Raw genomic sequence first — 55,343 nt, 5'->3', positions numbered from 1 at the left:
CCCTCGGCCCGCGACGCCCGCTCCGTCGAGATCGCCCTCACGGAGGAGGGGCGGGCCCTCTTCACCGCGGCGAACGCGACCCGGCGCGAGGCCCTGGCCCCCGTCTTCACGGACGTCCTCGACGCCCAGGACCTCGAAGCCCTGGCCACGGTCTGGCGCAAACTCAAGGCGGACAGGGCGGACAGGGCGGACAAGGCAGACAGCGGAGAAAAAGCGGACGACAAGGCGGGCAAGGCCGACACGGCGGACAAGGTCGAGCGCGGCCGCTAGCCCAGCCTCCGCGGCCCCGCCGACGATCCCCTCAGCCCTGGTACACCACGATGAATTCGCCCGCCGGGCCCTCCCGCCGGGCCAGCGCCTCGCGGAGCCGGCGCAGGTGGTGCGGGGCCAGCTGGAGCGGGGGCTCGTCGGGCTGGTGGGTGGTGCCGCGGGGGTAGTCCGCGTCCGGGGTCCGGGTCATCTCGATGTGGCAGCCCAGGACGTGCGTGACCGGGCGCTCCGCGCAGAAGGCGATCAGCCGGTCCACCGTGGCCGCGTACGCGTCGAGATCCGCGACGTACAGCCGCCCGGGGTAGAGCGAGTCCCCGGTGAACAGCAGTCCGGTGTGGCGGTCGTGGAAGACCACGGCCGACGGATGGTGCCCCGGGCCGGGTACGAGGTCCAGGATCCGGCCACCCAGGTCGAACACCTGTTGACGCTCCGGCCACGCGTCGAAACCGAAGTATTCGGTCACGTCCTCCAGGGAGGACCCGACCACCACCGTGTCGGGCCGGTCGGCGAACTGCCCGTCGCCGGCGACATGGTCCCCGTGCCCGTGGGTGTGCGCCACCACCAGCTCGTACCGCTCCCGGGGGTGGTGGTCCAACCAGACCTCGACCAGCCGGTCCACGGTGGCGCGCAGCGGCAGGTGCGCCGGATCGGGGCTCGCGCCCGTGTCGAGCAGCAGCGCCCGGTCGTTTCCGAACAGCAGGAACATGAAGGGCGCCTCGAAGTGGGCGGACATGTTCTGGCGCAGGATCACGGTGTGCTCGGAGTACGCGTGCACCTGGATCTCGGGCGCCGGGTCGTGCATGGGGGAGGGCCAACCGGCGTGCCAGACCACGTCCAGGTCGCCCGGCACGGGCGCCTCCGCCAGAAAATCGATCACCGGGTCCCCTCCGTATCGGTATGCGGACCGGCACGCGGATCGGAATCCACGTCCACGCCCATGCCTGCGCCCAGGTCCGTCCGCGTCCGGGCCCGGGCCCGCGCCCGGTCCTGTGCCCGCCGGTCCACCCTAGGTGGCGCCTCCCGCCCGCGCCGTTTCGACCGTGGCCGGAACCCATCGGAAGGCCCCACAAACCTGGCATGTCAAAAGATCACCGTATCGAAGTAACCCTTCTGGGTTAGCTGGTGCCCGACCGTGCACTGACGGTTACGGTGCTCCCGGATCTGGACGGAATGGCCCGGATTTTCGACCGACATCCGTTCGCTGTTCCTCCAGTTTTGTTCTGCTTTCACCGGCTGCGTCCTCGGTACGCGGTCACCGTCCGTATGAAGGGGAGCCCGCCCGATGACCGTGGACACCAGCCTTGAGGCACAGCCGGAGCAGAGCCGGCAGAGCAGCCTCAGCACGGCGGCTGCCCGCAACCTCGCGACCACCACCAAATCCGCCCCGCAGATGCAGGAGATCACCTCCCGCTGGCTGCTGCGGATGCTCCCCTGGGTCGAAACGGCCGGTGGCGCCTACCGGGTCAACCGGCGGCTGACCTACACCGTCGGCGACGGCGTGATCGAGTTCGTCCAGGACGGCGGGAACGTCCGCGTCATCCCCCGCGAACTCGGCGAACTCGGCCTGCTCCGCGGCTTCGAGGACGACGAGGTGCTCACCGCCCTCGCCGGGCGCTGCGTCCAGCGCGAGTTCCGGGCCGGTGAGGTGCTCACCGAGCGCGGCGCGCCCGCCGAGCAGATCCACCTCCTCGCCCACGGCCGGATCAGCCAGACCTCCGTGGGCAAGTACGGGGACGAGGTCTCCGTCGCGGTCCTCGGTGACGGCGACCGCTTCGGCGAGGAGGCCCTCCTCGACTCCGAGGCCCGCTGGGAGCACACCGCCACCGCCGAGACGCCCGGCACCCTGCTCACCCTCTCCCGCGCCGACTTCCACGCGGTCCTGGCCTCCGCGCCCAGCCTCCAGTCGCACATCGAGCAGTTCCGGAGCCTGCCGCAGCAGCGCCAGAACAAGCACGGCGAAGCCGAGATCGCCCTGTCCGCCGGACACGTCGGCGAGGCCGCACTGCCCGGCGCGTTCGTGGACTACGAGCTCAAGCCGCGCGAGTACGAGCTGTCCATCGCGCAGACCGTGCTGCGGGTCCACACCCGCGTCGCCGACCTCTACAACGGCCCCATGAACCAGACCGAGGAACAGCTCCGCCTCACCATCGAGGCCCTGCGCGAACGCCAGGAGTACGAGCTGATCAACAACCGCGAGTTCGGTCTGCTCCACAACGCCGACTTCAAGCAGCGCATCCAGACCCACTCGGGCCCGCCCACCCCCGACGACCTGGACGAACTGCTCTGCCGGCGCCGCGGCTCGAAGTTCTTCCTCGCGCACCCCAAGACCATCGCCGCGATCGGCCGCGAGTTCAACGCGCGCGGCCTGTACCCGGACCACGTGGACGTCGGCGGCCAGCAGGTCCCGGCCTGGCGCGGGGTCCCGATCCTGCCGTGCAGCAAGATCCCGATCAGCAAGGAGATGACCAGCTCCATCCTGGTCATGCGAACCGGCGAGAAGAGCCAGGGCGTCATCGGCCTGCACCAGACGGGCCTGCCGGAGGAGTACGAGCCCGGGCTCTCGGTCCGCTTCATGGGGATCGACGAGCAGGCGATCATGTCGTACCTGGTGACCACGTACTACTCCGCCGCGATCCTGGTCCCCGACGCCCTCGGAGTCCTGGAGAACGTGCAGATCGGGCGCCGCGCCTGAACCCCGCCCGTTTCCCCGGCCCCGCGAGGGCCGGGGAAACGGAAGAAGGGGCGAGTGGGGGAGTGGAGTTCGGACGGCCGGCCCTGGCTGCGGGTCCTCTCTCCGTCCGCTCGGCGGGAAGGCACCACACGGGGGCTCCGTACGGTCCGCCGCTGCGGGCACCCGGAGTCAGCGCTCCGACAGCGCGGGCGGGTGGCCGAGTGGCCGGGTGGGAGCGGAGACCGGCGGCGAAGTTTGATTCGGAAGCCGAGGTTCAGCCCCGGGTCGAGCCCCGTTCCGCTCCGGGCCCGCGACGGGGAGCGGACCTTGCCCCGCTCGCCGGCCCGCCGAGCGGTCTCGCGCCGGCCCGCCGAGCGGTCTCGCGCAGGACCCGGACCCGGTCTCGCCGCCTGAGCGTGGAGGCCGCCGGCACGTGCGCGGGCGGCGACCGATCCCCGCCCGGCCCCCGAGCTCGACCTCGGCTCTGCTCGAACGGCCACCTGCCGGGTAACGACGACGACCGAGCCGGTGTGCCCCTCCGTTCGCCCTTCGCTGTTCCGTCCGCCCCTTTCCTCCCCCGCTCGCCCGGTACGCAGGTCCGGGCCCGGCGGTCATGTCCGGGACCAGTGCCCACCCACCCCGACCAAGGAGCTTCGGATGCCCGATCCCGGGCCCACGCCCCCGCCCCGCGGCCTGCCGGGCCCCCCGAGCCTCGTCGCCTCCCTCCGCCCGGGCAAGCACCCGACGGTGGCACCGGCGACCTCGGCGACTCCCGTGGCCCCGGTGTCCGTTCAGGAGGCCGCGGCGGCCCCCGCCACGGTCGTCAGCGGACCCGAAACGCCCCCGGACCTACCGGCCCGGGGACCTGACCTCGACGTGCGTCCGCCGGTCCACGGCCACCTGATCGACGGCCTGCCGGGTGACGCCCTGCTGCCCACCGACGACCTCCTCACCGACCCGAGGCCCGCGATCCTCGCCGCGCTGACCGGCAGCCTCCGTCTCGTCGCCCCGACCCGGCTTCCCGCACCGGCCGGGCCCACCCCGGCCGAGCTGCCCGAGGCACCGGAAGTACCCGGTCCGGCCGCTTCCACAGAGCCACCCGCTCCCGCCGAGGCCGTGCCCGCACCCGTGACCGCGAGCGTCGAGGCCCCCGCCCGACCCGAGGCCGTGCCGGCCCCGACATCCGCAGCCCCGGCGGCCCCTGCGGCCGACGACGCTCCCCCGGCCGGTAACGCTTCCGCCCCCGCGTCCGCGTCCGTCCCGCCCCCGCCCCCCTTCCTGGGCGGCCCGAGCGGACTGGGTACCACCGCCCTCCGCATCCCCGGCGGCCACGGCACGACCGGCGGCCACGGCACCACCGCGCCCCTGCTCCCGAAGGCCCCGAAGGCCGGACCGACCGGGACCACCGGCCCGAAGCCCGCGCCGGGAACCGGCGCTCCCGAGCCCGGCAGCCCCGTCCCCGGCCTCTACTACCACCCGATCGCCGAACCGGATCCGGTCCGCTGCGAGGAGGTCAGCCGCCGCATCAAGCGCTGGGCGGTCGACGAGGTGCAGTTGTACCCGCCGGAGTGGGAGGACCAGTTCGACGGCTTCTCCCTGGGCAAGTACATGGTCGCCTGCCACCCGGACGCGCCCACCGTGGACCACCTCATGGTCGCCACCCGGCTGATGGCCGCCGAGAACGTCGTCGACGACGTCTACTGCGAGGACCACGGCGGTTCGCCCATCGGTCTCGGCGGCCGGCTGCTCATGGCCCACACCGCCCTGGACCCCGTCCACACCACCCGGGAGTACGAGCCCGACTGGGCCGCGTCCCTCGTGGCCGACGCCCCGCGCCGCGCCTACCGCTCCGCCATGGAGTACTTCGTACGGACGGCCACCCCCTCCCAGGCCGACCGGTACCGGCACGACATGGCCCGACTGCACCTCGGCTACCTCGCCGAAGCCGCCTGGGACCAGACCGAGTACACCCCGGAGGTGTGGGAGTACCTGGCCATGCGCCAGTTCAACAACTTCCGCCCCTGCCCGACCATCACCGACACGATCGGTGGCTACGAGCTCCCGGCCGACCTGCACGCGCAGCCCGCGATGCAGAAGGTCATCGCCCTCGCCGGCAACGCCACCACCATCGTCAACGACCTGTACTCCTACACCAAGGAACTCGCCAGCCCCGGGAAGCACATGAACCTCCCGGTGGTGATCGCCGAACGCGAGGACCTCTCGGACCGCGACGCCTACCTGAAGGCCGTCGAGATCCACAACGAACTCATGCACTCCTTCGAGGCCGCGGCCGCCGAACTGGCGGCGGCCTGCCCCGTACCCACCGTGCTGCGCTTCCTCAAGGGTGTCGCCGCCTGGGTCGACGGCAACCACTACTGGCATCAGACGAACACCTACCGCTACAGCCTGCCCGACTTCTGGTAGAGATTGGATCTTGCTGACATGACGAGCACCGACCTGACGACCACCGGCCGCGACTCCGTCGTCATCCCCTCCCCGGCCAGCCCCTACCAGGGCGACATCGCCCGCTACTGGGACCACGAGGCCCGCCCCGTGAACCTGCGCCTCGGCGACGTGGACGGCCTCTACCACCACCACTACGGCATCGGCGAGGTCGACCACGCCGCGCTGGGCGACGCCGGCGACAGCGAGCGCGAGAAGAAGCTCATCGCCGAACTGCACCGGCTGGAGTCCGCGCAGACCAACGTCCTGCTGGACCACCTCGGCGAGATCGGCCGCGACCACACCCTGGTCGACGCCGGCTGCGGCCGCGGCGGCTCCATGGTCATGGCCCACCAACGCTTCGGCTGCAAGGTGGAGGGCGTCACCCTCTCCACCAAGCAGGCCGAGTTCGGCAACCGGCGTGCGGAGGAGCTCGGCCTCTCCGACTCCGTCCGCTCCCGCGTCTGCAACATGCTGAACATGCCCTTCGAGACGGGGCAGGCCCAGGGCTCCTGGAACAACGAGTCCAGCATGTACGTGGACCTCGACGACCTGATGGCCGAGCACTCCCGGATCCTCGCCCCCGGCGGCCGGTACGTCACCATCACCGGCTGCTGGAACCCGCGCTACGGGCAGCCCTCCAAGTGGGTCTCCCAGATCAACGCGCACTTCGAGTGCAACATCCACTCCCGCCGCGAGTACCTGAAGGCGATGGCCGACCACCGGCTGGTGCCGCAGGCCGTGATCGACCTGACCCCCGACACCCTGCCCTACTGGGAGCTGCGCGCCACCTCCTCGCTGGTCACCGGCATCGAGGAGGCGTTCATCAACTCCTACAAGGACGGCTCGTTCCAGTACGTCCTCATCGCGGCCGACCGGGTCTGAGCGACCGGGTCTGAGCAGCCGCGTCTGACCGGCCGCGTCTGACCGACCGGGTCTGACCGACCGGTCGTGTCCGATCGGCCGGGCGCCAGGCCCCACCCGGCGCCCGGTCCCGCGACCCCGGCCCCCGGCATCCGCCGGATCGGCCGGGGTCGTGCCCGTGCCGCGCGGCCCGCGCCCCGCCGCCGGTAGCCCGCAGCGCTACGGGGTGGTGCGGTCGGGGAAGGTGAAGGTGTAGCCCTGGGAGGTCAGCCAGGGCAGGTACTCCTTGAGTGCCGCCACGGTCTGGGTGCGGTCCCCTCCGCCGTCGTGGAAGAGGACGGTCGGGCGGGCCGGGAGCTCGCCCTCCACCGTGCCGATGATCGAGGCCAGACCGGGACGGCTCCAGTCCCGGGGGTCCACGCTCCAGCCGAGCGGCCGCATGCCGCTCGCCGCGGCGATCGCCCGGCTGTCGGGGGTGAAGGCGCCGCCCGGCGCCCGGTAGTAGGAGACCGGAACTCCCGGCGCCGCCCGCTCGATCATGGCCTGGCCGTCGAGGATCTGCTGTCGCTGGTAGGCGACCGGCTTGTGGTCCATGGTCTCGTCGTGGTCGACGGTGTGGTCGCAGAGCAGGTGTCCCTCGGCGGCGACCTCGCGGACCAGCTCCGGGTACTTCAGGGCGTTCGTCCCGATCATGCAGAAGGTCGCCTTGACGTGGTTCTCCCGCAGGACCTGGAGCACCTGCGGGGTCCAGCGCGGATCGGGCCCGTCGTCGATGGTGATCGCCACGTTCCGTCCCGTCCCCTGGGCCAGCCGGGAGATCCCCTCCGGCACCGAGCCGGCGGCCGGCACGCCCCGCGCGGACCTGTCGGCGGCGGCTCCGGGCGCGGCCGGGACGCCTGCGGCCGGAACCTCTGCGGACCGGTCCGCCGTGGTGCCGACGGAGACGACGGTACCGACCGAGGTGGTCGCCGTCGTGCCCGCGGTGCCGTCGGCGGTCGCGGCGGCGTACGCCGAGGTGCCGGCGACGGCCGTGAGGCCGAGAGCGGCCACCGCCACCGCGGCGGCAGCCGTCTTCCGACGGCGTGCGGAACTGCTGGTGATGCCCATGGACACGTGATTCCTTCGAGCTCAGCCCCCGAGGCCGGCCTGCGTGACCGGTCCAGGCTAGGCCAAAGGCCCCCGCTCCCTCATCGACCGAAAGTCCTACCCGGTCGGGACGCGGGACCGGAACCTCCGGCGGTCGCGGCGCAGGTCAGCGGCCCGTGACCGGGCCCGTACCGCCCGTGAAGGCCCAGGACTCGATGTCGCGGTAGCGGACCGGTGCCGGCCCGCGGGCGTGGTTGCTGCCGACCAGGTGCAGCCGGGCCGCGGGCCAGCGGCGCCCGATGAACCCGGCGAGGCCCTCGGCGGCGGCCAGGACGCTCGCCGTGTCGTTCCGCCGGGCCCGGGCCAGCGTCAGGTGGGGGCGCAGTGGACGCTCCACGAAGTCGATCCCGCACTCCTTCACCCGGGCCCGTACCCGCTCGGCGAGCAGGTGCAGCCCGGCCAAATCCCCGTCGATCCCGCTCCACAGGACCCGTTCGTCGAAGTGCCCGCCGCCCGTGAGCCCCAGCTCCAGCGGCGCGTGCGCGGTGGCGAGCTCCGCGAGCGGCCCCCGCAGCGCCGCTACGGCGGCCACGGGCAGCTCGCCGAGGAAGGCCAGCGTGATGTGCCAGTCCTCGATGCGGTTCCACCGCATGTCCGGGTACGCCGCGTAGGCGGGCGCGAGCGCCCGGGCCAGCTCGTCCTTGGCCTCGTCGGGCGGGGCGAGCGCTATGAACACGCGGACGGTCTCGGGCGTCGGGGCGGGAGCGTCGGCAGTCTCTTCCTTCACATCGCCCTGAGTACCCCGTCACCCCCTCCCCTGTCACATCCGGTGACGACCACGGCGCCGCGCACCGGTCGTCGGCCGCCGGGCATCGGCCACCGGGCTGCCGGGCCTCGGTCACCGGGCCTCGGTCACCGGGCCTCGACAGCGGGGACCCGGGGCCGAGGGCCGGGCGGACGCCGGGTTAGGATCCGGCTCTCGATCGTGCCGGTCGGCGGCGGAGGGCCGCTCACCTGCCCCGTTTCCACGTGCACCGTTCCTGGGGGGAATCCGTGTCCGCTCTTTCCGCGCGCCCTCGCCTTTCCGTTTCCGCGCGCCCGCGTCGTGCGTACCGGCCGGGCGGGCCGGGCGGGCCACGGCGCCTGAAGCGCCTGTTGGCGACGGCCGCGGCGACGGCGACGGCCTTCGCCGCGCTCATCGGGACGGCCCCCGAGGCATCCGCCGCCGGTGGGCCCGAGCGCTGCCCGGCGGGCAAGCTCTGCGTCTTCCGGTATCCCGACTTCGCGGGCGAGATGAAGGTCCTCTCGGGAAGCCAGTCGCAGCTGGGTGACTGGAACGACAAGATCTCCTCGTACGTCAACAACAGCCCGATGTACGTCAGTTGGTACCAGTCCCCGGGGTACGTGTGCCGACCCGACTGCTTTCCCATGACGAGCCCGCGCTCGGGGGCACACGCCTTCCTGTACGAGTTCGACAATACGATCAGCTCGGTCAGGGCCTCGACCAGCCCCTACGAGATGCAGTTCGGCACCCGGTACATGCCGTGGCGGGTGACACCCTCGCAGTACCGCACCGAGCCGTTGCCGGCCGTGGCCCGTTTCGGGGACCTGGACGGGGACCGGCGCCCCGACCTCCTGGAGCGCACCTTCGACGGGCAGCTCTGGTTCCTGCCGGGTGACGGCAAGGGGCGGCTGATCGGTGGCGGCTGGAACAGCATGACCCAGCTCGTGCGGCACGGTGACCAGAACGGGGACGGCCGGGAGGACCTCTTCGCGCGGGACACCGCCGGCGTCCTGTGGCTCTACCCGGGGCGGGGCGACGGGACCTTCGGCCGGCGGATCAAGGCGGGTACCGCGTGGAACGGGATGCGGGAGATCTCCGCGGTGGGCGATGTCACCGGCGACGGGAAGGGTGACCTCCTGGCCCGGGACACCGCGGGCGTGCTGTGGCGGTACGCGGGCAACGGGAAGGGCGGCCTCGCCCCGCGGGTCAGGATCGGCGCGGGCTGGAACACCTACAACACGCTGGTCGCGCCGGGGGACGTGACCGGGGACGGCCGGGCCGACCTGCTGGCCCGTGACACCGCTCGCGGGCTGTGGCTCTACGCGGGCGACGGGCGCGGCGGGTTCGCGGCCCGTACGAAGCTCACCTCGGTGGCGCTGTCCCGGGCCCAGGTCCTCGTCTCGACGGGCGACGTGACGGGTGACGGTCGGAGCGACCTCGTCCAGGACTACGGCGGCAACCTCGTCGTCCACCCCGGCTCGGCCAACGGCCGCTTCGGACACGAGCCGGGCCTCGATTTCGACTCGCACCCGAACACCCGCCTGTTCTGACCGCCCGGTTTCCGGGCTTCCCGAAGCCCGGGTGGCCTTGTCGGTGAGCTGCGGGCGCCGGCCTCCCTCACCACTCCCCACCCTCCCCGTCGTCCGGGAACCGGTTGCCGGTGCGCCCCGTCCGATCCGTGACCGACGGACCGACAGGAGGGGGAGGCCGTGAGACGTGCGGTGCGCGCGTGGGTGTGGGTGGCGGCGGGGGTGACGCTCGCCGGGTGCGGGGAGCTCGGAGCGGGGACCAGGCCCGAGGCGGACCGGGCGCGGATGAAGGCCGTCGCCGTGGCGTGGGACGGTTCCGCGGCGGCCCGGGCCTGGCGGGAGGGGTTCCACCCGCTGGACGATCCGGTCCGGCTGCCCCCGGACGCCTGGCACGGCAGCGAGGACAAGCTGGCCTTCGACGAGAAGAGGCTGGTGTGGGAGGCCGGGCCCACGGACGGGGCGGTCAGGAACGGCACCGTGCGGTGGAAAGACGGCCGCCGGCTGGAGGTGCGCCTGACGCATCCGGGTTCCGCGCTGGAGCTGCTGCCGGGCGCGGACGCCCCCGCCGGTACGGGGGCCCCGGGGGCTCAGCCGCTGCGGATCAAGGCCTTCCGGCTGGGGACGCGGGAGGTGCGGACGAGTACGGGGCCGGCGACCGTCCCGGTCTGGTCGTTCACGCTCGTCGGGTACGAGGAGCCGCTGACGAAGGTGGCCGTCGAGCGTTCGTCCCCGCCGTCCGGCCCGATCGGGTCGGTGGATCCGAACATGTCGGGCAACGGGTTGGAGCTCGTATCCGCGGAGGGAAGGACGCTCACGGTCCGGGCCGGGCACGGCTCCTGTGATCGGGGCGCGAAGGTGGACGTGCTGGAGACCGCGGAGACGGTGGTCCTCGCCGGGTCCGTGATCCTGTCCTCCGATCCGGGGGCGGACTGCGACTCCGCGCTGCGGATGCAGACCCTGACCGTGAAGCTCAGCCGCCCGTTGGGCCTGCGGGTGCCGTTGGACGCGTACTCCGGGGAGCCGCTCACGATCGCCCCGTTCTACGGCCGCCCCTCTTAGTGGACAACTCCTTGACTCCTCAAGCATCAACACAGATGCTTGAGGAGTCAAGGAGGTGGCAATGAGTAATGAGCTGGACGCCGTCCTGCGCCTCGCCCGTGCCCAGATGGCCCTGGTGAAGCGCTTCGACTCCGCCCTGGGGGGACTCCACGGCGTGAGCCTGTCCGACTTCACGGCGCTGCTGCGCCTGGGGGAGGCCCCGGGCGGCCGGATGCGCCGGGTGGACCTGGCCGAAGCCCTCGGTCTGACGGCCTCGGGCGTGACCCGGGGGCTGGCACCGCTGGAGCGGATCGGTCTGGTCACGCGGGAGACCGACGCCCGGGACGCCCGGGTCGCCTACGCCGCGCTGACCGACACGGGCCGGGAACGCCTCGCGGACATGCGGGCCACGGCCGAGCAGGTCGCCCGGGAGATCTTCGCCGGACCGCTGTGGAGCGGCGAGGACGTCGGATCCCTGTCCGAGCTGCTCACCCGGCTGGGCGGCGGCACCGGGGGCCTGTCGGACCGGGGCGCGTCGCCCCGGTAGCCGCCACCTCGCGCACGGGCCCATGCGTACCCGATTCCGCGTTGTTCCGTGTTGCTCCGTTCCCTCCCTTCCCTCTTCTTCTCTCCCCTTCCCTTTCTCTCCCGCGTTCCGGAGCCCCTGATGGACACCACGCCCGCCGCCGCCGAGCAGGTGGCCCTGGCCCGGACCGCCGTACCCGACCGGGCGGCGGAGGTCGCCGGGGCGGAGACGCCGGCCCCCGCTCCTGACGTCGAGCTGCGCCGGGCGGCCGCGGCCTCGTACGAGGGCGGTCCCCGGGCCGTCGGCGTGCTCGGTCGGCTGATGGCCGGACGCCCCGACGGCGGTGCGCACGTCGCGGAGGTCCGGCGGATGGTGGGGGAGGAGTGGCCGGACGGGGACCTGACGGTGGTGGCGCGCGAGGTGGCCACGGGGGAGCGGCGGCTGTTCCGCCGCGGTGAGGCGCCGCTGCACCTGGCCGTGGCCGGTTCCTCGGCCGCGGCCGGGCGCACCGGAGCCGTCACGATCGACGGCGGGCAGTACATCGACGGCGGCTACGGCTCGCTCCTCAACGCCGACCTCGCCGGTGCGCGCGGGGCCGGCAGGGTCTGGGTGCCGGCGCCCGCCGGTCTGGGCTCGTTCACCCCGGAGACCGTGCCGGCGCGGATGCGCGCGGAGCTCGACGCGCTGCGCGCCACCGGTGCGGAGGTGGAGGTCTTCCTCCCGCAGGGCGCCTTCCCCGACCTGGGCGACTTCGCCGAGGCGGCCCGTGCCCTCGACGATGGCGCCCAGGTGGCCCGCACCCGACTGGCCCGGCTCTAGCCGATCCGCCGCCCTGATGCCGCCAGGGCTTCAAGTGGCCGCTCCCCGGAGCCCGTTCGCTCGGTTCCGGTCCTGTTCGGGGCGCTGCGCACGTCCGTCCCGGTCGGGTGCCCCCGCGTTCGGGGTGCTCGCCGACGCGGAGGGCAACGAGGTGTGCGTGACCACGTGGCAGGGCCGCGACCGAGTCCCGGGGCCCGGCCCCTTCGACGCGCGCATCGTACTGGCGTGCGAATATCGGCTTTTCCCCTGTTCCGCATCAGGGGAACCCGAGAGAAGGAACCTCACATGATGCGCCTCCGTGCGCTCGTCGTCGCCTTGTTGGCGGCGACCCTGCTGGGTGGCCTGGTCACCCCGGCCTCGGCGGATACGGTCTCGCCGAAGTCCGCCTCCGCGCTGCGTTTCCTCAGCTACAACATCTGCGGGGGCAACGACGAACTCGTCACCCCCTGCGGCACCGCCGCGCAGCGCGACGCCGTCAAGGTGCGCGTGGACCTGGTCAAGAAGCACGTGACCGAATGGGACGCGGACCTCGTCTTCCTCCAGGAGGTCTGTCGGTCCCAGTACGACGAGCTGGAGAAGGTGCTCAAGCCCCTGGGGTACCAGGGCACCTTCACGACGATGATCCCGGTGCCCGTTCCCTCCACCGGGGACCTGTGCAAGTCGAACAGCGAGCCCGCCTTCGACAAGGAGCACCCCTGGGGCAACGCCGTCTTCGCCAAGGGGGCGGTGACGGTCCTCGACCCCCTCGACCTGACCGTCGGCGGCGAGAAGCCCGGGACGAACTGGAAGTCCTCCTGCGTCCAGGCCCAGCTCCAGGGGCGTACGACGCGGGCGTGCTCCGTGCACCTGTACTCGTACAACGACGCCATCCGGATCAAGCAGGCCGAGAAGCTCGCGGGCCTGGTCAAGCCGTGGATCGACGGCGGCACGCCGGTCGTCCTCGGCGGTGACTTCAACGCCCAGCACTGGGCGATCAAGAACGGGGCCTGGTATAGCGATCCGCGCCTGAGCCCCGTGACCGCGCTCCTGAACCCGCTCTACAGCCACTCCGGAGGAACGGGACAGTTCCTGGAGACGGACGAGACCGACGCGCAGCGCTTCACGCCGGAATGTCTCGCCCTGAACCCGCCGGCCGGCCACTGCCGTTCGGGCGCCCACACGGTGCTCCGGGACGACGACCCGTTCACCGAGTCCAAGTACGACTACGTCTTCGTGAGCAAGGACCACTTCAAGAACGTCGTCGCGGACGCGATGCCGCGCGAGTCCCTCTCCGACCACTACCCCTACCGCGGGGCCGCGACCTGGTCGCACTGCAACAACCCCGCCGACGGCAAGGCGGACCTGCTGAGGCGCGGGGCCGACGGCAATCTGTACCGACACTTCGGCGGCCGTTCGGACAAGCTCCTCCAGTCCCTGTACTGCAAGGTCGGCGCCGGCTGGAACGCCGACTGGCGCGGCATGAGCCGGGTCGCGCGGGCCGGTGACGTGGACGGCGACGGCGCCGAGGACCTCTACGCCATCGATGGCACGGGCAATCTCCGGTTCTTCCCCGGGGACCCGACGGAGACGTTCTTCCGTTGGCCCCGCACCGTCGCGACCGGATACGGCCCGGTCGACCAGCTCGCCGTGAGCCCGGACACGGACGGCGACGGCCTCCGCGAGCTGCTGACCCGGCTCACCGACGGCACCCTCCAGCGCCGCGCGATCAGGACCGATGCCACGCTGGGCGCGCCGGTCGCCGTCACGGGAGACGTGCCGTGGAAGGGCTACGACACCCTCCTGGCGCCCGGAGACCTCACGGGCGACGGGGTGCCCGACCTGCTCGCCCGCACCACCACCGGTGACCTGTACCTCTACGAGGCTTTCGCCGGCGGGGGGTTGAAGCCGCGCGTCCGGATCGGTTGGGGCTGGGACGCGTACGACGGCATCTCCGCCCCCGGAGACGTGGACGGTGACGGCAAGGCCGACCTGCTGGCCCGGGACGAAGCCGGAAACGTCTACTTCTACGCCGGTCTGGGCGCGTTGAACGGCACCGTCGCCTTCGCCGACCGCTTCAAGAGCGGCTGGGGCTTCCCGGCCCACGACACCCTGTTCTAGGCGCGCACCTCCACACCTTGGGGCCCTCCGGTATCGACCGGAGGGCCCTTCGCGTGCCCGCCGGGCCGATGCTCGGAAGCCGGGCCGGCCGGGGCCGCCGGGCGAGCGGCGGGTGACCGGGGGCGAAACAGGGGCGGAACGGGCGTCGGCGGGCGGGAACGAAAAGAGGCCACGCCCACCTCTTTTCAGCGCCATGTGATGTGTGCAATGTTACAGCGCACACGGTTTGCCGTGCCCACGACAGCAGCGGATTTCGCCAACTCCCGCCGCTGTCAAGGTCCTTACCCTCACGGCCGCGTACCCAGCGCGGCCCACCGGCCCCTCGGAGGCCCATCCCCATGCGTAGTTCCCCCACGACCGGACGCCGCGTCCGGCCGCTCATAGCCGCCCTGGCCTGTTGCCTGGGCGTCGGCATGCTCGCCCCCGCCGGGCAGGCGTTCGCCCGGGACGGTCAGGCCACCGCCCCCGCCCCCGCCCCTTTCCGCAAGACCGGCCTGGCCCCGCAGCCCTCCGCGGAGACGGCCGCCGCCGACGCCCTGCGCGCCGAGCACGCCGCCCGCCCGGACGGCGACCCCGCGAAGAGCGCCCCCCTCCGCTCCGCCGCCAAGGACCTTGCCCGGAGCACCCCGGCCCGGGGCACCGCGAAGTCCGGCAAGGGGGCCGCCGCCCGCGAAGCGGCCGCCTGCAACACCGCCGACTTCACCTCCAAGACCGGCAGCGCCCTCGTCCAGCAGATCAAGGCCGCCGAGCTGACCTGCGTCAACACCCTCTTCAACCTGAAGGGCAACGACGCCAAGGCCGCCTTCCGCGAGGCCCAGATGGTCACCGTCGCCGACGCCCTGAAGGCGAACTCGGCGAGCTACCCCGGCGACAACAGCACCTCCACCGGCCAGCTGGTGCTCTTCCTCCGCGCGGGCTACTTCGTGCAGTGGTACAACGAGGACGTCGTCGGCGCCTACGGCCCGGCCCTGAAGACCTCCATCCGCGGCGCCCTGGACGCCTTCCACGGCTCCCCGCGCTCCCGCGACGTCACCGAGGCCAACGGCGCCACGCTCTCCGAAGCGGTCATCCTCGTCGACAGCGCCCAGGAGAACGCCCGCTACCTCGACGTGGTCAAGCGGCTCCTGACCGCCTACAACTCCTCCTACGACGCGTCCTGGTCCATGACCGCCGCCGTCAACAACACGTACACGATCCTCTTCCGCGGCCACCAGACCGCCGAGTTCCTCCCGGCCGTGCAGGCCGACCCGAGCGTGCTGACCGTCCTGCGCGACTTCGCCGTCACCCACAAGGACCTGCTCGGCACCTCGAAGTCGTACCTCGCCGCCAACGCGGGCCGCGAGCTGGGCCGCTTCCTCCAGCACACCGCGCTCAAGCCCACCGTGCGCCCGCTGGTCAAGCAGCTCCTCGACGGCGGCTCGATCACCGGCCCCGGCGGCCAGCTGTGGGTGCCGCTCGCCGACATGACCACCGAGTACGACGCCGACAACTGCGCCTACTACAACACCTGCAACCTGCCGCAGCGGGTCAAGGACGCCGTCCTGACCGTCAAGCACACCTGCAGCCCGTCCCTGAAGATCGTCGCGCAGCAGATGGCCGCCTCCGAGCTGTCCGCCACCTGCACCAGCGTCGCCAACCAGGACGCCTACTTCCACAACGTGATGAAGGACAGCGGCCCGGTCGCCAACGACAACAACACGACCCTCGAAATGGTCGTGTTCGAGTCCAGCGCCGACTACCAGACCTACGCCGGCACCATCTTCGGCATCAGCACCGACAACGGCGGCATGTACCTGGAGGGCAACCCGGCCACCGCCGGGAACCTGCCGCGCTTCATCGCCTACGAGGCGGAGTGGGTCCGGCCGACCTTCCAGATCTGGAACCTCAACCACGAGTACACCCACTACCTCGACGGCCGCTACAACATGTACGGCGACTTCAACGAGGGCATGAAGACCCCCACCGTGATGTGGGTCGAGGGCTCCGCCGAGTACGTCTCCTACCACTACCTCAACGTGGTCAACGACCGTGCCATCGCCGAGGCCGCCAAGAACACGTACAAGCTCAGCACCCTCTTCGACACCACCTACGACAACTCCGACTCCGACCGGGTCTACCGCTGGGGCTACCTCGCGGTCCGCTACATGATCCAGTCGCACCCGCAGGACGTCACCACCCTGCTCGGCCACTACCGCACGGGCAACTGGACGGCCGCCCGCACCCTGCTCACCTCCACCATCGGCACCCGCTACGACGCCGACTTCGCCGCCTGGCTCGCCAAGTGCGCCGCGGGTGACTGCGGGGGCGGCAGCACCAACCCGCCCACCAACCAGGCCCCCGTCGCCGGCTTCACCCACACGGTGAACGGCCTGGCCGCCGCCTTCACCGACACCTCCACCGACGCCGACGGCACCATCGCCTCCCGCGCCTGGGACTTCGGTGACGGCACCACCTCCACCGCCGCCAACCCGGCGAAGACCTACACGGCCGCCGGCACCTACACCGTCCGCCTGACGGTCACCGACAACAAGGGCGCCACCGCCACCACCACCAAGCCGGTGACCGTGGCCACCGCCCCCGTCCCCGGCGAGTGCACCGACCCCGACACCCGGGTCCTCGGCGACAACTGCTCCCGCTCCGGCGTCGCCGCCACCGCGGGCAACTACGCCTACTTCTTCATCGACGTCCCGGCCGGCACCCCCTCCCTGGAGGTCACCGTCGCGGGCGGCACGGGCAACGCCGACCTCTACTACAACCCCGACAGCTGGGCCACCACCAGTGCCTACACCCAGCGCTCGGTGAAGTCCGGCAACGCCGAGACCCTCACCATCAAGAACCCCAAGGCCGGCTACGTCTACCTCAGCCTGTACGGGGCCAAGAGCTTCACCGGCGTCAAGATCACCACCAAGCTCGCGAAGCCGCTGACCGCGTGCACCGACCCGAACACCCAGGCCATGGCGGCCAACTGCTACCGGACCGGCGTCAAGGCCGCCGCCGGTGACTACCGCTACTTCTGGGTCGACGTCCCCGCCGGCACCACCGAGCTCAAGATCACCGTCGCGGGCGGCACGGGCAACGCCGACCTCTACTACAACCCGGCCACCTGGGCCACCACCACCGCGCACACCCAGAGCTCGGTGAAGACGACGAACGCCGAGACCCTCACCATCACGAACCCGGAGCCCGGCTACCGCTACTTCAGCCTCCACGCGGCGTCGGCCTTCGACAAGGTGAAGGTCACCACGGTCTTCTGACCCCGAACCGCTGAACGACTGATCGACTGATCGACCGCACCACGACGCCAGAAGGCCCCGGTTCGTTCCCCTTCTCCTCGGAGGGGGACGAGCCGGGGCCGCGCGCGCATCGAGCGCATCGGGCGCGACGGACCGGGCCGGGACGGGACGACCGGAGCGCCGTCAGGCCACCGGAAGGGAGCCGGACGCCGGGGGAGGGGGAGAGGGGGCGCCGGGGACGGGGAGGATCAGGGCCGAGTACGCGTGGAGCGTGAGGCGCACCGGGGTGAAGGCGGTGGCGTCCAGGGGCGACCCTCCCGTGCCGGGGCCGCGGGCGTAGCGGGGGTGGGCGCCGCCGCTGAGCTGCCAGCGGATGCGGTGTCCGGCCTCGAAGCGGTGGGCCGCGTGCCCCATCGCGACGGTGGTCCGCGCGGGTTCCGCACCGTCCGTGCGGAGCCGGACCAGCCCGTCGCAGACGTTGACGGAGCGGCCGCGCGGGTCCACGTCGCACAGGCGGGCGAACACGTCGGCGTGACCGGTGTCGGTGGCGACGCTCAACCGCGCCGAGACCGGGCCGAGCACGTCCACGGCCTCCGCCAGCGGGGGTCCGGTGAAGGTCAGCACGTCCTCCCGCGCCTCCAAACGGCCGTTGTCGCGGGCACCGGCCCCGGGGGAGAGGAGCGGGCCGCCCACGGAGGGCGTGGGGTCCGCCGGGTCGTACCGGAAGGACAGCAGTGGCCCGCCGCCCGAGGGGGCCTGCCGGATGAGGTGCCGTTCGGCGGTGGGGTACCAGCGGAGGGTGTCCGTCGGAGGCGTCGACCAGTCGTCGAGGTCCCGCCAGGCGTCCGCACCGCCGACGTGCACCCGGACCCGGGTGGGCCGCAGGCCCGAGGGATCCCCGCACAGGTGGGCGCGGAGCCAGGCGAGGCTGTCGGCGAACACCTCGGGCCAGCCCTGTTGCAGGGCGGAGGTGTGCGTCCAGGGGCCGACGAGCAGAGAGGTCGGGCAGTCGGCCGCCCGCAGCCGCCGGTACTGCTCGAAGGTCTGCTCCGCCAGCACGTCGTACCGGCCGGTGATCAGGGCGGTCGGGACGGTCGTGCGGTCGACCGCAGCCGCCAGGGAGGCGCCGTCCCAGTAGGGGTCCTCGGCGTCCGGGTGCGCCATCACCCCGTCCAGCCAGGGCACGTCACCGACCAGGGCGGTCGTCCGCGCCCCGCGCAGGGGCTCCGCGCCGCCGACGAGGTGCCGCAGCCGCCGGCGCAACCGCAGGGCCGCCCGCACGAACGGCACCGCCCCCCGGTGCTGGTGGGTCATGCCCACCCCGACCACGAGGGCGTTCTCCAGGTGGAAGGCACCGCCCGCGTGGAACAGGGCGTGCGGGTCGTGCAGTCCCACCTGCACCACCATCGCCTTGAGTTCCGGGGGCGGGTCCGTGGCGAGGGCCCACTGCACGTAGCCGAGGTAGCTGGGGCCGATGGTCCCGAGCGAGCCGTCGAACCAGCTCTGCTCGCGCAGCCAGCGGACGGTGGCCCGCCCGTCGGCGGCCTCGTTCCGCCACAGGTCGAACTCCCCGCCGGAGCCTCCGGTGCCGCGACAGCTCTGGAGCACGACGTGGAAGCCCTGTTCGGCGAAGAGCGTGCCGTACATGGGTGCCCACGGGAGGCCCCTGCCGTACGGCGAGCGCACGAGGAGGGTGGGGAACTCGCCCTCGGCGCGCGGGAAGTAGTGGTCCGTGAGCAGGGTGCTTCCGTCGGCCGCCGGGACCGGCAGGCCGGCTTCCCGGCCCACGTCGTACCGCTTGGCCGGGAGGCCCCGCCAGCTCGCCCTCATCAGGCGGGCGGCCGCCGTCGGTCGGCCCGGCGGCGGGGTCCGGGGCCGTCGGGGCGAGGTCGGTCCAGGAGCGTGCGTGCGTGAAGTCATCGTTCCCCTCCTCTTTATCCGTACGATGTACGAGAATAGAGGATGCTTGGATGGGACCGACAAGGACCCTCGATCAGGAGCGGAGCGGGGACGATGCCCGGTACAGGGGAAGCCGGCGCCCCGGGCGTCGACCCGGAGCGGCTCTGGCTCCGGACCGACCGGCCCCGCAAGGGCCGCAAGCCCGCCCACAGCCGCGAGACGATCACGGCGGCGGCCGTCGCGCTGGCCGACGCGGAGGGGCTGGAAGCCGTCACCATCCGCAGGGTCGCGGCGGCCGTCGGAGCCGGCGCGATGTCGCTCTACAGCTACGCCCCCGACAAGGAGACGCTGCTGGAGCTGATGGTCGATCACGTCACCGGCGAACTGCCCACCGCACACGCGCCCACCGGTGACTGGCGGGCCGACCTGAAGGAGATCGCCCGCCTCCAACGCGCCCACATGCTGCGGCACCCGTGGCTGCCGGCGGCCCTGACCGTGCGCCGGACCCCCGGCCCCCACACCCTGGCCTTCCTGGAACGGGCCCTCGCCGTGCTGCGCCCCACCGGTCTGGACGGTGCGGCCAAGCTGGAGGTCTTCGCACAGCTCACGGCCTTCGTGGCCGGGCACGTCGGCCACGAGATCGCCCAAGCGGCGGTCTCCGCCGCACCCGAGCGGGCCGCCGCCGAGCTCCGCTACCTCACGGCCGTCGCCGGAGACGGCCGCCACCCGGAGCTCGCCGAAGCCCTGGCGGCCCCCGGGCGCCCCCTCACGCCGGAAGCCACCTTCACCCGCTTCCTCGACCGTCTGGTCGACGGCCTGGACAGCGCCTGAACCACCACCGAGCCGGCTCCCGTGGTGTGGCGGTCCCGGCTACCGGTCGAGCTCGTAGTCGAACCAGATGCGGTGCGTGCCGTCCGGCTCGACGGTGATCCCGCCGCTGCCGGAGATCCCGGCGAGCTCTCCGGTGCCGCTGGCGGGCACGATGACGAACAAGTCGATCGCGCGGGCGGTGCCGGAAGAGGTGCCCGAATGCGCGAAGTTGAAGGCGCCGGCCCGGCCCTGGAGCGAGCCCTCGAAGGACTCCATCGCCAGATAGGTGCCGGCGCCGGCCGCCTGGTCGTACGCGGAGGTGAACACCGTCGCGGAGCGCCCGGTGATCTCGCCCGCGTACCGCTTCTCCATCGTGGCGACACCGACGGGCAGCGCCGTTTCGATCGCGGGACGCGGCAGCGTGGTCGGGGTGAACTCGGCGACGTCGAACGTTCCTGAGGCTCGCATGCCCGGATCGTACGACCCGCCACTGACATCGCCGCCGAGCCCGTCCCGACCGAGCCCGTCCTAGCCGAGGCCGGAGCGGAAGAGGATGTCCTCGATGGTGCCGCGGTCGAGGTGCCAGTAGGTGACGCGGGCGTCGCGGCCGACGTTGAGGGAGCCGATCTCCTTCGGGAAGGCGCTGTCGAGCCACCCGACGTCCTTGTTGCTGCCGAAGGCGTGGTCCTGGTAGCCGAGGGAGATGGCTTCCACCGCCACCGTCTTCTCGCCGCCCTCGAAGAGGAACACCCCCGCGTAGGCCTTCTGTCGGGGGCCGATGGTGGCGATCGCCCGCGGCCGGGGACCGGCCACGGGCAGCGGGCCCTCGATCACCGCACCGAAGCCGACGTACGGGTGGTGGTAGAGGGTGCAGGGCTTGTCGGTGAAGTTGGTGGCGGTGACGAGGAGGTGCCGGCCGGAGTCCTGGCGCCAGACCGAGGTGTCGATGGACAGGTCGTTGTCGTTGCAGGCGAGCGGGGTCCCGGTGCCGCCGGGCTTCTTGGTGGGGGCCGGGCCGGTGCCGGGGGCGCTCGGCACCGGGTCCGGGGCGGGCGGCTCGGAGGCACCGCCGGTGGGCTCGGGCGTCGGGTCGCCCGGAGAGCCGGTCCCCGTGCCGGAACCCGCGCTGCTCGCCCCCGCCGAGGACCTGGGGCCCTTGGCGTCGTCGCCCTTGGAGCCGGACTGGCAGCCGGTGACGGCGGTGGCGAGCAGGACGGCGCAGACCGCCGCCCCCAGGGCCTTGGTGGTGCGGGTACGGACTCTTCCGGTGGTGTGCGTGGCGTGCATGGCGGGCCCCCGTGGGCGACGTGGCCGGGCCGGACGGGCCGGCGGCCGAGCGGGCGGAGCAGGGATGTGGAGATGCGACGGTGCGGAATGCGGCGGTCCGGTGGTGCGGTGGTGCGGGACGGCGCGCCGACCGTTGCGTTCTGCCCCTGCGTATCGCTGACATTCCTGTCACCGGACCTCCGTTACGGACCCAGGACACGAAGGTCATGGTTCCGTCCACGAACGGTCCACGTTCCGTCGCACGGGATCGGCGCCGGAGCGGAGGGCCCCGATCAGCTCGGACCGGGGCCGGCACCGGGACTGCCGGAGGGCTACGGGGTCGCGGCGCTGCTCGGTGGGGATTCCGGGCCCTCCGGGGCGGCCGGCGCGCTCGGCGGCTGCGCGCTGTTCGGGGTCTGCGGGGTGGTGCTGGCGGACGGGGCGGGGGACGCCTCGGCCGACGGGGAGACGGTCGACCGGGGCGGGGTCGGGAACGGGCTCCCGGAAGGTGTCGCGGACGGGGCCGGGGAGCGGCCGTCGGTCGGTGCGGGGGTGCCGTCGGGGCTGGCGGCCGGGGGCACGGGTCGGGGCGGCAGCGGGTCCGTGCCGTCGGAGGGGCCGGAGGACAGCACGAGGTACCCGGTGAGCGCGACGGCCGTCGCGGCCAGGCCCGCGAGGGCCGGTACGGGCAGCAGGGCGCGGAGGCGGCGCAGCGGACCGGTCCGCCCGACGTGCCCGGCGCGGGCGTGCGGGGGCCGGGCCGGCCGCAGGTCCCGCGCGGTCACGGCGTCGGCGCGGGCCGACAGGGCGGCGCGCAGGCGTTGTTCGGTGGAACCGGGGCGGTCGGCGGGGTCTTCGGGGGTGGTCATGCGGGGTCTCCTGCCAGCATCCGTTCCAGTGCGGCGAGGCCGCGGCTCGCGTGGGACTTGACGGCCCCGCGGCTGATGCCGAGGGTGTCGGCGATCTGGGCCTCGCTCAGTCCGGACCAGTAGCGCAGCACCAGGACTTGGCGGCGGCGCGGGCTCAGCCCGCGGAGGGCGGCGAGGACCTCGCGGTGCTCCTCGCCGAGCACGACCGTCTCCTCGGCGGAGGCCGCCGGCGGTTCCACGGGCGGGATCCAGGCACGGGCGGTGCGGCGGCGGCGCAGGACGGAGCGGGCGGTGTTGACCACGGCGGTCCGCAGGTAGCCGAGGGCGTTGTCGACCTCGGTGATCCGCTCGCCGTGGCGTCGGTAGAGGGCGGTGAAGGCGTCCTGGACCACGTCCTCGGCCGTGGCCAGGTCGTCCACGAGCAGCACCGCGAGGCGCACCATCGGCAGCCGGTGCGCCGCGTACAAGTCGGTGACGGTGGGCCTCCCGGGCGCGGGGGGCGAGCCGTGCGGGTCGGGTGGCGCTCCGGGTGTTCCGGTCGACCCGGTCGATTCGGTCGGGTCCGGGGCGGTGCCCTTCGCGGTGTCGTGGCCGCCCGTCCGGAGCCGGTACGGGTCCGGGACCGGTGACGCCCACGGGCCGGCGGCGGCCACCCGCGCGGCGGGGGTGGCGGGGATGCCTGGGCTGCCGGGGGCGGTGCGGGCCGCGGGCAGGGCGCGGGCGGCCGGGGCCCGGTCCAGGAGCCCGCGGAGGAGGGTGCGGAGCGCGGTGAGCGCGCCGGGGCCGCCGCCCGGCCGTATCCGGGCGGTGCCGGATACGGCCGGGGCGAACGGCAGGGCGGGGCGGAGCACGTGGATCCTCGGATCGGGGGCGGTGGGCACGTCAGCCGCGGGCGCGGCGCCGTACGAGCAGCAGGACGGCGGCCCCGAGAGCGAGGAGCGCGGCGGCCGAGGCACCGAGCAGCGCGGTCCGGCCGTCCGAGCCAGTATGCGCGAGCTCGGGGGAGGCGGAGGGGGCGGGTGCTTCGGCGGCGGGGGTCGGGGACTGCGCGGGCGCGGGGGCGGTGGGCGCGGCGGAACCCTCCGGGACGGCCGAGGTGCTGGGTGCGGGGGTGGCCGGACCGGGGATGGCGGGTACGGCGGAGGGCGCCGCCGGCGGGTCGGTGGGGGCGGGGCTCGCGACGACGCCGGTGGCGGGCGCGGGCGCCGGCGCGGTGGAGGAGACGGGGGCGGCGGCGGGGACGGGCCCGGAGCCCGGAGCGGGAGCCGCGACGGCGGCCGGTGCGGCGACGGGTACGGCTGCCGCCGGGGCGGGCCGGTCCGCGGGCGCGACGGCCGGTCGGGGGGCCACCGGGGCGGCCCCGGCGGCAGCGACTGGCCCGGCCAGCAGGGCCGCCGAGGCCAGGGCGGTGGCCGCCACCGCGGTGAGCGCCGCGCGCTTGGGGTGGTTCACAGGGGGTCTCCCGGGGTTCAGGGGGCGCCGGTACGCGCCCCTCACCCCCGCACGACGCGCGGGACGGCCCGAGGTTGCCGTCCCGGCGAAGGTTTTTCGGGACGGTGTCCCGGCCCTCGAAGGCCAATCCCGGAGTCGAACCGACGGAGTCGAATCGCCGGAGTCGAATCGCGGAGCCGTCCGCGCGGGCCCCGGGTCGCCTGCTCCCGGACCTGGTGCTCCCGCCCTCAGACGTGGAGTTCCGGCGGGAAGCCGGTCCAGCGGAGCTCGGTGGGCAGGTGACCGGTGTCGTTGAAGAGCAGGACCGCCGGCGGGCGCCCGGGCGCGTAGCGGATGACGGTGAGGGCCGCGTTGGCGTGGTTGATGCCCATCCACCGCCACCGCGGCGCGTCGAGGGCGGCCCGGACCAGCCAGCCCACCAGGAAGTTGTGGGTGACGACGAGTTCGTGGCGCGGCTCGTCTCCGGGGACGGGCCCGGTGAAGGCGGCGACCGCCTCCGCCGCGAGCCCGGGCCCCGCCGCGCGCTCCTCGGCCGGGAACTGCTCCAGGAACCCGAGGAACGCGTCGGCGCTCTCCGGGGGCAGCTCCTCGCGGGCGGGCACGTAGGGGACGTAGTCGCCGGCCGCGTCGGAGCGGAGCACGGGGACCCCGTCGAGCCGTTCCCCGACCAGCCGCGCGGTCTGCTCGGCGCGCGGCAGCGGCCCGTGGTGGATCGCCGTCAGCGGGACGCCCCGCAGCCGCTCCCCGAGGAGGGCGGCCTGCCGGCGACCGGCGGCCGTCAGCTCGCTCTCGTCCGCCGACGCCTCGCCGTGGCGGGTGAGATAGAGGTATCGGGCGGCCGTGCCGGTCATGGGCGGTCCTCCGGGGCAGTCGATCATGTGGGCGAGTGGAGGGACGCCGACCCGCACGGATCCGGTTCCGTACGCCCCGGGCCGCCCGGCGGGCCGCCGGGCGGTGACGTCGCGCGCGTCCGTCCGCTCGGCTTCCGTCAGGTGCGGCGCGAACGGAGACGGCCCACGGTCTCCAGGGTCCGGACGGCCGCGCCCTTCAGGCGGGGCTGTTCGCGGACGAAGCGGCGGGCGGCGCGGACCGGTTCGTTGCGGAGCCAGTGCAGGGCCGCGCCCGGCCGGGGGCGCAGCACGGCCCCCTCGTACACCGTCAGGTCCCGCGTCTTCAGGGCGTCCTTGTAGACGGCGTCGCCCCGACCCAGGTCGAGCATCTCGATGCCCGTCCCCGCCGCGGCCTCCGCCATCCGCAGGTAGAGCAGGCGGCCGGGGGAGTACGAGGCGAAGGCGCGGTCGTAGGACGGGAACCAGCAGGAGAGCACGGTCCGCGACCGCAGACCGAAGTGGGCGGCGACGAGCCGGTCCCCCGCGTAGAGGGTGGAGAGCAGCCCCGAGCAGGCGGGGGAGCGGGTGTCGGACAGCAGCCGCACCAGATGGTTGATCCAGTCCTGCGCGAAGCGGTCGCGGCGACCGGTGCGGCGGTACTGGGCCGACTTCCAGGTCATCAGGGTGCGCAGGGCCGCCGAGTCCTGGTCGCCGAAGACGAACCGGAGCGGGCCCACGGTCCGGGCCAGGCGCCGTTCCTGGGCCAGGGCCGTCTTGAGGAACTTGCGGGACCCGGCCCGGAGCAGCCCCTCGTAGTGCGCGTAGCCGCCGGTGAGGTCGATGACGGGGGAGGCGAACCCGCCGGTGGCGTAGGGCAGGAACAGCTCCTGGCCGCTCTCCAGGTGGTTGAACTCCCAGACCGACAGGGAACTCGCGCGCAGCAGTTCGTGCGGATCGACGGACACTCCGGGGCGGAGCACGGCGCCCTGGCAGTCGGAGACGCCCAGCCCGATGGCCCGGCCGCGGCCCCACCGGCCGCGCTCGTACGGGAAGAAGCCGACGGGCTCCCGGCCCTGGCGGACCACGGCCACCCGGGCCCCGGGCCTGACCCGGCCGACGGCCTGGCAGAACTCCGGGCTCATGAAGGGATTGGCGACCGGCGCGGTGCTGTCCCGCAGCTCACCCCACAGTTCCAGGTCGGCCCGGCTCAGGTCGGCGGGGTGGATCGCGTCGATGCGCTGAACGGTCACGTCGGGCTCCAGGTTCGTCGGATCGCGTACGGGGCCGGTGGCGGGACGCGCGCCCGGCTCCCGTCGGGTCCGCCGGGTGCCGTCCGACGGATCGGTCGTACGGGCTGCGGTGCGGAACGGGCGCCCCCGAGGGGCGTGGGGGCGCGGGTCCGGTCAGGACCCCGCGGCCGCCGCGGCGCCGGGCGTGGCCCGGGCGGGCGACAGCGGGCGGCGGCGGAGCGAAGGGGAGGGGGAGGTGGAGGGTGTGGGGGAGGGGCGGAAGGGCGTTGAGCGGGAAGGGGGTCCCGGCACCGGTGTCGGCTCGGGCACCGTCCTGGGCAGTGGCTTCGGTGGGCCGCGGCGGATCACGGTGTCGGCCAGGATGACCTCGTGCGGGGCGGGGCCCCGGCCCGTCCGGTGGCGTCTGCGGGGGCCGGGGGCGGGGCGGGGGTCGCGCGTTCCCCACGGGGCCGGGCACCGGGCGAGCAGCCGGCGCAGGCCCGGGGCCAGGGAACCCAGCCGTTCCTGCACGGCACTGCCGATCCGCGAGAGCGCCAGGTCGGCGGTGTGCAGGGTCCAACCGACCAGCAGGGTCAGCGCGCAGTAGAGGAGGGCGCGCGGGCCGTCGTGCCCGGCGCCGGCCGGGTCCGTCGGGTCCTCGCCGAGGTGCCCGAACCACCAGGAGGCCGCCGCCTGAGCGAGCACCATGACGGCGAGGTCGGTGCGGAGCGAGCGGGCCCGCCGGGCCCGTGGCAGGGCCAGGGCGAACAGTGCGGGCACGGCGATCAGGAGGGCGGTGGCGGTGAGGGTCCCGGCGAAGGCCAGGTGGTTGCCCGCTGCCGCGAGCGCCGTGGCGAGGACGGCGAACGAGGCGGCGCGCGCCGCCCCGCTCCCGGACACCGCGGGCGTACGGGCGGGAGCGGACGAGGGCCGGAGGAGGACGCGCGCCGTCATGACGGAACCATCCTGGGCGAGAGCACGGGCGCCGCGCCGGGGAACGGACGGGCTCCCCCATCCGAACCTTCGCGCCAGACCGCCCCCTGAAGAGTCACGTCTCCTCAACGAGGACCGCGCCGGGCCCGTCACTGCCGGCGCCCGGCGGCCGATCGGTTCCGGCCGTCGCCGTGTGGATCGGTGCGGGCCGCGGAGCCGATCGGAGGCGGGGCGCCGGGCTGATCGCGGGTGAGGCGCCGGGCCCGTCAGGAGCGCTGCTCGGTGACCCGTACGGGGGGTTTGCGGGTCCGGGCCGCGCTGAGCAGGGCCCGGCATTCCTGCTGGTCGAAGCGGCCGATGAGGACCAGGCCGGGGCGGCGCGGGTCCTCCCCGAAGAACCGGGCCAGCTGGCGCCAGCTCCAGCGGGGCCCGGAGACCCGTGGCAGGCCGGTGGGGCGCCCCGACAGCCGCAGGGCGAGCACGGGATGGGTGAACAGGCCGAGGCGGACCCGGGTGAGCACCACCCCTTCCACCTGCGCCCAGGGCAGGCGGACGGGTTTCGGCCAGCAGGGCAGCCGCAGTTCGAGCCCGTCGGGTCCGGCCGTCAGCCGGAGGGGGCGGACGAGTCCGGCCAGCAGCACGGAGCCGAGGACGACGAAGACCGCTGCGGCGATCCCCGCGGAGGTCCGGTCCGCCGGGGGCAGCTGGAGGGCGACCATGCCCAGGGCGGCCGCCATCGGCAGGCCCAGATAGCTGACCACCTCGATGCTGCGGATCGGCCGGAAGACGAGCACCGCGGTGGTGCCCCCGGTCATCGTGCCCTCGGCCCTGGAGTTCCCGGTCATGGCGCCGCCCCCTCGATGGATATCGAACTGCCGCTCGCCCTCCGGGTGTTGTACCCGGAGGGCGCGGGGCTACCCGTGCCGGTCAGCGGTAGGCGGCGAGGAAGGTGCGGACGCCCGTGACGGCGTAGTGGTCGAGGTCGGCGGGGGTGTGCCGGGGGCCGCCGTGGAACATGGCCTTGTTCACGGGGATCCAGAGCAGCAGGCCCGAGAAGTGGTGGGCGGCCATCAGGGGGTCGGGGCAGCGCAGCAGGCCCTGTTCGGTGAGGTGGGCGAAGGATTCGGCGAGGGTGGCGAGCACCCGCTCGAACCCCTGTTCGTACCATTCGGCGCCCAGTGCGGGGAAGGCGTCGGCGTTGGCGATGACCAGGCGGCGGAGCCGGAGCACCTGCGGCTGGGTGAGGGCCTCCAGGAAGCCCCGGGCGAGCCGGGTGAGGTTCTCCTCCAGGGTCTCGGCGTCGGCGGGCACGGCCGCGACCAGTTCGACGGTGCCGTCGATGCGGTCGGTGGTGGCGAGGACGATCTCCGCGAAGAGCTTCTCCTTGTCCGCGAAGTGCTTGTAGACCGTCTGCTTGGAGACCGCGGCCAGTTTCGCGATGTCGTCCATGCTCGTGCCGGAGTAGCCCTTCTCCAGGAAGGCCCCGGTCGCGGCCTCCATGATGGCCCGCCGCTTGAGCGCCGACCGGCCGGTCTCCCGTGGTGCCTGCGAAGCCTGTGGTGCCTGTGGTGCTTGTGAACCCTGCCGTGTCTGTGGTGCCCGGTGCCGCTCCGACGCCGCCGTGGGGCCCGGCCCGGTGCCCGGCCCCGGTCCCGTTCCGGTGCCCGCCGTCGGTTCCGCCGTGGTCATGTCGCCTCCCAAGAGTAGTACTGGACAGTCTAGTTCTCCTCTGCGTACTGTACTCCTCGGCGCAGAGCAGTACTACACCGTCTAGTTCCGATGCTCCGGCGTTCCGCACGTGGATTCCCAGCGATCCGTTCGTCCGACAGCGAGGCCGTCCGGCCGAGGAAGAGCAGGCAGCCATGACCCGTACCGACTCCCGTCCCCAGACCGCGACCACCACCCCGACCACGGCCACGACCAAGACCGGCACCACGATCGCCGCTGCCCCGACCGCCCCCACCGCCACGCGCGCGCTGAGTCGGGGCGCCGTGGGGCGGGCGCGGCTGCTCGGCGGGGCCGTCCTCGCCGGGCCCTTCTTCCTGGCCGCGGGCATCACGCAGGGGATCCTGCGCGAGGGCTACGACTTCACGCGGAACGCCTTCAGCCAGCTGAGCCTCGGTGAAGGGGGCTGGATCCAGCGGACCGTGTTCGTGCTGACCGCCGCGCTCGTCCTCGCCGGGGCGGCGGGGCTCCGGCAGGCGCTGCGGGACGGCCCCGGCGGCACCTGGGCTCCCCGCCTGGTCGGCCTCTTCGGGATCAGCTGCCTGGCCGCCGCCGTCTTCGACGCGGACCCGGGAGCCGGATTCCCGGCCGGGGCCCCCGAGGAGCGGGTCCCCTCGATGAGCACGGAGGGGATGCTCCACATGCTCGCGGGGATGGTCGGATACCTGGCCCTGTGCGCCGCGTTCCTGGTCCTCGCCCGGCACTTCGCGGCGGCCGGGGCGCGGGGCTGGGCGCGGGGCTGCCGGATCGTTCCCGCCGGGGTCCTCGCGGGATTCGTCGGCTCCGCCGGCAGCGTCCTCGCCTTCGCGTCCGGGGCCGCGCTCGGACTCCTCTGGCTCGCGGCCGTCGCGGCCCGGATCGGTCGGGGGACCCCCGTTGTCACAGGCGACCGTCAGAATCACAGCAGTTGAGACGCGCGGTCACCTGCTCCAGCTGAAGCACCTGTGTCAGCTGGAGCGGCTGACACAACCGAAGGGCTTCGGGCCGTGAACGCACCTGAACGCACTTGAACGCACCGGCGGGCACCGCTCCGCCGACACAGAGACCGATCGGACGCGATCCGATCCGAGGGAAGGACACCACCGTCATGACCGAAGCCGTGAAGGGCCCCGCGAGCTACTTCCCCTCGATCGAGAAGAAGTACGGCCGACCGATCGCCGAGTGGAAGGAGCTGATCCGGGCCTCGCCCCTGACCAAGCACATGGAGCTGGTCGCCTGGCTCAAGACCGAGCACGGTCTGGGGCACGGACACGCCAACGCCCTGGTCAAGCACACCCTCGACGAGGACGCGGCCGGCAAGTGAACGCTCCCCCCGGAGACCCCCGTTCGGGTGAGTCGGGCGTGGCCTGCGCACGACGGGTCGGGGCGGCCGGGAGGCTGGCGCCATGAAGTTCACGTTGAAGAACGAGCCCCGCAGGGGCGCCGCCCGCCGGGCCACCGCCCCGCTGGGCACGGCCGCCACGGCGTTGGTCCTGGGGCTCGCCGTCGCCGCGGTGACGGGGACGACCGGCGCGGCGGCCGCCGCACCCGCCGCCCCGCTCCCGCTCCCCACGGCCGAATCGGCCCCGAGCGGTGCCCGGGCCCTCCCCGCCCCGGTGGCCCCGGCGCCGTCCGTCGAGCAGGCGTCCGTGGCCGGGCGGTGGGAGGGGTTCGCGGTGCCGCGCGACGCCGGGATCACGCGCTACGTGCGGGAGTTGACGCTCACGGCCGACGGCCGCTTCACGCTCGTGCCCGGCTTCGTCTGCGGGAGCGGGCAACCCTGCCCGCAGTTCAAGATCGCCCCGATCGAGGGCACCTACCGGGTCACGGACGGCGCCCTCGACCTGGTCGGCTCCTTCGACACCCACCTCACGGGGACCGTCCACGGCCGTCACCTGATCGCGCTGGACGGGGAGTTCCTTCACCGCTCCCTGGGCTGAGCCGCCCGCAGGGCACGGGCCCGTTCGCGCAGGTCCCGAGCCGTGGCGGAGGCGGAGACCGAGTCGGAAGCGGGGGCGGGGGCGGGGCTCGTCCCCGGGGTGCCGGTGGGGCTCTCGGAGGGATCCGTCGGGAGCGCGTACCGGCCGGTGAGCCGTTCGGTGAGCTCCTCGCACCGCTCCAGCTCCCGGGTCCAGCCGACCAGTGCCGACCGGTGCCGGGGATCGGTACGGCGCCGTTGCAGTTCCGCGCGCACCAGCGCCGACTGCCGGTGCGCCTTCCGGCGCAACGCGTGGCCCGCCGAGCCGGGGAGGTCGGGGGGTCCCGCGGCGGCGAGTTCGGCGTAGGTCGCGAGGTCCTCGCAGAGAGTGGCCAGCCGGTGCGGGATCCGCCCGCGCAGGTCCTCGGGCCACAGCGGGTAGCCGAGGACGAAGGCCAGGGCGCAGCCCAGCAGGGTGGCGAGCAGCCGCGCCGCCGGTACCGCGGCGCCGCCCGTGCCGAGCGGGTCGGACAGCAGCAGCATCACGGGCGTGAGCAGGAGGGTCTGGAGGGGCGTACGAGCGTCGGCCGTACGCCTGGAGCAGTGCGGTGAAGCCCACCACGGCCAGGATCCGACCCCAGCCCGGCGGCACCGTGGCGAGGACGAGCATCCCCGGGAGCACACCGCTGAAGGTGCCGACGGCGCGGAGCAGGAGTCGCGCCGGTACGGTCCCGAGGTCGGGCCGCACGACCAGCACCACGGTCAGCACCAGCCAGCCGCCGTGCGGGAGGCCCGTGCCGGAGGCCAACGTCTGTGCGGCGCCGACACAGACGACCGGCCGGAGCGCCTCGCGGCGGACGGGCCGGTCCGCGCGGACACGACGGACCGCCTCCCGGATCCGCCGGGGGACTCCGGTAGCGATCGGCAGTCGGGTCCAGTGGGGGACCCGTGTCGGGCCCCGTGGGGGTGGGATGCCCCGGCCGACGCCCCGCTTCCCCCGGCCACTCCGCCCGTAGCCGTGTCAGCATCGTCGGTCGCTCCGGTCGCTCCGGTCGCTCCGGTCGCTGTCGTCGGGTGGGTCGCTTCCGTGTCCTCCGTCTCGCCGTTCGATATCGCGGGTTCGGTCGCTTGGGTCGCTTCGGTCGCTGTCGGTGGGACGCCGCCGCATTCGGTGTGGAGCGCGAGCAGGGCGGTGTACAGGGCCCGCTCCTCGGGGCCGGAGGCCGTCGCGACGGGCGGCGGGCCCGGGTGGGGGAGCGGGGCCTCGGAGCCCGTCTCGATCAGGTCGGCGGAGCACCGCAGGAGGTCGGCGTACCGGTCCGTCACGGCCGGGGGCACGCGGGGAGCGAGCGGCGCCACCGCGAGAAGCCCCACGAGCTCGTCGAGCCTCTGGAGGCGGGGGGCGGAGGCGCTGCCCGGCCGGGGTGGTCGGATCCGGTGGACCAACAGGGTCTCGTGGGCCCGGTCCATGGCCGCCGTCACCGCCGACCGGGCCTCTGCCCGTGCCGGAGCCAGCCCCGCCGCCGTGAGGAGTTCGTCCGCCGTGAGGAGGTCGGCCGCGGCCCGGTAGGCGGTCGCGACGGCCGTGCGTTCGCCGCGGTGCCGGTCGCGGAGGGCGTCCGTGAGGGAGAGCAGGATCAGGGGGAGGCCGCCGAGGAGGAACAGCAGCGGGTACTGCCACCAGGGGGTGTCCGTCGGCAGGCCGATGCCCATGGCGGTCGCGAGGAGCCAGACGAGACCGGCCGCGGCGCCGGTCCGGCCCAGGCCCGCCAGGAGCCCCGAGACGCCGGCCACCGCTGCGACCAGCAGCACCTCGGCCCAGCCGGTGCCCGCCACGACCCGGCCCAGGGCCAGTCCGACCGCACCGCCGAGCTGGGGCAGCAGCAGGACCAGGGCCCGGCGGCGCCTACGGCGCGGCCCCGTCGTCCATGGCCGCGCCGTAGGCGCCGAGCCCGGCCGCCGCCCCGGCGACCGGCCGCCCGGCGAGCTGCCCCACCGCCAGGAGGACGAGCATGCCGACGGCGCCGCGCAGCACCAGCCCGCGGTCCACCGGCACCGGGCGCGGCCGCAGTGCCTCCCGCACCCAGGACGGGCCGGCGGTACGGGAGCCCTCGCGCCCACCACGGTCGGAGCCCCCGCCCCCGCCGGTGCCTCCTCCGCCGGACGCGGGCATCAGGAGGCCATGCCCATCGCGGACCGGACGCGGTCCAGGGTGGTGTCGGCGACGGCGGCGGCGCGTTCGTTGCCCTCGCGCAGCACCCGGCGGACGTACCCGGGGTCGGCGGCGAGTGCGGTGCGGCGGGCGCGCAGCGGGGCCAGGTGTTCGTTGACGGCCTCGGTGACGGTCTTCTTGAGGAGCGCGGCGCCGCCGTCACCGATGCTCTCGGCCACCTCACGGGGGTCCTCGTCCCGGCAGAGGGCGGCGAGGAGGACGAGCGAGGAGACCTCGGGCCGGTGCACGGGGTCGTAGGTGATGTGCCGTTCGGCGTCCGTGCGGGCCCCCTTGAGGAGGCGGGCGGTCTCGTCGGCGGTCGCGGACAGGGCGATGGCGTTGCCCCGCGACTTGCTCATCTTGCCGCCGTCGGTCCCCAGCAGCAGTGGTGCGGCCGAGAGCAGCGCCTCGGGCTCGGGGAAGACGGAGGCGTACCGCTCGTTGAAGCGGCGGGCGATGGTCCGGGTGAGTTCCAGGTGCGGCAGCTGGTCCTGGCCGACGGGCACGAGGTCCGCGCCGCAGAAGAGGATGTCGGCGGCCTGGTGCACCGGGTAGGTGAACATCAGCCCTGACACGGCGGCCTGCCGGGAGTGCGCGATCTCGTCCTTGACGGTCGGGTTGCGGCGCAGCTCCGCCACCGACACCAGGGAGAGGAAGGGCAGCATCAGCTGGTTCAGGGCGGGTACGGCGCTGTGGCGGAACACCGTGGAGCGGGTCGGGTCGATGCCGGCGGCCAGGTAGTCCAGGACCAGGGAGTGCACGTGTGCGTCGAGCCGGTCCGCGAGGTCCCGGTCGGTCAGCACCTGGTAGTCCGCCACGAGGACGAAGGTGTCCACGCCCTCGTTCTGGAGACGGACCCGGCCCTGGAGGGTCCCGAACCAGTGGCCGAGGTGCAGCGGACCGGTCGGCCGGTCCCCGGTCAGGATCCGGTGGCCGGACGGATCCCGGGCGATCTCCCGCTCCAGCTCGGCACTGCGTCGCCGCGCGGCGGCCAGGCCGAGACGCTCGGACGGATCGGAGGTATCCGAGGTATCCGAGGAATCGGCGAGATCGGGAGACGCGGGGGGCTCCAGGGGTGCGGGGGACTCCGGGGATTCGGCGGAGGGCGTCGGGTGCGGTGCCGCGTCTCCGGGAGGCGGGGTGACGGACATGCTCTGACTCCAGTCATGCGTCAGGGAGGAGGGTGAGGGTGAGGGGCCTCTTCCAGGTGTACCAGAGGTAGACCAGTTGGCCGGGGAGGCTGAGGGCCCGGCCGTGGGGGCGCCGGTCCCGACCCGTACGGGCCCTTCGTCCCGGCGGGAGGGGGCCCGCCCCGTCTACGCTGAGCAACGAGCGGAGCCGTACGCCGCCCCGCCGGAACCTGGAAGGCCCATGCCGGACCCGGAACCCACCTTCCGCCCCGTCGTCGCGGACGGGGCGCACCCGCCGTACGTCCTGGTGCGCGACGCGCTCTCGCACGCGATCGCCGCCGGGACGTTGCCCGCCGGGGCCCGGCTGCCCTCCGAGCGGTACCTGTGTCGGGAGCTGGCGGTGAGCCGGGTGACGCTGCGCCGGGCCCTGAAGGAACTGCAGGAGCTCGGGGTGATCGAGTCCTCGGCGCGCCGGGGCTGGCAGGTCCGCACCCTGGCCTTCAGCCATGCGGCGGGCGACAGCATGGTCCGGGGCTTCACGGCCGTCAATCACGGGCTCGGCCGCGCGGTCACCGCCCGCGTGCTGGAGGCGCGGACCCGTCCGGCGCGCTCGGAGGAGGCGGGCCTTCTCGAAGTGCCCACGCGGGCAGCGCTGTTCGAGCTGCGGCGGGTGCGGTTCCTCGACGGGCTGCCGGTCTGCCTCACGCACGACCTGGTGCCGCTGGAGACGGTGCCGGACATCCAGGACGCCGACTTCGGCACGGCCTCGCTCTTCGCGCTGCTCGCGGCGGCCGGGCAGGCCCCCGTCACCGCCCGCTACCGGGCCCGCGCGGCGCTCTCCACGCCCGAGACCGAAGGTCCGTTGGAGCTGACCCCGCCGGCGGCCGTCCTGCACACGGTGCGGACCTCCCTCGGTGCCGGTGGGCGCCCCGTGGCCCACACGGAGGAGATCTACCGCGCCGACCGCTACGAGCTCCGCCTCACGCTGGGCTGAGCCGCCCGGTCACCCGGTCACCGGTCGCCCTTGTTGATCGGTGGCCCATGTTTCGGTTCCGGTGGCGTCGTTCCGACCCTCAGGTCGGGCCGGGGCGTCCTCCGCGGTGCGGGGAGCACAGGAAGGGGCCGGTCGGGGGGAGGGGGCCGGGGGTGGGGGTTGAGGCGGCGCCGTCCTCCAAGAGGAGCCTCAGGGTGTGTTCGGCGGCGCGGTGCCGCAGGAACACCTGGGCGCGGGTGCCCGCCGCGAGACGACGCGCCGCGGCCGCGCCGTCGCGGAGGGCGTCCTCCTGGTCGTCGCGCCAACCGTGGGCGGTGTCGCGCACGGTGCCGTCCCACGCGGTCCGGCGGGCCATCCAGAACCACCCGGCCCCGGCCCGGCAGCGCCCCCACACCACCGAGTCCAGGAGCGTGTCCGGTGGTCTGCTGCCGCCTGTTTCGTACGTCCCGCCCGCCACGCTCTTCCCCCCGGTATCGATAGTGATGCAGGGGCACGGTAGGGCAAGGCGTGCGGACTGGGAGCCGCGGGATCCGGCCAAACGCGCACCGAGCCCCACTCCGCCGGCTCGGCCCGGGGGCCCACGGCTCCCACCGGGCCTTGGTCACGACACCCGCGCCGTGCCAAGTGCCGTAGCGGGCAACCCAGTTGCTCGGAGGCCCGTTCAGGGTCGGCCGCGGGCCCCCTGTCGGGGTCCGCCCGTGTCCGGTTCCGGCCGTCGACCCTCCGTGACCGAGCGGCCCGGCCGGTACCCCCGCACCCCACCCCGACCGGGTCCGGCCGGCCCACCGGCCGCCGGCCGGGGTGGTGGAGGCCGTCGACTCAGCGGACGCCGCCGATGACCAGCGCGACGAGCAGGGCGAGGATGGCCAGGGCGTACAGGGCCTGGTGCTGCCACTCCGACACCGTCAGGACTCCGGCCCGAGGCCGTGACGCAGGGCTCTGACGGTACGGGCGAGGGGCCCGAGCGGCCGATCGAGCGCCCGCTCGACTGCCGGCACCCCGGGTACCGGGGCCATGGGCCTCACCGGGTCGGCGATGTCTCGCCGCCGTTCTCATCGGGGTACGGGGGCAAGGTGTCCCAGTCGACCCAGGCGCGTTCCTTCGGGGTCTCGGGTACGGGCAGGTCGAGGCCGCGTCGGAGGGTACGGACCGCGCGGGCCAGGGCGCGAGCGTGGTTCCAGTTCCCGAGGCTGGTGTCCTCCGGGCCCTCGGTCGTCAGGCGCGCCCAGTCCCGCAACGCCCCCGCCACTCGGCGGTCGGCGCCGCGCGCACGCTCCGCCGCCGGGAGGAGCTCCTGTCCGTGGGTGAGCAACGCGTCGGTCAGCCGGGCGATTTCGAGGGGCTCGGGCATGTTCCCGTACGCGACCAGCGTTCGTGTGAGCAGTTCGGCGGACCGGTCGGTGCGCGAGGCGGCATCGGCTGTGCCGAAGGGCGGCGCGGCGGGTCCGGTGCGGTCGGCGGAAGTCCGCGGGGGCGGCGGTGTCGGGTGCGTCATGGGCCCCTCCTTGCTGGTGGAGCCGTCACCGTAGGTGCGCCCGGGCCCGGCCAGAGGGACAGACTGTCCCCCTGACCCAGTCCGTCCCCCGGGCCTCGTCCCTCGGACCTCAGGCCGTGGCCACCCCCACGGCCTCCGCGAGGCGGCCCGCTTCCGGACGGAGCGCGCGCGGTGCCTCGCGCCACAGGTCCAGCACGGCGGTTCGGGCCGCCGGAGTGAAGGTCACCGTCTCGGGGTTCAGCCCGTGCGCGATCTGCAGGACGTGCAGGGCCGCCGTCCGGTCGCCGCGCTGGAGGTGTCCGCGGCCGATCTCGACCCACAGACGTGAGCGTCGCTCCAGGGAAGGGATGGCGTCCGGGTCCACCTGGTCGGCCAAGGACAGGGACTGTCGCCGCGAGGACAGGTCGGTCGCCACGGAGATGGCGTGGAAGTCGACGTTGGCGCGGCCGAACATCGTGCTCGGGTGCACGTACGCCGCGGGCAGGGACTTGGCGATCCGGTCGCCGTCGTCCCAGAACCGCCAGGCGTCGCCGGCCCGCCCGGCGCGGGCCGCCGTGACCGCGGCGTGCAGTCGGAGCGCCCCGTACACGCCGCGCCAGTGGTCCGGCGCCCCGTCCAGATGCGGCTGGAGGAGCGAAGCCGCGTCCTGGACGAAGGCGAGCGCCTCGTCCGTGCCCGCCGTGGTGCGGAGGATGTTGCCGAGGCTCCACGCGGCAGCCGCGATGGCGGACGGGTCGTCGGAAGCCTGCGCGGCGGCCAGGGCACGGTCCGCGACGACCCAGGCCAGCTCGGCGGGGGCGAGGTAGGCGGTGGCCTGACCGGTCAGCCGATAGGCGTCGGACAAGGCCACGTACGCCGTCCGCCGGGAGTCCCCCTCCAGAGCCCGCACCGCGCTCTCGGTGTCCCGGATCAAGCCGGGCAGACGGGCGCCCACCTGGGTCCGGTTCCGGTCGGACTCGTGCCAGAGCCGCCACGCGTCGTTCACGCGGGTCCGGAGCGCGGCCGGGTCAGGTGGGGTGGCGGGCAGGTCCCAGAGCAGTGGCCTGGCCATCACCGCTTCCCAGATCGCCGGTAGGGACGGGTGGCTGAGACGTCCGCCGACCGGAGCCGCCACCGAAACGCCGCCGCCCGTGAGGAGTTGGAGGTCGTCGAGTCGGAGCGCCGCGGCGAGGCGCATCAGCAAGCTGTGCGAGCGGAGTTCGCGCTCGCCCGTCTCGATCTTCTTCAACCAGTCCGGACTGCGCCCACAGAGACCGGCCAAGACCGGGCGGGTCATCCCGCGGGACTCCCGGATCAGCTTGATCCGTTCGCCGGTGGTGAGGTCGCTGGGGAGATCCACGGCAGGTGCCCCTTCGTCGGTCGGTGCGGCCAGCGTACGACCGAACCGGTGCTCCGTGGAACGGAGTTGTGAACAGTGAGGGCGCGGGGACGTGAGCGGAGGCTTCGGGTCCCCATCCTGTCGGGTGCCGCCTCGCAGCGCGGCTCCGGGGCTTGGTACCCGCGTCCGCGGGCGGGTGTGCCGGCACCCGGTGGTGCCCCGATCGGACCGCGTGCCCGAAATCGGGACGGACGCCGGGCGGTGCCCGTGGGGGCGATGTCGGTTCTTGTGCTGTCGGTACGGCTGTTTCCGGGCATTTCCTGGAACGGGATCGGACATTTTTGCCCTCCCTTGGGCAGGCCCTTACAGGGAGCGGGCGGGGTCCGTTCCCTCGCCGGCCGGTGGGGGAGCGGCGGTTCGGACGGGGGCGGAGCTGGCTTTCGTACCGGGCCGGCCGTTCTGCGGGCCGGTCCCGTCGGGGCGCCGGGGGGCTTCCGGGCTCGGGGGAGGGGCGGTCCGCGTCGGGTCCGGGGCGCGGTGTTCCGCCCGGGTAGGGATTACTTTCTGACCCTGGAACAGATCTTCAGCCGCCCCGGGCAGGTTTGCCCGGAACGGTACCGAGGGGGAGGACCGCGTGGATACGACCACGCCGCCGCGACCGCGACCGCAGGGGGCGACCCCCCGTGCCGTCGCCTCGCCCCGCCTGCGCCCCCGCCCCGGTCCGGCCGTAAGGCCCCGGTCACGGCCCCCGTTCCGTCCCGACGCCGGGTCTCCTCCCGTGCCCGGCCCCCACCACGGGTGTCGGCCCGACGCCTCTCCCGGTCGTCGTCCCCGTTCCGGAGGTCGTCCCCGTCTCGGCGACCGCCCGTGGTCCGGCGACCGCCCCCGGCCGGGCGGCTGTCCCTGGTCCGGGCGGGGGACCGGGGCCGCGTACCCGCACGGCTGACCGTCGTACGGGGCCCGCGGCCCTCCTCCCCACCCGGACGGCGCCCCATCCTCACGCGGACGCGCCCGTCCGCGTACCCGTACGACCACCACGGGCGCCCGGGCCGGCCCGCCCCACCCCACTCCCGGGCCCGTTCCCTCCGCGTGATCCGCCCTGCCCCGTCCACCCCACCCCCACCACCCCCCCACCCTCATCCCCGTCCCGGCTGTGACGGACTCCGTCACACCCCGAGCGCACTGGAGCCCATGTGAGCACCGGTCTGGTCTTCCGCCACTACGGCCGCGAACACTCGCCGGACCTGCGGTGGCAACTCCTCGACGTGCACGCCGAGGTCCACGCCCACGGCGCGGGGGGAGGCGGTACCGGGGGGACTTCCGCCGGTCAGGCAGGCGGGAGCGGCACCGGGGAGCCGGGCGCGGAGGACCCCTTCGGCGCGGTGGAGCGCTACGCCCGGACCCTCGACGCCCGGATGGCCCGGCCCGGCTGGAGCTGCGTCATCGCCTACGACGGGGAGGAACCGGTCGGCTACGCGCACGGGGCGCCCCTGCCCGCGGGCGACCCCTGGTGGCGGGGCCTGCTGAGCAACGTGCCCGCCGCGCTCGCGGAGGAGCCCGGCGGGCGCACGTACGTCCTCGACGAGCTGGTGGTACGGGCGGCCTGGCGCCGGTTCGGTACGGGCCGCCTCCTCCACGACGCCCTGCTCGACGTGCGCAACGAGGAGCGCGCCACCCTGCTCGTGGACCAGGCCCGCCCCCTGATGCGCGCGCTGTACGAGTCCTGGGGTTGGACCACCCTCGGCGAACACCGGGCCTGGACCCCGGGCGCCCCCCTCGCGCACGCCCTGCTCCTCCCCCTGCCGCTCGCCGAACGCGCCCCCACCCCGGACCAGGCGCCGGCCCCGACCCCGGCGGGCTGACGCGCTCCCCGCGCCCCGGGGAACGGGCCGCCCTGGCTCAGACGGCGGCGATACGGGTCCGGAGCAGGCAGAACTCGTTGCCCTCGGGGTCGGCCAGGACGTGCCACCGTTCGGTGCCGGTCTGCCCGATGTCGGCGGGTACGGCGCCGAGGGCGCGCAGCCGCTCCCACTCGGCGGCCTGATCACGGTCCGTCGGGCTCACGTCGATGTGGAGGCGGAGCTTCCCGGTGCGGGGGTCGTCGCTCGGGCTCAGGATCAGCGTGGGCTGCGGCCCCCCGAACCCGGCCTCCGGCGGCCCGATCTCGATGCTGCCGTCCTCCTCCCTGCCCAGTTCCACGTACCCCAGGACCCCGCTCCAGAAGCCGGCGAGGCGCTCCGGGTCGGCGCAGTCGATGACCAGTTCACTGATGCGGCATGCCATGGCTCCAGTAGACCTCCCGGGGAGTCCCGCCCGCGACGAACCCGCCGGAACCACCGGGAGCCACCGGCCCCTTCGGTCGGGGCCCGTACCGTGGCGTGCTTCCGTGGCGTGCTTCCGTGACGTGCTTCAATGCGCGCAAGCGCGGCCTTTGGATCATGAACAGGGTCGTCCGATGAGGAGAGACCCATGAAGTCCTTGACCGCCCGGCGGACCGCCCGGCGGACCGCCCGGCGGACCGCCCGGCGCCCGGCGGCGGCCCTCCTGCTGCTGGAGGCGGCCTACCTGGGCTTGATGGAGCTGGCGTTCACGCTCCTGCCCCCGGACACGGGGGAACTGGACCACACCGAGGAAGCCGCCCTCGGCGGGGCCGGACCGCACCTCCTCTCCGCGGCCGTGATCGCGGCCCTGGCCGGTGCCGCCGCCCTGCTGGCGGTGGACCGGGTCCGGGAGCGGGCGCCCCGCGTGCTCGCCTAGGGCTGGTTCGCGGTCGTCGCCTTCGGACAGGTGGCCATCGCGGGCGCCGCGCTGTCCCACGTGGTGGCCCGGGAACCGGGTCCGGACACCGTGTTCGGCCTCCTGGCCACGACGGCCGCGCTGTACGTCGCCGTGGTGTGCGGCGGATCGGTCCGGCCCGCCCTCCGCTCCGCGCCCCCGACGGCCGAACGGGCCTGAGGCGCGGGGCTGAGGGGGTGGACGGATGTGCGGCGGGCGACCTAGGCAGGTCGGACTGGCGGAGGAAATCGAACACGTGCTCCAATAAGGGGATGACCGCGCTCCGCTTCCCCGAAGACCTGGTACGCCTCCAGGCCGCCCGGCTGGCCACCTACCAGGAGCTGGCCCGACAGCCCCCCGGCGCCGGGAACACCCTGCTGCGACGACGCCTGATCCGGCTCTCCGCCGAGGTCAGCGCCCACCCCTACTGGCGGACCCCGGGCGGTTCCCAGGGGCAGCTCGCCGAGCTCAGCCGCCAGGCCCGCCGCCTGGGCTGGACCACGGCGGCCTGAGCGCCGGCGAGACCCCGGGCGGGACGACCCCCGGGGCCCGCACCGGGCTCAGGGGGCGATCAGGATGCCGCGCACCGCCGCGACCGGGTCGCGCAGGGCGCCGGTGTCGAAGGCCAGCTCCCAGGAGCGGTCCCCGATCAGGGCACGGCCCGAGCGCTCGGCCGTCGCCCGCAGCGGGCCGAGTTCGGGGGTGCCCCGCTGCGGGTGGCCCACGGTCTGCCAGCAGGTCGAGGCGGCGCCCGCCACCCGCGCGGAGGCCTCGGCCCGACCTTGGGCGGCCAGGGCGGCGGAGAGCAGGTCCAGCCCCAGGGCCACCCCGAAGGAGTCCCCGAGCGCCTGCTTGCCCGCGATCATCCGGCGGGCGCTGGCCGCGGCCTCCACGGACCGACCGGCCAGCAGGTCGTCCAGGGCCAGCTGGTGGTCCAGGTAGGCGCGGGTCCAGGACTCCCCGCGCCGCACGCACCCCGCGCGGAGCCGCTCCGCCGCCGCCCTCGCCTCCTCGGCGCGGCCCGCCGCCGTCAGCGCGAAGACGACGACGAGCCGGCAGCGGACGCGAGCGCCCGCGGAACCCCAGCGCGCGGGCGGGTGCGCCGGTACGGGGGCCTCGCCCCAGAGGAACCCGCTACCGCCGGAACGCTGGCCGGGCGCGGGGTCGGACTCCAGGTGCCGGTCCTCCGGCACCGGGCCGCGCGGCGGGTTCGCGTCCGGGCCGGCCCCGCCGTGCCGGGCGGGCGGCAGGGCCGGGCCGGCCAGGGCGCGGGCGCAGCGGGCCCCGGCCTCGTTCGGTCGCCCTTGGAGCAGCAGCAGGATCCCGTCCAGGTAGGCCGCGTCCAGCAGCCGGTCCGCCTCCCCGGAGAACTCGGCGAACATCAGGCTGTCCCCGGACAGCGCGTCCGCCGCGTCGAAGTCCCCCTGGAGGGCCCGGACCACCCCCAACGCCCAGTGCGCGCGGGCCTGTACGGACACGGGCGCGTCGGGGCAGGCGAGCAGCAGTTCCTCCAGGTAGTGGCCCGCTTCGTGGAGGTGGCCGCAGCAGGCCCAGAAGAAGCCCACGAGCGCCGCCAGTTCGAGGGCCTGGGCCGGCTCGGTGAGCGCCAAGTGGTCCAGGGCCGCGCAGACGTCGGCGTGCGTCTCGGCGATCCCCCGGTACGTCTCGGCCTGCCCCGGCCCGAACCAGCCGCGCTCCGCGGCGCGGACCACCCCCAGGACGTACGCGGCATGACGGCGCGCCAGCCGCTCCGCCTCGCCCTCGCCGAGGCCGGTCAGCCACAGCTCCCCGTACTCGCGGACGGTGTCCAGCATCCGGTAGCGCCCGCCGGGCAGCGGTACGACCACGGACTTGCGGCACAGGCCGGCGAGGGCCGCCCCCAGCGCCGGCCCGTCCAGCGGGCCGCCGCCGCAGACCGCCCGCAGCACCGCGGCCCCCGCGTCCGAGCGGAACACCGACATCCGGGCCCACAGCAGTCGCTCCGCGGGCGTGCACAGTTGGTGGCTCCACCCGATCGTGGCCCGTAGCACCCCCGGCCGGGACGGTCCGGGCATCCGGGCGTCGACGGCGGGGGCCTGGGGCGGCACCCTCGGAGCCCGTTCCGGAAGGGTGGGGCGGGCGCCGAGGCCGTCGCCCACGGAGCCGGCTCCGGGTCGGGAACCGTGCCCGGCTCCGGTCCCGGGTCCGGTCCCGGGTCCGGCTCCGGAGCCGGAGACAGCGACCGAAGCGACCGGAGCGACCGAACCCCGGGAATCGATCCGAGCGACCGGAGCGACCGAAGCGACCGAACCTTCGGGAGGGAACGGAGTCTCCACGGATCCGGACCGGGTGGACGAAACCGGACCAAAGGTCACGGAGGGGTCAATCGGCGGCGGTACGGAGCCGCCTCTCACCCGCCCGGGAGCGACCGAAGCGACCGGAGCGACCGGACTCCGGGAATCGATCGCAGCGACCGGAGCGACCGGAGCGACCGGAGCGACCCGGGCCGTGGAGGCGGGAGCGCCGGACGTGGTGAGCGGATCGGTCAGGGCGAGGCGGTCGCCGAGCAGTTCCGCGAGGGCGCGGACGGGTCGGTCCGGCAGTTGGGCCGCGGCCAGTTCGAGCGCGAGCGGGATCCCCTCCAGCCGACGGCAGACCGCGGCGGCGAGGGCCAGCTCGGCCCGCCCGGCCGGCAGCGCGCCCGCCGTCGCGGCCCGGTCCAGGAACAGGGTGAGGGCGTCCGTGCCCGTGGGCAGCGGAGCGAGCCGGTGCACGTGCTCCCCGGGCAGGCCCAACGGCTCCCTGCTGGTGGCCAGCACGGTCAGCGCCGGGCAGGCGGCCAGCAGGGCGGCGACCAGATCGGCGCACGCCTCCACGAGGTGCTCGCAGGTGTCGAGGACGAGCAGGGCCCGGCGGTCGCCGATCCACTCGCCGAGGGCCCGCAGTGGCTGCCGCGCGGTGTGGTCCGTCAGCCCGGCGGCCTCCGCGACCGCACTGGCGAGGAGCCGGGCGTCCCGGGTCGGCCAGAGCGCCGCCCAGAACACCGTGGGCGCCCCCGTCGCCTCCGATTCACCCGGAAGGGGGGCGGCCAACCGTGCGGCCAGGCGACTCTTGCCGACCCCGCCGGGGCCGGTGAGGGTGACCAAACGTGGCTCGCCCAGCAGGGGCAGCAGCTCCGCCAGCTCGGCGGAACGCCCCACGAAGGTGTTGTCCATGGACGGGATCGGTGCGCGCACGCGGCGATTGTGCCCCCCGGGTGAGGGCCCCGATGCCACGCGGGCCCCGCTCCGGGCAGCCGCCGGCGCGCCCCTCCGAGGACTCCGGCCCCGTACCCCCGCGCCTCGAACGCCCGCGGGGCCGGCCCCGCCCCTCCCGGTGGTGGCCGGGGGAGCACGCGGCGCGGCCCGCCGAGGGCGCCACCCCCGAACCTCTGTCGGGCGAACCTGGTCCCACCCGCGTGGCCGACCCCGCCCCCGGTGGTACCTCGTCCCCATGGAGCCCCAGCCCCCCGCCCCACCGGCGTCACAGGCACCCCCGGCACCCCCGGCGCCCCACGTGTCCCCGATGCTGCGCACCGCCGCCGCCTACACCTGGCGGCTGCTGGTCGTCGGACTCGGCGTGTACGTGGTCTTCGCCCTGCTCGGCCGGTTCCACGAGATCGGGGTGGCGCTGTTCCTCGGCCTCATCGCCACCGCCGTGCTGCGCCCCGTCACCGACCTGGTGGCCCGCGGTCTGCCCCGGGGCGTGGCCGTCGGCGTCACCCTCGTCGGCACGATCGCGCTGGTCCTGGGCGGGCTGGCGCTGGTCGGGGAGGTGGTGGCGGGTCAGAGCACCACCCTCGCCCGCGAGTTCCGGGAGGGCGTGGACCACATCGAGGACTGGCTGCGGCAGCCGCCCTTCCACCTGGACCCGGACGCCCTGGGCAACGTCCAGTCCCGGATCGGCGAGTTCCTCTCCAGCCACCGCTCCACCCTCGTCAGCCGGGCCCTGAGCGGCGCCGGACAGCTCGTGCACGTGCTGGCGGTGCTCGCGCTGGCCGTCTTCGCCTCCGTGTTCTTCCTACACGCGGGGGACCGGCAGTGGGCCTGGTTCTGCGCGCAGCTCCCCGAGCGGTTCCGGGCGCGCTGGGACCTCGCCGGCCGGGCCGCCTGGAGCACCTTCACCGGCTACACGCACGGCATCCTGCTGGTCGCCGCGACCAACGCCGTCCTCGTCGGGGTGGCCCTGTGGCTGCTGGGCGTCCCCCTGCCGGTGCCGCTGGCCCTGCTGGAGTTCTTCGCGGCCTTCGTCCCGCTGGTCGGCTCGCCGGTCGCCCTGGCCGTGGCGGCGGTGGTGGCGCTGGCCGCGAAGGGGCCCCTGACGGCCGGCGTGGTCGTGGCGCTGATCGTCGTCATCGGGCAGATCGAGGGGCACCTGCTGCACCCGCTCGTCATGAGCTGGGCGGTCCGGCTGCATCCGCTGGTGGTCGCTGTCTCGGTGGTCGCGGGGGCGACGGCGGCCGGCGTGGTCGGCGCCGTGGTCGCGGTCCCCCTGGTCTCGGCCGTCTGGTCCGCGCACACCGCCCTCCGCACGGCCCGCCAGGCGGGCACCACCCCCGGCCCGACCTCGGCTCCCGCCCCGGGGCCACCGCCCTCGCCGGCCACCGGGCCCGGCCCCGCCCCGGGCGGTCCCGCCCCCGGGTCCGCCCCCTCCACCCCGGCCTGAAAGCGATCTTCGGCCCGGACCGGTGGACAGCCTGCCGGAGCGGCGTCCGGAGCCCTGTCCGGAGCGGCGTCCGGAGCGGCGTCCGGAGCGGTGGTCGGCGCGCTGTCCGGAGCGCTGGTCGGCGAGGTCGAAGCGCCGCGATCGAGCTGCGGCCGGCGAGTGCGGGACCGGGACCGGGCCTGCGCCGGGTCGAGGTCGGGCCCGGGTCGAGCTCGGCCCCTGGCGACGCGTATCGGTCATCGACCGGAAACCGACAGGTCGTCAGACGGTGAGGTCCTTGATGCGATCATGACGACATGCCCGAAGCTCCCACGCTCCACGGACGCCTGGTCCGCCTGGAGCCGATGACCCGTGCGCACGCCCCTGGCCTGCTGCGCGCGGCCACCGTCGATCGCAGCACCTTCACCTACACCTATGTGCCCGCGGACGCGCCCGCCGTGGACCGGTACGTCGAGCGCGCCCGTCGGGACGCCGAGACCCACCAGGCCGTCACGTACACCGTGGTCCGTGCCGGTGACGGGGAGATCGTCGGGACCAGCCGCCTGCGCGACCTGGAGCACTGGCACGCCGGCGTGTGGCCGCCGCGCCCCGGGCACGTCAATCCCGACGGCATACCCGACGCCGGGCAGATCGGCTCCACCTGGCTGACACCGGCCGCCCAGCGCACGGGCGTCAACACCGAGACCAAACTGCTCCTGCTCTCCCTCGCCTTCGAACAGTGGGACGTGCACCGCATCTCCCTGCACGCCGACGCCCGCAACACCCGCTCCCGCGCCGCCATCGAGGGGATCGGGGCGGTCCACGAGGGGATTCGGCGGGCCCACTTCCTGGCCGCGGACGGCGGGGTCCGCGACTCGGCCCTGTACTCCATCACCCGCGCCGACTGGCCCGACGTGCGGGCCCGCCTCACCCGGCGGCTGTCGGACGCCCGAGGCACCGGCCTCGGCACGTGGCCGAGGACCGGGCACACCGCCCGCGCCGCCGGCACCACCGCCTGAAAGCCGACGGCGTCCCCGCGGTCCGCCCCCGCCGATCGGTGACCGCCGGTGGCCGGGGCGCGGCCCGCTCAGTCCGCGGCCGGGAGGGTCAGGGTGAAGCGGGCGCCGCCCGTGGGGGCGGTGGAGACGGTCAGGTCGCCGCCGTGGCGGCGGGCCACGTCGCGGGCGATGGCCAGGCCGAGGCCCGCCCCGCCCTCGTCCCGGCTCCGGGCCTCGTCCAGCCGCACGAACCGTTCGAAGACCCGCTCCCGGTCCGCCTCCGGCACCCCGGCTCCGTCGTCGTCCACCGTCAGCACGACCCGTCCGCCCGGGCCCGGCCGGACCGTGGCGGTCACGGAGCCGTCCGCGTGCCGCCGCGCGTTGTCGAGGAGGTTCCCGATCACGCGGGACAGCAGGCTCCGCGAGCCGGTCACCCGTGTGGCCTCGGCCTCGTCCACCCCGTCCGCCCCGGCCCTCGCGCCCGCCGCCGGCTCGATCCGGATCCGCACCGCGCCACCGCCGAGGGAATCCCCGGCCCCGGCGCCCGCCTCGGCATCGGCCCCGCTCCCGGCCCCGGCCGCCGAAGCCGCCTCGGCGCGGAGGAGTTCGCCCAGGTCCACCACCGTGCCGGCGGGGCGTTCGCCCGCGTCCAGACGGGCCAGCAGGAGCAGGTCGGCGGCGAGCTGCTGGAGCCGTACGGTGTCCTCCACGGCGCCCGGCAGGTCCAGCAGCTCCGGGTGGGCCACGGCCACCTCCAGCTGGGTGCGCAGGCTCGCGATCGGGCTGCGCAGCTCGTGGGAGGCGTCCGCGACGAAGCCGCGCTGCCGGGCCACCGAGCTCTCCAACGCGGTCAGGGTCTCGTTGGTGGTCCGCGCCAGCCGCGCCACCTCGTCCCCCGTGTCCGGCTCCGGAACCCGCCGGCCCAGGTCCTCCGAGGCCGTGATCGCGGCCATCTCCCGCCGGATGTCCTCCACCGGGCGCAAGGCGCGCCGGGTCACCAGCCAGGTCGCCCCGGCCACCACGGCCAGCAGCACCGGCAGACCGGCGAGCATCGCCGTGCCCGCGCTCAGCACGGCCTCCCGCTGCACCCCTGCGGGCGCTCCCGCGTAGACCAGGACGGTCGTGTCCCGGGGGTCGGTGGCCTCCACCCGGGAGAACCGGTAGGCCGCCGAGTCCCCGTCCACCGTGGCCCGGCCCGAGCCGTGCCAGGCGGCCTCGCCGATCTCCCCGGCCCGCGGGTCGTCGTCGGCCGCGTCGCCACCGGCGTCGTCGTCACCCCCGTCGCGGCCGGTGCCGTCGTCGCTGCCGTCGTCATCGCCCGCGTCGTCGGGGGCGACGCCACCCCGCTGTCCGGTCGACTCCGGGCGTACGCCCGCCACACCCGTCCCGCTGATCGACTCCAGCCCCTCGCTCACCGCGAGCACCCGCCCGTCCTCGTCCACCACCTGAACCGGGTGCTCCTCGCCGTCCGGCAGGTCCAGCCGCCCGAGAGGGGTGCCGGCGGCGATCTGCGCGGCCACCCGCCGGGCCGCGGTGTCGGCCTGCGCGTCCGCCTGTCCGGCCAGGTTGGCGCGGAGCGAGAGCAGCACGGCGATGCCCGCCGCCACCAGCGTCACCGCCACCACCGCGGTCGCCGCGAGCGTGGCCCGCGCCCGAACCGACCCGAAGCGCTTCCGTCCGCCGGGCTTCCGTCCGCCTGGCTTCCGTTCACCGGGCTTCCGTCCGGTGGACTTCCGTTCGCCGGCCTGCTGTCCGGCGGGCCCCCGTCCGTCGGGCTTCCCCGCCTCCGGACGGTCGTCCTCGCGGCTCATCGGGGCACCTCCAGCCGGTATCCGGCCCCGCGCACGGTGAGGATCAGCTCCGCGCCGAGTTTCCGCCGCAGGGTGCGCACGTACACCTCGACGATGTTCGGATCGCCCTCGTAGGCGAAGTCCCAGACGTGTTCGAGGATCTCGGCCTTGGACACCACCTCTCCCGCGTGGACCGCCAGTTGTTCCAGGACCGCGAACTCCTTCGCGGCGAGCTGGACCTCCGTCCCGTCCAAGGAGACCCGGCGGGCCGCGGTGTCCATCCGGAGCGGGCCCGCGGTGATCACCGGCGAGGGCCGGCCGCCTCCCCCGCGCCGCAGCAGGGCGCGGATCCGCGCCACCAGGACCACGTACGAGAAGGGTTTCGTCAGGTAGTCGTCGGCGCCGGTGTCCAGGCCCTCGGCCTCGTCGTACTCGCCGTCCTTCGCCGTGAGCATCAGGATCGGCACCTCGTGCCCGGCGGCGCGCAGGGCCGCGCAGACCCGGTAGCCGTTCATCCCGGGGAGCATGATGTCGAGGACCACCAGGTCGTAGCCCTCGGTGGCGGCGAGGTGCAGGCCCTCCAGGCCGTCGTGGACCACGTCCACGGCGAAGCCCTCGGCCCGCAGGCCCTTGGCCAGGGACAGGGCGAGTCGGCGTTCGTCCTCGACGATCAGCAGGCGCATGCGGTCCAGCATCCCAGGGCGAAGCTGAAGGGTTCTTCAGGCTCCTTCAGCCCCGCTTCAGCATCCGCCGGGCAGGTTTGGTCCCGTCGCAGCGGCCGGACAGCCGGGCCGCACGTACCGACGGAGGGAATCCCCATGACGAAGAAGCGCAAGGTCCTGCTCGCCGCGGCGGTCGCGGCGGTCCTCGCGGGCGGCGGCACGGCGGCGGCCTTCGCCGCGGCGGGCGGCGACGGCGCGGACGACGGGCCCCGCACGACCGCCGTGGGCACCGGAACGAGCGCGGGAACGGGAACGGCCGGGGGCAGCGGATCCGCCGGCCTCGGCGGGTCCGTGCAGGGGGCGGTGGCCGGCGCGGCCGCCGGAGCCGGTCGGGTGACCGCGGTCGGGGACGGCCGGCTGACCGCCGTCCAGGCCATCGACGCCGCCCTCAAGGCCCGCCCGGGCACGGCCGTCTCCGCCGAACTGGACGACGACGGAGCCGGGGGCAGGGACGACGACGGGGACGACGACCGCGACGACCGCGGCTGGGAGGTCGAGATCCTCGACCCGCGCGGCACCACCGTCCACACCGTCCACGTCGACCCCGCCACCGGGCGCGTCCTGCACACGGAGAAGAAGGACGGGGACGACGATCACGAGGAGGCCCGCCGCGCCCTGAAGGACGCCCGCGTCGACGCCCGGCAGGCCGCCGCCACCGCGGCCGCGAAGGGCTACGTGACCTCGGTGGACCTGGACGAGCACGGCGACGACGACCGCCGCGGCCCGGCCTGGGAGGTCGACACCGTCACCGCGACCGGCACCCCCGCCGACTGGCACGTCCATCCCACCACGGCCACCCTCACCCCGAACCCCGACCGCGACTGAGCCGCGCCCGACCGCGCTGAGCGGCGGCCTGAAGGCGCCCGCAGGGGCGTGAAACGGGGCGGAAAACAAGAAGGGCAAGGAAGTCTTCGACTCCTTGCCACTCTCAACTTATAGCGCACGGGGGGCCTTGCGGCAAGGCCCCCTTGCTGCTGCACAATCTGCGGACGAAGCCGGAAACGGAAGAAAACATGCGGTAAGTGTGAGAAGTCCGGTTCGGGCCGCCTTGCCGCGTGGACGATGGGGGATCCTCTTGACCGACAGCGTGACGCCTACGCCTACGCCTAGGCCGATGTCCGCGCCGACGCCGACCGGCACCGCCGCGGGGGCCGGGGCCGGGGCAGGGTTCGACGCCGACGTGATCGTGGTGGGCGGCGGGCCGACCGGGCTGATGCTGGCCGCCGAGCTGCGGCTGCACGGGGTGCGCGTGCTCCTCCTGGAACGGGACGCCGAGCCGAGCCCCGTGGTGCGGGCGCTCGGGTTGCACGTCCGCAGCATCGAGATCATGGACCAGCGGGGGCTGCTGGACGGCTTCCTGGAGCTCGGGCAGCAGTTTCGCGTCGGCGGGTTCTTCGCGGGGCTCGGCACCTCCTGGCCGGAGGGCCTGGACACCGCCCACTCGTACGTCCTCGGGATCCGCCAGCCCCTCGTCGAGCGGCTCCTCACCGAGCACGCCGTCGGCCTGGGCACGGAGCTCCGCCGGGGCGCCGAGCTGGCGGGGCTGGAGCAGGACGCCGACGGGGTCACCGCCGTGCTCGCCGACGGCACCCGGCTGCGGGCCCGCTACCTGGCGGGCTGCGACGGCGGGCGCAGCACCGTCCGCAGGCTCTGCGGCATCGACTTCCCCGGCGAGCCCTCCCGCGTGGAGACGCTCATCGGCGAGATGGAGCTGACCGCGAGCCCCGAGGAGCTGGCCGCCGTCACCGCGGAGGTCCGCAAGACCCACCTGCGGTTCGGCGCGATGCCCCTGGGCGAGGGGCGGTTCCGGGTCATCGTGCCCGCCGAGGGCGTGGCGGAGGACCGGTCGGTCCCGACCACCATGGAGGAGTTCCGGCAGCAGCTGCGGGCCCACGCGGGCACCGACTTCGGGGTGCACTCGCCGAGCTGGCTCTCCCGCTTCGGCGACGCCACCCGCCTCGCCGAGCGCTACCGCAGCGGACGGGTGCTGCTCGCGGGGGACGCCGCGCACATTCACCCGCCCACCGGCGGGCAGGGCCTCAACCTCGGCATCCAGGACGCCTTCAACCTCGGCTGGAAACTGGCCGCCGCCGTCACCGGCCGGGCCCCCGAAGGGCTCCTGGACACCTACCACGCCGAGCGCCACCCGGTGGCAGCCGCCGTCCTCGACAACACCCGCGCCCAGATCGCCCTCATGTCCACCGAACCCGGACAGCAGGCGGTGCGGCGGCTGTTGGCGGAGCTCGCGGACATCGAGGAGGTCAACCGCCGGCTCATCGAGAAGCTGACCGGCATCGGCATCCGCTACGACTTCGGCGCGGACGCGCACCCGCTCGTCGGGCGCCGCCTGCGCGACCTCCCCCTCAAGGAGCACGGCCGGCTCTACGGGCTGACGCACGCGGGCCGCGGCCTGCTCCTCGACCCCACCGGCACCCTGTCCGCCGGGGGTTGGGCGGACCGCGTCGACCTCGTGACGGACACCGTGGAGCCGGGGGAATCCGTCGCCGTGCCGGGTCCCGTCGGCGCGGACGGCACCGGTGCCGGCGCCCACCGGACCGACACCCCCGGCGCCGATGCTCCCGGTTCCGACATCGCCGTCCTGCTCCGTCCCGACGGGTACGTGGCCTGGGCCGGCCGCGATCCGCAGGAGCTGCGCACCGCCCTCGGCCGCTGGTTCGGCGCGGAGACGGAGCCGGGAACAAATGCGGATGCGGGTACGGGTACGGAGGGCGAGGCGCCGACGGCCGGCTGATCCGGGGGCCGGCCGGTCCCCGCCCGGGACCGCCCCGCACTGTCGGGGCGGTCCCGGGTCCGCCCCGGTCGCGCCGGCGGCGCGGGGCCCGTGGGGACTTGACCCGCCAAGTAAATTTAGGCTTACCTAAGTTCATGGTTGCCGATCCTTCGGACGGCGCCCCCGCGCACGGGCTCAGCGGGGTCAGCGCGACCCTGCTCACCCCGCTGTACGGCCGCGCCCGCGCCGCCGAACTCGTCCCGGGCACCGCCTTCCGGGACCCCCTCGCCACCCGCCTCATCGAAGAGACCGGATTCCGGGCCCCCGAGGTGCTCACCGACCGCAGCAACGCCGCCGGCGCGGTCCACCGCGCCGTCGTCTTCGACGAACTCACCGCCGCGTTCGCCGCCCACCACCCCGACGGCGTGGTGCTCTCCGCCGGGATCGGCCCGGACACCCGCGCCGACCGGCTGGCCTCCCGTACCCCCGGCACGATCCGCTGGCTGGGCGTGGACCTCCCCGAGGTCGTCCGGCTGCGCCGCGAACTCCTGCCCGCGGACCGCGTCCACGTCTACGAGGGCAGCCTGACCGCGCCCGGCTGGAGCTTCGGACCCGCCCGCGAGGCCGCCGGGCGCCCCGTGCTCGTCCTCACCGAGGGCGTGCTGATGTACCTGGAACCCGAGGGCCTGCGGTCCTTCCTCGACGACTGCCGCGCCGCCTTCGGACCCGGCACCGAGCTCGTCGCCGACTACTTCCACCCCCGCATCGCCCTCAGCGGCCGCCACCCCATCACCCGCGCCACCGGGGCGCACTTCCGCTCCGGCGCCCGCGACGGCCGGGCCCTCGCCGCCACCACCCCCGGCTGGGAACTCCTCGCCGAGCACGGGGTGATGGAACGCATCAGCACCGCACACCGGGCCGCCGCCGGTCTCTTCCGCGCCCTCACCCTCGGCGCCCGCCCCTACGCCACCGCCCACCTGCGCGCCACCGGCGACGCCCCCGCCGTCCGGTGACCGGCCCCGCACCGGCACCGGCGCCCGGCACCACGCCCGCGCCCAGTCAGGGCGAACCGGGCCGGGCCCCGACCCGCGACGGCCGCACCCTCCACCACCTGCTCCGGCCCGGCCCCGCGGAGGCCGCCGACCGGCCCACCGTGGTCCTGGAGGGCGGGCTCGCCTGCAGCCGCTCCTACTGGGCCCCGGTCCAGGAACGCCTGGCCCCGTTCGTCACCACCGTGGTCTACGACCGCAGCGGCCTGGGCAGCAGCGCCCCCGACCCGGCCCCGCGCACCCTCGCCCGGCTCGCCGCCGACCTCGGCGACCTCCTCGCCCACCTCGGACCCCGACCGTACGTCCTCGCCGGCCACAGCTGGGGCGGCCCGGTCGTCCGTCTGGCGGCCGCGGCCCGGCCCGAACGGATCGCGGGCGTGGTCCTGCTGGACCCCACGGAGGAGACCTGCGACCTCGTCTTCAGCCCGGCGATGCGCCGCCAGGAACGCTTCGGGCAACGTGCGAGCGCCGCCCTGGCCCGCGCGGGACTCCTCGCCCACGCCTACCGGGGGCTGCTGGCCGCGCTGCCCCCGGACGCGGCCGCCGACATGCGCCGCGAAGGGTTCACCCCCGCCGCCATGCGCACCCGTGCCGCCGAACTCGCCTCCGTGGTACCGGACCTGACGGGCCTGCTGCACCATCCGCCCGAGCTGCCCGGCATCCCGCTCACCGTGGTCTCCGCCGGACGGACCTCGGTCGGCATGGGCCACAAGGTCCGGGCCGCGGCCACCGCCTCGCACGCCCACCGCGCCGGCCTCGCGTCGCGGGGCCGCCACGTCACGGTCGGCCACGGGGACCACATGTTGCCCCTCACCGCGCCCGGTGCGGTGGCGGAGGAGATCCTGCGTCTCGCCGCCCCGCCCGGCTGAGCGAGGAGAACAGAGGACAGAGGACAGCGGGCCTAGGCACGGGGGGACGGGGGTGCGGAGCGGGGGTGCGGCCCACGCGTCCCCTCCCCACCCCGTACGCCCCCCACCCCGGAACCCGCCCGGTCAGGCCGGCATGCGCATCAGCAGCAGCGGTTCCGTGGTCGGGGCGGGGGAGCCCGCCGCCGGTTCCAGGGTCAGGCCCACCGCTTCGGCACCCGTGGTGCGGCCTTCGAGCAGGACCGTGCCGTCCTGTCCGATGAGCCCCGCCGGGACCATCCGTCCGGCGTGGTCCAGCCACAGCTGGTACGTCTTCCCCGCGCCCGGCGCGGGCAGCCCGGAGGCCGTGAACACCGCCGTGTCCTGCCGGGCGGAGGCCACCACGGTGGTGATCGCGCCGTTCGAGGCCCGGCCGTGCACGGTCTGCGCGTCGGGGGCCGCCAACACCGCGCTGATCGCGCCCAACTGCTGCTCGGCCCGCTGCGCCTGCCGCTCGTACTCGCTGCCCTGCTGGGCCTGCCAGGCCGCCACCCCCGCGAAGGCGGCCGCCGCCACCAGGCTCGCGGCCAGCGCCAGCGGTACGACCCGCCTGCGGAGCCCCGCCAGGAAGGCGGACCGACCGGGGGAGGCCGGTACCCGCGGCGGCAACTGCCGCACTCCGCGCACCTCGGCCAGCGTGCGTTCCCTCAGCGCGGCGGGCGGGGGCTGGGAGGCGGCGGCCGCCAGCCGGGCGGCCGTGGCCCGGAAGCCGTCCGTCTCGCGGCGGCACTCCTCGCAGCCCGCCAGGTGCGCCTCGAACTCCTCGCGCTCGTCGGGGTCGAGGGCGTCCAGGGCGTAGGCCGCGGCGAGGGCGTGCGCGTCCGTCGTGGAGCGGTGTTGTCTCATGCGGTCACCCCCATGCAGTCGCGCAGCCGGATCAGTCCGTCGCGCAGTCGGGTCTTCACGGTCGGCAGCGGGGTCCTCAGTGCCTCCGCCACCTCACGGTAGGTCAGGCCCCCGTAGTAGGCGAGGGTCACGGCCTGCCGTTGCAGCTCGGTCAGCCCGCGCAGGCAGCGCCGTACCTGCTCGCTCTCCAGCCGGGTCTCCACCTGCTCGGCCACCTCGTCGAAGGCCGTGCGATGCTCCCGGGCCGCCTGCGCCTGCTCCCGGTCGGCGGCGGCCTGCGCCGAACGCACCCTGTCCACGGCCCGCCGGTGGGCGATCGTGGCGGCCCAGGTGCCGACGCTGCCGGACTCCGGCCGGTAGCGGGCGGCCTGCCGCCACAGGTCGATCATCACTTCCTGCGTGACCTCCTCGGACTGGGCCCGGTCCCGGACCACTCGCAGCACGATCCCGAAGACGAGCGGGGCGAGCGCGTCGTACAACCCGGAGAACGCCTCCTGGTCGCCGCGCGCGACCCGCTCCATGGTCTCCGCCAGCGCGGCCCGCCCCCCGTCCCCGGCGTTCGGGCCGCCGGGATCCGCGGCGGGGCCCCGGGCGGGGTCAGGGCCCTGCGGCTGCGGACGGCTCACCGGCCGTGACCCTGCTGCCCGAGCTCCGCCGACCAGGCGGAGCGGGGGCGGGGGGCGGTCGGCCGGCGGGGGCGTGTCCATCGCATGGCGGTCCTTGTCCGTTCCGACGGCCGGAACCCCACGAGGGCGGTCCGGCCGCAGATCCCTGGTGGATCTGCTGGTGTCTTCGTAGCGGACGGGCGTGCGGATGGGGGCGTGTCGCGTCTTTCGGCCGCCCGTTCGGGTGCCGGGGCCCGGGAGGGGGGTGTGGTGGGGTAGGGAGCGGCCGGGTCGGGTCGGCGCAGAGGGACCCGGTGCCCGTTCTCCACACCCGGAGCACCGCTCTGACCTGCGAATTTCTGATCTCGCCTCACTCGATGGAGTGATCCGCCCATCCGTCGGGCGGTCGGTGCCGAACCTTCTGTGTGAGCGCCTCCCGCAGCGCGTTCCCCTCCCCCCGGTGACGTGGACCGGCCCCGAACGACACGCGAGAACAGCACGCACAGCAGAAAACGCACAGCACGGCACGACCCGTACGAACCCTCCGAGGAGCACCTCTCATGAACAGCAACCAGCGCATCCGCCGCACCGCCGTCGCCGTGGCCGCCGCGGCCCTGCTGCCCCTGTCCCTGGCCGCCTGCTCCAGCTCCGACGGGGACACGAAGGCCGCGGGCACGGCGGCGGCCGGGGAGCCCGCGGCGGCCACGCCGACCGCCTCCATGACCGACTCCGACGCGCCCTTCGGCCCGGCCTGTGCGGGCGTGCCGAAGGAGGGTGCCGGTTCCTTCGACGGCATGGCCAAGGACCCCGTCGCCACGGCCGCCTCGAACAACCCGGCCCTG

At 74.7% G+C, this 55,343-nt stretch carries 52 protein-coding genes and 2 pseudogenes (1 of these 54 running past the window's edge); 26 read left to right on the top strand and 28 right to left on the bottom strand.

The features are described 5' to 3' along the window. Positions 1–270, top strand: partial view of a MarR family winged helix-turn-helix transcriptional regulator gene (locus ABTZ17_RS12655; protein ID WP_352195563.1) — the 3' end only. 273 nt of this gene lie to the left of the window's left edge; the window shows 270 of its 543 coding nt (coding positions 274–543); its start codon lies beyond the left edge, outside the window; the stop codon is at positions 268–270. A gap of 31 nt (positions 271–301) precedes the next feature. On the opposite strand, the gene ABTZ17_RS12650 is transcribed toward ABTZ17_RS12655, so the two are convergent. Beyond that, a complete protein-coding gene (locus ABTZ17_RS12650; protein ID WP_352195562.1) occupies positions 302–1,147 on the bottom strand; it encodes an MBL fold metallo-hydrolase in 846 nt (281 codons plus the stop codon). Between the two features lie 405 nt (positions 1,148–1,552). Between ABTZ17_RS12650 and ABTZ17_RS12645 the strand changes: the two genes are divergently transcribed. From ABTZ17_RS12645 to ABTZ17_RS12635, 3 genes are all read left to right on the top strand, one after another. Beyond that, positions 1,553–2,962: a family 2B encapsulin nanocompartment shell protein gene (locus ABTZ17_RS12645; RefSeq protein ID WP_352195561.1), complete on the top strand. Its 1,410-nt coding sequence runs from the start codon at positions 1,553–1,555 to the stop codon at positions 2,960–2,962. 1,029 nt (positions 2,963–3,991) lie between these two features. Continuing rightward, positions 3,992–5,365 carry a family 2 encapsulin nanocompartment cargo protein terpene cyclase gene (locus tag ABTZ17_RS12640; RefSeq protein WP_502994654.1) on the top strand — a complete coding sequence of 458 codons (1,374 nt, stop codon included), beginning with the start codon at positions 3,992–3,994 and terminating at the stop codon, positions 5,363–5,365. Positions 5,366–5,383: 18 nt separating this feature from the next. Continuing rightward, positions 5,384–6,268 (top strand): geranyl diphosphate 2-C-methyltransferase, encoded by an 885-nt coding sequence (locus tag ABTZ17_RS12635; RefSeq protein ID WP_352195560.1) that lies wholly within the window; start codon positions 5,384–5,386, stop codon positions 6,266–6,268. Positions 6,269–6,466: 198 nt separating this feature from the next. Here ABTZ17_RS12635 and ABTZ17_RS12630 read toward each other — a convergent pair whose 3' ends face one another. Together ABTZ17_RS12630 and thpR are read right to left on the bottom strand one after the other, a co-directional pair. After that, positions 6,467–7,354 carry a polysaccharide deacetylase family protein gene (locus ABTZ17_RS12630; protein ID WP_352195559.1) on the bottom strand — a complete coding sequence of 296 codons (888 nt, stop codon included), beginning with the start codon at positions 7,352–7,354 and terminating at the stop codon, positions 6,467–6,469. A gap of 145 nt (positions 7,355–7,499) precedes the next feature. Continuing rightward, the gene (thpR, locus tag ABTZ17_RS12625) at positions 7,500–8,120 is read right to left on the bottom strand and encodes an RNA 2',3'-cyclic phosphodiesterase (protein WP_352195558.1); all 621 of its coding nucleotides are present in this window, start codon (positions 8,118–8,120) and stop codon (positions 7,500–7,502) included. Positions 8,121–8,488: 368 nt separating this feature from the next. Between thpR and ABTZ17_RS12620 the strand changes: the two genes are divergently transcribed. The 6 genes from ABTZ17_RS12620 to ABTZ17_RS12595 all read left to right on the top strand — a co-directional run bounded on the left by ABTZ17_RS12620 (position 8,489) and on the right by ABTZ17_RS12595 (position 17,380). Next, positions 8,489–9,667 carry an FG-GAP-like repeat-containing protein gene (locus ABTZ17_RS12620; RefSeq protein WP_352195557.1) on the top strand — a complete coding sequence of 393 codons (1,179 nt, stop codon included), beginning with the start codon at positions 8,489–8,491 and terminating at the stop codon, positions 9,665–9,667. Positions 9,668–9,826: 159 nt separating this feature from the next. Continuing rightward, the gene (locus tag ABTZ17_RS12615) at positions 9,827–10,705 is read left to right on the top strand and encodes a hypothetical protein (RefSeq protein ID WP_352195556.1); all 879 of its coding nucleotides are present in this window, start codon (positions 9,827–9,829) and stop codon (positions 10,703–10,705) included. A 61-nt stretch (positions 10,706–10,766) separates the two neighbouring features. Then, positions 10,767–11,231 (top strand): MarR family winged helix-turn-helix transcriptional regulator, encoded by a 465-nt coding sequence (locus ABTZ17_RS12610; protein ID WP_352195555.1) that lies wholly within the window; start codon positions 10,767–10,769, stop codon positions 11,229–11,231. A 120-nt stretch (positions 11,232–11,351) separates the two neighbouring features. Then, a complete protein-coding gene (locus ABTZ17_RS12605; RefSeq protein WP_352195554.1) occupies positions 11,352–12,029 on the top strand; it encodes a patatin-like phospholipase family protein in 678 nt (225 codons plus the stop codon). Positions 12,030–12,314: 285 nt separating this feature from the next. Then, positions 12,315–14,126, top strand: a complete 1,812-nt coding sequence (locus tag ABTZ17_RS12600) for an endonuclease/exonuclease/phosphatase family protein (RefSeq protein WP_352195553.1) — start codon at positions 12,315–12,317, stop codon at positions 14,124–14,126. A gap of 338 nt (positions 14,127–14,464) precedes the next feature. Further along, entirely contained in the window at positions 14,465–17,380 is a 2,916-nt protein-coding gene (locus ABTZ17_RS12595) for a collagenase (protein ID WP_502994652.1), read from the top strand. A 162-nt stretch (positions 17,381–17,542) separates the two neighbouring features. On the opposite strand, the gene ABTZ17_RS12585 is transcribed toward ABTZ17_RS12595, so the two are convergent. Then, positions 17,543–19,279: a CocE/NonD family hydrolase gene (locus ABTZ17_RS12585; RefSeq protein WP_502994651.1), complete on the bottom strand. Its 1,737-nt coding sequence runs from the start codon at positions 19,277–19,279 to the stop codon at positions 17,543–17,545. A gap of 93 nt (positions 19,280–19,372) precedes the next feature. On the opposite strand from ABTZ17_RS12585, the gene ABTZ17_RS12580 reads away from it, so the two are divergent. Beyond that, positions 19,373–20,089 (top strand): TetR/AcrR family transcriptional regulator C-terminal domain-containing protein, encoded by a 717-nt coding sequence (locus ABTZ17_RS12580; protein WP_352195552.1) that lies wholly within the window; start codon positions 19,373–19,375, stop codon positions 20,087–20,089. A gap of 39 nt (positions 20,090–20,128) precedes the next feature. On the opposite strand, the gene ABTZ17_RS12575 is transcribed toward ABTZ17_RS12580, so the two are convergent. The 10 genes from ABTZ17_RS12575 to ABTZ17_RS12530 form a co-directional block, all read right to left on the bottom strand. Beyond that, positions 20,129–20,536: a DUF3224 domain-containing protein gene (locus tag ABTZ17_RS12575; RefSeq protein ID WP_352195551.1), complete on the bottom strand. Its 408-nt coding sequence runs from the start codon at positions 20,534–20,536 to the stop codon at positions 20,129–20,131. A gap of 60 nt (positions 20,537–20,596) precedes the next feature. Further along, positions 20,597–21,355 carry a DUF4232 domain-containing protein gene (locus ABTZ17_RS12570; protein ID WP_352195550.1) on the bottom strand — a complete coding sequence of 253 codons (759 nt, stop codon included), beginning with the start codon at positions 21,353–21,355 and terminating at the stop codon, positions 20,597–20,599. 311 nt (positions 21,356–21,666) lie between these two features. Then, positions 21,667–22,203: a hypothetical protein gene (locus tag ABTZ17_RS12565; protein WP_352195549.1), complete on the bottom strand. Its 537-nt coding sequence runs from the start codon at positions 22,201–22,203 to the stop codon at positions 21,667–21,669. Further along, complete coding sequence (locus tag ABTZ17_RS12560) at positions 22,200–22,916, bottom strand: RNA polymerase sigma factor (RefSeq protein WP_352195567.1); 717 nt, start codon at positions 22,914–22,916, stop codon at positions 22,200–22,202. The genes ABTZ17_RS12565 and ABTZ17_RS12560 overlap by 4 nt, the downstream gene beginning before the upstream one ends. A 169-nt stretch (positions 22,917–23,085) precedes the next feature. Next, a complete protein-coding gene (locus ABTZ17_RS12555) occupies positions 23,086–23,655 on the bottom strand; it encodes an LAETG motif-containing sortase-dependent surface protein (RefSeq protein ID WP_352195548.1) in 570 nt (189 codons plus the stop codon). A 227-nt stretch (positions 23,656–23,882) separates the two neighbouring features. Continuing rightward, positions 23,883–24,506, bottom strand: coding sequence for a histidine phosphatase family protein (locus tag ABTZ17_RS12550; RefSeq protein ID WP_352195547.1), 624 nt, complete (start codon positions 24,504–24,506; stop codon positions 23,883–23,885). Positions 24,507–24,643: 137 nt separating this feature from the next. Beyond that, entirely contained in the window at positions 24,644–25,735 is a 1,092-nt protein-coding gene (locus ABTZ17_RS12545; RefSeq protein ID WP_352195546.1) for a GNAT family N-acetyltransferase, read from the bottom strand. 153 nt (positions 25,736–25,888) lie between these two features. Further along, a complete protein-coding gene (locus ABTZ17_RS12540) occupies positions 25,889–26,668 on the bottom strand; it encodes a hypothetical protein (RefSeq protein WP_352195545.1) in 780 nt (259 codons plus the stop codon). A 245-nt stretch (positions 26,669–26,913) separates the two neighbouring features. Next, a complete protein-coding gene (locus ABTZ17_RS12535; RefSeq protein WP_352195544.1) occupies positions 26,914–27,492 on the bottom strand; it encodes a hypothetical protein in 579 nt (192 codons plus the stop codon). Between the two features lie 82 nt (positions 27,493–27,574). Beyond that, on the bottom strand, positions 27,575–28,147 hold the full coding sequence (locus tag ABTZ17_RS12530; protein ID WP_352195543.1) for a TetR/AcrR family transcriptional regulator: 573 nt from the start codon (positions 28,145–28,147) through the stop codon (positions 27,575–27,577). A gap of 362 nt (positions 28,148–28,509) precedes the next feature. Here ABTZ17_RS12530 and ABTZ17_RS12525 point away from each other — a divergent pair, with 362 nt between their 5' ends. From ABTZ17_RS12525 to ABTZ17_RS12515, 3 genes are all read left to right on the top strand, one after another. After that, positions 28,510–29,283, top strand: coding sequence for a DUF998 domain-containing protein (locus tag ABTZ17_RS12525; protein ID WP_352195542.1), 774 nt, complete (start codon positions 28,510–28,512; stop codon positions 29,281–29,283). 176 nt (positions 29,284–29,459) lie between these two features. Further along, positions 29,460–29,675 (top strand): DUF4287 domain-containing protein, encoded by a 216-nt coding sequence (locus ABTZ17_RS12520; protein WP_352195541.1) that lies wholly within the window; start codon positions 29,460–29,462, stop codon positions 29,673–29,675. A gap of 82 nt (positions 29,676–29,757) precedes the next feature. After that, complete coding sequence (locus ABTZ17_RS12515) at positions 29,758–30,291, top strand: hypothetical protein (RefSeq protein WP_352195540.1); 534 nt, start codon at positions 29,758–29,760, stop codon at positions 30,289–30,291. Here ABTZ17_RS12515 and ABTZ17_RS12510 read toward each other — a convergent pair. From ABTZ17_RS12510 to trpS, 5 genes and pseudogenes are all read right to left on the bottom strand, one after another. Continuing rightward, the gene (locus tag ABTZ17_RS12510) at positions 30,273–30,815 is read right to left on the bottom strand and encodes an FUSC family protein (protein ID WP_352195539.1); all 543 of its coding nucleotides are present in this window, start codon (positions 30,813–30,815) and stop codon (positions 30,273–30,275) included. The two genes, ABTZ17_RS12515 and ABTZ17_RS12510, sit on opposite strands and share 19 nt — an antisense overlap. Positions 30,816–30,900: 85 nt before the next feature. Then, positions 30,901–31,017 (bottom strand): annotated as a pseudogene (locus ABTZ17_RS12505) (hypothetical protein); the annotation flags it as partial. A 14-nt stretch (positions 31,018–31,031) separates the two neighbouring features. Further along, positions 31,032–32,105 carry an FUSC family membrane protein gene (locus ABTZ17_RS12500; RefSeq protein ID WP_352195538.1) on the bottom strand — a complete coding sequence of 358 codons (1,074 nt, stop codon included), beginning with the start codon at positions 32,103–32,105 and terminating at the stop codon, positions 31,032–31,034. 70 nt (positions 32,106–32,175) lie between these two features. Then, positions 32,176–32,442, bottom strand: a complete 267-nt coding sequence (locus tag ABTZ17_RS12495; protein WP_352195537.1) for a hypothetical protein — start codon at positions 32,440–32,442, stop codon at positions 32,176–32,178. Further along, positions 32,442–33,632 carry a tryptophan--tRNA ligase gene (trpS, locus tag ABTZ17_RS12490; protein WP_352195536.1) on the bottom strand — a complete coding sequence of 397 codons (1,191 nt, stop codon included), beginning with the start codon at positions 33,630–33,632 and terminating at the stop codon, positions 32,442–32,444. Before trpS ends, ABTZ17_RS12495 begins: the two co-directional genes overlap by 1 nt. A 220-nt stretch (positions 33,633–33,852) precedes the next feature. Between trpS and ABTZ17_RS12485 the strand changes: the two genes are divergently transcribed. Beyond that, on the top strand, positions 33,853–34,605 hold the full coding sequence (locus tag ABTZ17_RS12485; RefSeq protein ID WP_352195535.1) for a GntR family transcriptional regulator: 753 nt from the start codon (positions 33,853–33,855) through the stop codon (positions 34,603–34,605). Positions 34,606–34,684: 79 nt separating this feature from the next. On the opposite strand, the gene ABTZ17_RS12480 is transcribed toward ABTZ17_RS12485, so the two are convergent. The 3 genes from ABTZ17_RS12480 to ABTZ17_RS12470 form a co-directional block, all read right to left on the bottom strand. Then, a complete protein-coding gene (locus ABTZ17_RS12480) occupies positions 34,685–35,062 on the bottom strand; it encodes a hypothetical protein (RefSeq protein ID WP_352195534.1) in 378 nt (125 codons plus the stop codon). 564 nt (positions 35,063–35,626) lie between these two features. Further along, entirely contained in the window at positions 35,627–36,100 is a 474-nt protein-coding gene (locus tag ABTZ17_RS12475) for a DUF6415 family natural product biosynthesis protein (protein ID WP_352195533.1), read from the bottom strand. A 109-nt stretch (positions 36,101–36,209) separates the two neighbouring features. After that, a complete protein-coding gene (locus ABTZ17_RS12470) occupies positions 36,210–37,439 on the bottom strand; it encodes a helix-turn-helix domain-containing protein (protein ID WP_352195532.1) in 1,230 nt (409 codons plus the stop codon). A gap of 1,172 nt (positions 37,440–38,611) precedes the next feature. Here ABTZ17_RS12470 and ABTZ17_RS12465 point away from each other — a divergent pair. Further along, positions 38,612–39,280, top strand: coding sequence for a GNAT family N-acetyltransferase (locus ABTZ17_RS12465; protein ID WP_352195531.1), 669 nt, complete (start codon positions 38,612–38,614; stop codon positions 39,278–39,280). 37 nt (positions 39,281–39,317) lie between these two features. Here the strand turns inward: ABTZ17_RS12465 and ABTZ17_RS12460 are convergent, their stop codons facing one another. After that, positions 39,318–39,701 carry a VOC family protein gene (locus ABTZ17_RS12460; protein ID WP_352195530.1) on the bottom strand — a complete coding sequence of 128 codons (384 nt, stop codon included), beginning with the start codon at positions 39,699–39,701 and terminating at the stop codon, positions 39,318–39,320. A gap of 186 nt (positions 39,702–39,887) precedes the next feature. Here ABTZ17_RS12460 and ABTZ17_RS12455 point away from each other — a divergent pair, with 186 nt between their 5' ends. From ABTZ17_RS12455 to ABTZ17_RS12445, 3 genes are all read left to right on the top strand, one after another. Further along, on the top strand, positions 39,888–40,175 hold the full coding sequence (locus tag ABTZ17_RS12455) for a hypothetical protein (RefSeq protein WP_352195529.1): 288 nt from the start codon (positions 39,888–39,890) through the stop codon (positions 40,173–40,175). A 30-nt stretch (positions 40,176–40,205) separates the two neighbouring features. Continuing rightward, a complete protein-coding gene (locus ABTZ17_RS12450; RefSeq protein WP_352195528.1) occupies positions 40,206–40,373 on the top strand; it encodes a hypothetical protein in 168 nt (55 codons plus the stop codon). A 92-nt stretch (positions 40,374–40,465) separates the two neighbouring features. Further along, a complete protein-coding gene (locus ABTZ17_RS12445; RefSeq protein WP_352195527.1) occupies positions 40,466–40,705 on the top strand; it encodes a DUF8825 domain-containing protein in 240 nt (79 codons plus the stop codon). Between the two features lie 48 nt (positions 40,706–40,753). Here the strand turns inward: ABTZ17_RS12445 and ABTZ17_RS12440 are convergent, their stop codons facing one another. Beyond that, entirely contained in the window at positions 40,754–43,408 is a 2,655-nt protein-coding gene (locus ABTZ17_RS12440) for an ATP-binding protein (protein ID WP_352195526.1), read from the bottom strand. Positions 43,409–43,736: 328 nt separating this feature from the next. Between ABTZ17_RS12440 and ABTZ17_RS12435 the strand changes: the two genes are divergently transcribed. Beyond that, a complete protein-coding gene (locus ABTZ17_RS12435) occupies positions 43,737–44,876 on the top strand; it encodes an AI-2E family transporter (RefSeq protein WP_352195525.1) in 1,140 nt (379 codons plus the stop codon). 296 nt (positions 44,877–45,172) lie between these two features. Continuing rightward, a complete protein-coding gene (locus ABTZ17_RS12430; RefSeq protein WP_352195524.1) occupies positions 45,173–45,874 on the top strand; it encodes a GNAT family N-acetyltransferase in 702 nt (233 codons plus the stop codon). Positions 45,875–45,942: 68 nt separating this feature from the next. On the opposite strand, the gene ABTZ17_RS12425 is transcribed toward ABTZ17_RS12430, so the two are convergent. Both ABTZ17_RS12425 and ABTZ17_RS12420 read right to left on the bottom strand, forming a co-directional pair. Next, positions 45,943–47,664 carry a sensor histidine kinase gene (locus tag ABTZ17_RS12425; RefSeq protein WP_352195523.1) on the bottom strand — a complete coding sequence of 574 codons (1,722 nt, stop codon included), beginning with the start codon at positions 47,662–47,664 and terminating at the stop codon, positions 45,943–45,945. Next, on the bottom strand, positions 47,661–48,326 hold the full coding sequence (locus tag ABTZ17_RS12420) for a response regulator transcription factor (protein ID WP_352195522.1): 666 nt from the start codon (positions 48,324–48,326) through the stop codon (positions 47,661–47,663). The genes ABTZ17_RS12425 and ABTZ17_RS12420 overlap by 4 nt, the downstream gene beginning before the upstream one ends. A 135-nt stretch (positions 48,327–48,461) precedes the next feature. Between ABTZ17_RS12420 and ABTZ17_RS12415 the strand changes: the two genes are divergently transcribed. The 4 genes from ABTZ17_RS12415 to ABTZ17_RS12400 all read left to right on the top strand — a co-directional run bounded on the left by ABTZ17_RS12415 (position 48,462) and on the right by ABTZ17_RS12400 (position 53,014). Continuing rightward, positions 48,462–49,190: a PepSY domain-containing protein gene (locus ABTZ17_RS12415; RefSeq protein WP_352195521.1), complete on the top strand. Its 729-nt coding sequence runs from the start codon at positions 48,462–48,464 to the stop codon at positions 49,188–49,190. Positions 49,191–49,578: 388 nt separating this feature from the next. Beyond that, positions 49,579–51,117 carry an FAD-dependent monooxygenase gene (locus ABTZ17_RS12410; protein ID WP_502994653.1) on the top strand — a complete coding sequence of 513 codons (1,539 nt, stop codon included), beginning with the start codon at positions 49,579–49,581 and terminating at the stop codon, positions 51,115–51,117. Between the two features lie 134 nt (positions 51,118–51,251). Further along, positions 51,252–52,109: a class I SAM-dependent methyltransferase gene (locus ABTZ17_RS12405; protein ID WP_352195519.1), complete on the top strand. Its 858-nt coding sequence runs from the start codon at positions 51,252–51,254 to the stop codon at positions 52,107–52,109. After that, positions 52,106–53,014: an alpha/beta fold hydrolase gene (locus tag ABTZ17_RS12400; RefSeq protein ID WP_352195518.1), complete on the top strand. Its 909-nt coding sequence runs from the start codon at positions 52,106–52,108 to the stop codon at positions 53,012–53,014. Before ABTZ17_RS12405 ends, ABTZ17_RS12400 begins: the two co-directional genes overlap by 4 nt. Before the next feature lie 123 nt (positions 53,015–53,137). Here the strand turns inward: ABTZ17_RS12400 and ABTZ17_RS12395 are convergent, their stop codons facing one another. After that, a complete protein-coding gene (locus tag ABTZ17_RS12395) occupies positions 53,138–53,896 on the bottom strand; it encodes an anti-sigma factor (RefSeq protein ID WP_352195517.1) in 759 nt (252 codons plus the stop codon). Further along, the gene (sigK, locus tag ABTZ17_RS12390; RefSeq protein ID WP_352195516.1) at positions 53,893–54,522 is read right to left on the bottom strand and encodes an ECF RNA polymerase sigma factor SigK; all 630 of its coding nucleotides are present in this window, start codon (positions 54,520–54,522) and stop codon (positions 53,893–53,895) included. Before sigK ends, ABTZ17_RS12395 begins: the two co-directional genes overlap by 4 nt. Positions 54,523–55,061: 539 nt before the next feature. Here sigK and ABTZ17_RS12385 point away from each other — a divergent pair. Then, positions 55,062–55,343, top strand: a pseudogene (locus ABTZ17_RS12385) (fasciclin domain-containing protein); the annotation flags it as partial.

The organism is Streptomyces sp. NPDC097619, assembly GCF_040302735.1.
Classification (GTDB): Bacteria; Actinomycetota; Actinomycetes; order Streptomycetales; family Streptomycetaceae; genus Streptomyces.
Note: the sequence above shows the minus strand (reverse complement) of the source record. Positions and strands in the feature narration are given on the sequence as shown.

What these genes read in the sequence shown, in the direction of transcription:
- ABTZ17_RS12410 (WP_502994653.1), top strand. Translation starts at nt 49,579, where the DNA reads ATGCTGGCCGCCGAGCTGCGGCTGCACGGGGTGCGCGTGCTCCTCCTG.
- ABTZ17_RS12605 (WP_352195554.1), top strand. Translation starts at nt 11,352, where the DNA reads ATGGACACCACGCCCGCCGCCGCCGAGCAGGTGGCCCTGGCCCGGACC.
- ABTZ17_RS12530 (WP_352195543.1), bottom strand. Translation starts at nt 28,147, where the DNA reads ATGGAGGCCGCGACCGGGGCCTTCCTGGAGAAGGGCTACTCCGGCACG.
- ABTZ17_RS12415 (WP_352195521.1), top strand. Translation starts at nt 48,462, where the DNA reads ATGACGAAGAAGCGCAAGGTCCTGCTCGCCGCGGCGGTCGCGGCGGTC.
- ABTZ17_RS12420 (WP_352195522.1), bottom strand. Translation starts at nt 48,326, where the DNA reads ATGCGCCTGCTGATCGTCGAGGACGAACGCCGACTCGCCCTGTCCCTG.
- ABTZ17_RS12495 (WP_352195537.1), bottom strand. Translation starts at nt 32,442, where the DNA reads ATGCCCGCGTCCGGCGGAGGAGGCACCGGCGGGGGCGGGGGCTCCGAC.
- ABTZ17_RS12570 (WP_352195550.1), bottom strand. Translation starts at nt 21,355, where the DNA reads ATGCACGCCACGCACACCACCGGAAGAGTCCGTACCCGCACCACCAAG.
- trpS (WP_352195536.1), bottom strand. Translation starts at nt 33,632, where the DNA reads ATGTCCGTCACCCCGCCTCCCGGAGACGCGGCACCGCACCCGACGCCC.
- ABTZ17_RS12395 (WP_352195517.1), bottom strand. Translation starts at nt 53,896, where the DNA reads ATGAGACAACACCGCTCCACGACGGACGCGCACGCCCTCGCCGCGGCC.
- ABTZ17_RS12535 (WP_352195544.1), bottom strand. Translation starts at nt 27,492, where the DNA reads ATGACCGGGAACTCCAGGGCCGAGGGCACGATGACCGGGGGCACCACC.
- ABTZ17_RS12475 (WP_352195533.1), bottom strand. Translation starts at nt 36,100, where the DNA reads ATGACGCACCCGACACCGCCGCCCCCGCGGACTTCCGCCGACCGCACC.
- ABTZ17_RS12630 (WP_352195559.1), bottom strand. Translation starts at nt 7,354, where the DNA reads ATGGGCATCACCAGCAGTTCCGCACGCCGTCGGAAGACGGCTGCCGCC.
- ABTZ17_RS12520 (WP_352195541.1), top strand. Translation starts at nt 29,460, where the DNA reads ATGACCGAAGCCGTGAAGGGCCCCGCGAGCTACTTCCCCTCGATCGAG.
- ABTZ17_RS12565 (WP_352195549.1), bottom strand. Translation starts at nt 22,203, where the DNA reads ATGACCACCCCCGAAGACCCCGCCGACCGCCCCGGTTCCACCGAACAA.
- ABTZ17_RS12425 (WP_352195523.1), bottom strand. Translation starts at nt 47,664, where the DNA reads ATGAGCCGCGAGGACGACCGTCCGGAGGCGGGGAAGCCCGACGGACGG.
- ABTZ17_RS12455 (WP_352195529.1), top strand. Translation starts at nt 39,888, where the DNA reads ATGAAGTCCTTGACCGCCCGGCGGACCGCCCGGCGGACCGCCCGGCGG.
- ABTZ17_RS12585 (WP_502994651.1), bottom strand. Translation starts at nt 19,279, where the DNA reads ATGACTTCACGCACGCACGCTCCTGGACCGACCTCGCCCCGACGGCCC.
- ABTZ17_RS12430 (WP_352195524.1), top strand. Translation starts at nt 45,173, where the DNA reads ATGCCCGAAGCTCCCACGCTCCACGGACGCCTGGTCCGCCTGGAGCCG.
- ABTZ17_RS12575 (WP_352195551.1), bottom strand. Translation starts at nt 20,536, where the DNA reads ATGCGAGCCTCAGGAACGTTCGACGTCGCCGAGTTCACCCCGACCACG.
- ABTZ17_RS12550 (WP_352195547.1), bottom strand. Translation starts at nt 24,506, where the DNA reads ATGACCGGCACGGCCGCCCGATACCTCTATCTCACCCGCCACGGCGAG.
- ABTZ17_RS12610 (WP_352195555.1), top strand. Translation starts at nt 10,767, where the DNA reads ATGAGTAATGAGCTGGACGCCGTCCTGCGCCTCGCCCGTGCCCAGATG.
- ABTZ17_RS12580 (WP_352195552.1), top strand. Translation starts at nt 19,373, where the DNA reads ATGCCCGGTACAGGGGAAGCCGGCGCCCCGGGCGTCGACCCGGAGCGG.
- ABTZ17_RS12485 (WP_352195535.1), top strand. Translation starts at nt 33,853, where the DNA reads ATGCCGGACCCGGAACCCACCTTCCGCCCCGTCGTCGCGGACGGGGCG.
- ABTZ17_RS12445 (WP_352195527.1), top strand. Translation starts at nt 40,466, where the DNA reads ATGACCGCGCTCCGCTTCCCCGAAGACCTGGTACGCCTCCAGGCCGCC.
- ABTZ17_RS12600 (WP_352195553.1), top strand. Translation starts at nt 12,315, where the DNA reads ATGATGCGCCTCCGTGCGCTCGTCGTCGCCTTGTTGGCGGCGACCCTG.
- ABTZ17_RS12515 (WP_352195540.1), top strand. Translation starts at nt 29,758, where the DNA reads ATGAAGTTCACGTTGAAGAACGAGCCCCGCAGGGGCGCCGCCCGCCGG.
- ABTZ17_RS12460 (WP_352195530.1), bottom strand. Translation starts at nt 39,701, where the DNA reads ATGGCATGCCGCATCAGTGAACTGGTCATCGACTGCGCCGACCCGGAG.
- ABTZ17_RS12645 (WP_352195561.1), top strand. Translation starts at nt 1,553, where the DNA reads ATGACCGTGGACACCAGCCTTGAGGCACAGCCGGAGCAGAGCCGGCAG.
- ABTZ17_RS12595 (WP_502994652.1), top strand. Translation starts at nt 14,465, where the DNA reads ATGCGTAGTTCCCCCACGACCGGACGCCGCGTCCGGCCGCTCATAGCC.
- ABTZ17_RS12435 (WP_352195525.1), top strand. Translation starts at nt 43,737, where the DNA reads ATGCTGCGCACCGCCGCCGCCTACACCTGGCGGCTGCTGGTCGTCGGA.
- ABTZ17_RS12405 (WP_352195519.1), top strand. Translation starts at nt 51,252, where the DNA reads ATGGTTGCCGATCCTTCGGACGGCGCCCCCGCGCACGGGCTCAGCGGG.
- ABTZ17_RS12635 (WP_352195560.1), top strand. Translation starts at nt 5,384, where the DNA reads ATGACGAGCACCGACCTGACGACCACCGGCCGCGACTCCGTCGTCATC.
- ABTZ17_RS12525 (WP_352195542.1), top strand. Translation starts at nt 28,510, where the DNA reads ATGACCCGTACCGACTCCCGTCCCCAGACCGCGACCACCACCCCGACC.
- ABTZ17_RS12540 (WP_352195545.1), bottom strand. Translation starts at nt 26,668, where the DNA reads ATGACGGCGCGCGTCCTCCTCCGGCCCTCGTCCGCTCCCGCCCGTACG.